Origin of the sequence: Actinomycetospora straminea, assembly GCF_028737255.1 — a bacterium.
Lineage (GTDB): Bacteria > Actinomycetota > Actinomycetes > Mycobacteriales > Pseudonocardiaceae > Actinomycetospora > Actinomycetospora straminea.
Window position 1 is genome coordinate 57,672 of the sequence record NZ_JAQZAN010000014.1, and the last position, 56,732, is coordinate 114,403.

Genomic DNA, 56,732 nt, shown 5'->3' on the forward strand with positions numbered 1-56,732 from the left:
GCAGACGACGAGGGCCCCTCCCGATCACGGGAGGGGCCCTTCGTCGTCCTGCTGCACAGCGCGGTAGCGGTGGGATTCGAACCCACGGTGGGCAGAACCCACACGCGCTTTCGAGGCGCGCTCCTTTGGCCGCTCGGACACGCTACCGCCGACAAGGCTACGGGACCGCTCCTCCGCGCTGACGACCGGGCCAGAAGCCGACCATCAGTGCCGCGCACTCGGCCTCCCGCACGCCGGCGACGACCTCGGGCCGGTGGTTGAGCCGCCGGTCGCGCACGACGTCCCACAGCGACCCGACGGCCCCGGTCCGCGGCTCCCAGGCCCCGAACACGATCCGGTCGACCCGCGCGAGGACGGCCGCGCCGGCGCACATCGTGCAGGGCTCCAGGGTCACCACGAGTGTGCAGCCGCTCAGCCGCCACCCGTCGCCGTGGTGCGTGGCCGCCTCCCGCAGGGCGAGGATCTCGGCGTGCGCGGTCGGGTCGCCGAGGGCCTCGCGGGCGTTGGCGGCGGCGGCGAGCTCGCGGCCGTCGGCGTCGACGACCACGGCCCCGACGGGCACGTCGTCACCCGAGGACCGGGCCACCTCGAGGGCCCGGTCCATCCACGCCTCAGGTCCCAGCGGTCTCCACGACCTTGGCCAGCTCGTCGGCGAAGCCGCACCGGCGGGCGATCGCCGTCAGCTGCTCGTCCGGGTAGAGGTCGATCTCCTCGACCAGCACCGCGAGCTCGTCCGCGGGCACGCCGAGGTCGGCGAGCATGCCGAGGTCGCCCTCGGGCCACGGGTCGTCGTCGGCCTCGTCCTCGTCGGGCACCTCGAGGCGCAGGAGGTCGAGCACGTCGGCGGCGACGTCGTAGTCGAGCGCCGCGACGGCGTCGGAGAGCAGCAGCGCCACCCCGCCCGGCGTCGGGCGCACGAGGACGAAGAACTCGTCGTCGACGTCGAGCAGGCCGAGCACCGCGCCGGTCGACCGCAGGCCGCGCAGGGCGCTGATGGCCGCGTCGAGGTCGGCCAGGCTGTCGCGGTCCATCGCGACGGCGCGCCAGCGGCCCTCCTCGCGCGTCACCGCCACGGCCCACCCGTCGAGGGGCGCGACGGTGCCGGCGCCCCCGCGTGTCGCGGCGGAGCCTCCGGGGCCCTGACCTGCCATGCCACTACGGTAGGTGCGGGTGTGCCTGCGTGGAAGTCCAGCGAGGTCACGGGCGCCGGGCGGTCGTCGGCGCACTGCCTCCGGGCATCCGGGGGGTCGCCGGCGGGTGAACGGGCGGTGCGCGCACGCCGCGAGCACACGACGGGGGTGCCAGGATCGGACGGGTGACGGCTCCGGAGCGGCGAGCGGGCGGTCGCCGGGCGGCACACCGCGCCCCCGAGCGGGCGCTCCTCGCCGAGGCCCGCGCGCTGCAGCCCCGCACCCTCGCCCTGCGCCGGGTCCTGCACCGCCACCCCGAGGTCGGGCTGACGCTGCCCGTCACCCAGGCGGCGGTGCTCTCCGCGCTGCGCGAGCTGCCCCTGGAGATCGACACCGGCCGCGACTGCACCTCCGTCACGGCCGTCCTGCGGGGCGCCCGCCCCGGTCCGACGGTGCTCGTGCGCGCCGACATGGACGCGCTGCCGATGACCGAGGACTCCGGCGTGCCGTTCGCCTCGGAGACCGACGGCGCCATGCACGCCTGCGGGCACGACCTGCACACCGCGATGCTCGCCTCCGCCGCCCGGCTGCTCTGCGGGCGGCGCGAGCGGCTGGCCGGCACCGCGGTGTTCATGTTCCAGCCGGGCGAGGAGAGCGCCCACGGCGCGCGCACGATGATCGACGAGGGCCTGCTCTCGGCGGACGGGCCGGGCGGCGTCCCGGAGTCGGCGATGGCCCTGCACGTCACCTCGCGCCTCGCGGCCGGCACGCTGCAGACCCGCCCCGACTCGATCATGGCGTCGTCCGACGACCTGCACGTGCGCGTCACCGGCCGCGGCGGCCACGCCTCGGCGCCACAGGACGCGCTCGACCCGGTGCCCGCCGCCGCCGCGATGGTCGGCGCGCTGCACACCATGATCACGCGGCGGGTCAGCGCCTTCGACCCCGCGGTGCTCACCGTCGCCCACATCAGCGCCGGCACCACGACCAACGTCATCCCGGAGACCGCCGTGCTCGAGGGCACGGTGCGCACCCTCTCCGAGGAGACCCGCGCCCGGGTGCTCGACGAGATCCGGCAGGTCTGCACGGGCGTCGCCGCGGCCTACGGGTGCGAGTGCGACGTGCACATCGAGGTCGGCTACCCCGTCACCGTCAACGACCCGGACGTCGCCGAGCGCGTCGCCGACGTCGGGCGCTCGGTGCTCGGGTCGCGCTTCGTCGAGCCGATGCCCGACCCGATCATGGGCTCGGAGGACTTCTCCTACGTGCTCGGCCGCGTGCCCGGCGCGCTCGCGTTCCTCGGCGCCTGCCCGACCGACGTCGACCCGGCCGAGGCGCCGCCCAACCACTCCAACCGTGTCGTGTTCGACGAGGACGCCATGGTCGCCGGGGTCGCCCTGTACTCGGGGTACGTCCTGGACGCCCTGCGAGCCCGCTGACCTGCGTCCAGCGACCCGTTCGGGCGCACCGCCCTCACTCTCCCGGGTCGCCCTACCCTCGCTCGCGTGGATGCCGACACGGAGACCGTGGAGTCCGCCGGGGTGGACGGGCTGGCCTCGGCCGGGGCCACCCTGGCCGCCGCCCAGCAGCGTCCGGTGTGCGTCATCGGGCTCGGCCTGATCGGGGGGTCGCTGCTGCGCGCCGCCACCGACGCCGGGCGGCGCACCTGGGGCGCCTCCGCCTCGACGACCACCGCGGAGAAGGCCGCCGCCGACGGCTACGACATCGCCGCCTCGGTCGACGAGGCGCTGGCCCGCGCCGCCGTCGAGGACGCCCTGGTCGTGCTCGCGGTGCCGCTCACGGCGCTCGACGACGTGCTCGCGACCGTCGCCCGCGAGGCGCCGGAGTGCCGGCTGACCGACGTCACCAGCGTCAAGGTGCCCGTCGCCGAGGCCGTCGCCCGCCGCGCGCCCGCGACCCGCTTCGTCGGGGGCCACCCGATGACCGGCACCGAGTTCTCCGGCTGGGACGCCGGCTCGCTGCAGCTGTTCCACGAGAAGGTCTGGGTCGTCGCGACCGAGGACGACGCCGACCTCGAGGTGTGGGTCGACGTCGCCGCGCTCGCGCTGGCGTGCGGAGCCGTCGTCGTGCCCGCGGCCGCCGACGAGCACGACCTCGCCGTCGCCCGCATCTCCCACCTCCCGCACCTGTTCGCCGCCGTGCTCGCCGCGGTCGGCGCCGACGGCGGCGAGCTCGCCCTGGCCCTGGCCGCCGGCTCGTTCACCGACGGCACCCGGGTCGCGGCCACCCGCCCCGAGCTCACCGCGGCGATGACCGAGGGCAACCGCTCGGCCCTGCTCTCGTCGCTGGACGACGCGCTGGGACGGCTCGGGGCGGCGCGGGGCTCGCTGGCCTCCACCGGGGGGCTGCTGGCGACCCTCACGGCGGGCCACGACGGGCGGACCGCGCTCGACGGCGCGCGCAGCGCCCGCCGCGAGGTCCGCATCGACCTCGAGGGCACGCCGGCGGAGTTCCTCGAGGACATGCGCGAGCTCGGCCGCACCGGCGGGCGCGTCATCGGCTGGACCTCCGAGGCCCTCGACGCCGCCGACGAGGCGATGGGGATCGAGGCGTAGCTCCCCCTCCTGATGGGACCTGTCGGTCCTGGTTCTGCCAGGCTCGGCTGCGGTAGCGGCCGGCGGGTCAGCACTCACCTCTCCAGGGCGATAGTCAGCTCTAGCCTCAGATCGTGCGCCCGCCGGTCGTGAGCAGACGTGGATCGCTGATGGGATGACGTGCCCCGCCGCTGGCTTCGGTGTGCGGTGAGCACTTGACCATCAGGTCGCGGCTGGTCTGCTCCGCGCTGCCGAACGAGAAGGTCGTGAGCGCGATCAGGAGGCCGACGCGTGGTGCTGTTCGTGGGCGATGACTGGGCCGAAGACCACCACGACGTGGAGGTCCTCGACGACACCGGTCGCCGGTTGGCGAAGGCCCGGCTGCCCGAGGGCATGACGGGCATGTCGCGGCTGCACGAGCTGCTCGCCGAGCACCTCGGCGAGGACGCGATCGATGCTGAGACCGGAACCCTGGCCGAGGGGGAGGTGATCGTCGGGATCGAGACCGACCGCGGCCCGTGGGTGGCCGCGCTGATCGCGGCCGGCTACCAGGCGTTCGCGATCAACCCGCTCTCGGCGGCACGCTATCAGGAGCGGCACTCGACCTCCGGGGCGAAGTCCGACCCTGGCGATGCCCACGTGCTGGCCGAGATCGTGCGCCTGGACCGGGCCCACCACCGCCCGATCGCCGGCGACAGCGACGCCGTGGACGCTCTGAAGCTGGTCGCGCGCAGCCACCAGTCGCTGATCTGGGAACGCACCCGGCACCTGCAGCGGTTGCGCCAAGCGCTGCGGGAACACTTCCCCGCCGCGCTCGTCGCGCTGGCCGCGGGAGGCCTCGAGCTCGCCGACCCCGACGCGTTGGAGCTGCTCGAACGCGCCGGCGACCCGGACCGCGCCGCGCGGCTGTCCCGAGCGAAGATCGCCGCCATTCTCAAGCGGGCCCGCCGCCGCGAGGTCGAGGTCAAGACCGAGGCCATCCAGGCCACACTGCGGGCCCCAGCGCTGCGCCAGCCCGCGGCGATCGAGGCGGCCTACGCCACCATCGCCGCCTCCCAGATTCGGCTCATCGTCGGGCTCAACGCCCAGATCCCGGCGCTGCAGGAGGTGGTGGCGCAGGGTTTTGGCCAGCACCCGGACGCTGAGATCTACCTCAGTCAGCCGGGTCTCGGGACCGTGCTGGGCGCCCGGGTGCTAGCCGAGTTCGGCGACGACCCGCACCGCTACCAAGATCACAAAGCCCGCCGGAACTACGCCGGCACCTCCCCGATCACCCGCGCCTCGGGCCGCAGAACCGTCGTCCTGGCCCGTTACGCCCGCAACCGCCGCCTCGGCGACGCGGTCCACCAGTGGGCGTTCTGCGCCCTGGGCGCTTCACCCGGCGCCCGGGCCTACTACGACCAGCTCCGCGCCCGCGGCGCGAACCACCACGCCGCCCTGCGCCAACTCGGCAACCGCCTCGTGGGCATCCTGCACGGCTGCCTCAAGACCCACACCCGCTACGACGAGACCAACGCCTGGGCCCACCGGCAGGCCGCCGCCGCTTGACCTCCCAACCCATGGGATGTCTGAGGTCGTCTCAGCGAAATGGGCCCGCGCTGTCGGGGTCGGCGGCTAGACTCGAACACGTGTTCGAAGGATTCGTCGACGAGACGGTCGGCCCCCGTGTGGTGGGTCTGGACGACGTCGCCCCGGGGGCCGAGCTGGCCGATCAGCTCCTGGCCGCCGAGCTCCTGGCGCCGTGCGCCGAGGCGGGCGACCACTCGCCGGCCGGCGAGCTGGCCTGGCAGGTCGCGTCCGCGGAGGGTCTGGCACGGCTCGAGGGCTGGGCGCGGATGACCGCGTGGGTCCAGGCGCAGGAGATGATCTCGATCGAGGCGCTGGTCTCCCGCGCGGTCGACCGGGCGGAGCAGCGCCCACCGGGCACACTGCTCGATGACGTGGTGGGCGGCGTGAGCGCCGAGGTCGACTCGGTGGTCGCCGAGCTGGCGCTGGTCTGGCAGGTCGCCCAACGCACCGCCGCTCGGCGGGTCGACGAGGCGGTCAGCCTTGTCAGCGGCCTGCCGCTGTTCGTCGAGGCGATGCTCGACGGGCGCCTGGGGCTCGCCCACGTCCGCGCGGTCGGCGGGGTCCTGCTCGACCTCGACCCCGGGCTGCGCGAGCGCCTCTGCCGCGACCTGCTCGAGGGCACGTCGGCCGGCCGGCCGCTCGCCCGCACCCCCGCCCAGCTCGCGGGGTCCGCCCGGCGGGCCGCGGTGCGCCTCGACCCCTCGAGCGCCCGCCGGCGCGAGCGCGCGGCGGTGCGGGAGCGCGGGGTCCACCTCGGCGCGGAGGACCACGGCATGGCGACGGTCACCGCCTACCTCCCGGCCGCCGAGGCGCTGCTGCTCTACCGCACCCTCGACGCCCACGCGCGCCGCGCCGACCCGGTGGACCCCGAGCCCGCGAGCGTCGAGGACGGCGACCGCACCCCCGACGCCCGGCGCGCCGACGCCCTCTGCGACCTCGTGGCCCTGGGCGCCCTCGCGGCCGCCGGCGCCGTGCCGGCGGGTCCCGACGGCCCGGAGGGCGAGCGTCGTGACGGTCTCGACGACGAGGTCCGGGCCCGCGACGCCGCCGACGCCTCCGGGGACCCCGCCGCTCACGGCTCCGGTGCCGGCTCGCCAGAGCCGACAGAGCCGACAGACGCCGGCGGTCGACCACGAGCCGCGGCCGATGCGCCGACCGCTCGCTCGTCGGCGACACCGACCCGCGCGCCGACCCGTCGGCCGCGCGACGTCCAGATTCGGGTCGTCGTCCCGGCCGACACGCTCCTCGGTCTCGACGACCGTCCCGGCGAGCTGGTCGGCTACGGCCCGATCACCGCGGACACGGCGCGAGCCCTCGCGGCCGAGGGCGACGCGACGTGGCGGCGGGTCCTCACCGACCCGGCGACCGGCGCGGTCCTCGACGTCGGCCACCAGCGCTATCGACCACCGGCGGCGATGGCCGAGCACGTGCGCAACCGCGACCTGACCTGCACCTTCCCCGGCTGCCGCGTGCCGGCGCAGGCGTGCGACCTCGACCACCTCGTCCCCTACGGACCCGACGAGGGCGACGGGCGCACCGCTGCCGACAACCTCGGTCCCGAGTGCCGGCACCACCACCGCATCAAGCACCTGCCCGGGTGGGCCGTGGCGCGGGGTCCGGACGGCTCGGTCCTCTGGACCACGCCGACGGGCCGCCGCTACCGCACCGTGCGCCCGGTGCTCCTGCCGGCGACGGCGGACGTGCACGCGTCGGTCACCCCGGGCCCGCCGGACGATCCCCTCGGACACGCGCGCCGCGAGCCGATCGGAGGCCACCACGATGATCCGCCGACGTGAGGCCACGCCCGCGGCGCACTCGTCAGAACAGCGTGTCGTGCTGCGGCGTGCGCTCCCGGCGCGCGTGCCGTGGCCGGCGGGACGCGGGTGGAGCAGCGGGCTGGGTCGCGGGCGGAGCGGCGGGCTGGGTCGCGGGCGAACCGGCCGGGACCGGGGGCGCGGCGGGCATCGGGGTGGGACTGGTCGCGAGGGTCGGGTCCACGCGGATCCAGTCGCCACCCGACTCGCCGGAGCGGTAGGGCGTGCCGCGGCGCTTGGCGATCACGCCGGACAGGTGCTGCGCGACCACGCCGGACAGCAGGGCGGGGCCGTCGTCGTACGCCGGGCTGATCTGGATGCGGGTGGTGCGCGAGAGGTCCAGGCGCGTCAGCACGGCCCGGCGCTCCTCGAGCGGGCGCGGGTCGAGCGGCACCCCGTAGAGGCGCATGACGTCGTAGACCATGAACACGGCCGGCCGCTCGCGCGCCAGCGCCCGGGCGCGGCCGGCGTCGGCGACCCGCAGGCGCTCGCCCAGCGCGTCGGCGGACGGGCTGCCGCCGTCGAGCATCACGGCCTCGCCGTCGAGCAGGCCGTCGGCGACGGCGTCGACGAGGCCGCCGAACTCGGGGAAGCGGTCGGTGACGTCCTCGCCGTCGGCGGTGCGGAGCGTCAGCTCGCCCTGGTCGACGTCGGCGAGCAGGCGGACACCCGCCCAGTCGACCTCGTAGCTCCACGCACCGTCGACCGGCAGGTCGCCGGGGACGGGGAGCATCGGACGCACCGGACCATCGTGCCCCCGCCCTCCGACAACGCCGCGGACCGGGGTCGGCGCGTCGTCGGCAGCGTTGACTGGGACAGATGGTGCTCCTGCGGCATGCTGGGGCCGACGCACGGTGACGGTCGACGACCCGCGACGACCCGCCTGTCCGCCGAGAGGGGCCGATGATGCGCGCGATCTGGAACGGCGCGGTGTCGTTCGGGCTCGTGAACGTGCCGGTGCGGCTGTACGCCGCGACCACGAACCACGACATCCGTTTCCACCAGGTGCACGAGCGCGACGGCGGCCGCATCCGCCAGAAGCGCACGTGCTCGGTCTGCGGCGAGGAGGTGCAGTACTCCGAGATCGCCAAGGGCTACGAGACCGACGACGGCCAGCTGATCATGCTCGACGACGACGACCTCGCGACGCTGCCCGTCGCCAGCGGCCACGAGATCGACGTCGTGCAGTTCGTGCCGTCCGACCAGATCGACGCGCTGCTGCTCGACAAGAGCTACTACCTCGAGCCGGAGAACAAGGCCGTCAAGCCCTACGCGCTGCTGCGCGAGGCGCTGCGCGAGACCGATCGCATGGCCGTGGTCAAGGTGGCGCTGCGCCAGCGGGAGACGCTGGCGCTCCTGCGCGTGCGCGACGAGGCGATCGTGCTGCAGACGATGCTATGGTCCGACGAGGTCCGCGAGCCGGAGTTCGAGACGCTGCGCACCGAGGTCGACCTGCGCCCGCAGGAGATGCAGATGGCGTCCTCGCTGGTCGAGAGCCTCTCCGGCGACTTCGACTCCGACCAGTTCGAGGACGACTACCGCCAGGCGATGGTCGACCTCATCGAGTACAAGCGCGAGCACGGCGGCGGGCGTCCGGCGCCCGAGCCGGCGGTGGCCGACGAGGGCGACGACATGACCGACCTGCTCACCGCCCTGCGGCGCAGCGTCGAGGCGGCCGGCGGCAAGGCCCCGGCCGAGGAGCCCGCGGCGGCGAGCGCCGACTCCGGGTCCGAGGAGGCCGCGGCCGAGGAGAAGCCGAAGCGCTCCCGCTCGCGGACCAAGAAGACCGAGGAGAAGACGGAGGAGAAGGCCGAGGAGGCCACCGCGGAGGCGCCGAAGAAGTCGACCCGGCGCTCGCCCTCGAAGAAGAAGTCCGAGGACGGCGACGAGGAGACCGCGCCGGCGAAGGGCCGTCGCACCAAGAGCGCCTGACGACAGCGCCAGCACCGGCCGCACCGACGGTCGATCGCCACGCCGGCGTTCGTCGGCCTGGTGCGTCAGTTCGTGAGCGCGTCCTGGTCGGGCACGTCGTAGCCCTGGTCCTCGATGGCGTCGACGAGCGCGCGGACGGTGACGGCCTCGTCGTGATCGACGCGCACGCTGCGGGCGTCGACGTCGACCTCGACGGCCTGCACGCCCTCGAGCGGGCCGACCGCGCCCTCGATCGCCTGCTTGCAGTGCCCGCAGTGGATCTCGGGCACGGACAGGGTGGTGCTGGTCATCGGCGGGCCTCCGTTTCGTCGCGGCGGGGCCGGGGGAGCCCCTCGCGTCCAGCGCACCGTCCCGTACGGGGAGCGGGTGCATACCCCCCGAGGGTACCGACGACGCGAGGAGGCGCCGCGCGCGATGGCCGATGAGTCGAAGCCGCTGCAGGGGAAGACCGTCATGTTCCTCTGCGCCAAGGAGGGCACCGAGCAGGTCGAGCTGACCGAGCCGTGGAAGGCGGTCGAGGAGGCCGGCGGCACGCCCCTGCTGGTGTCGGAGACGCCGGGGTCCATCCAGGCCTTCAACCACCTCGACAAGGGAGACCGCTTCGACGTCGACGCGGTGATCACCCAGGTCAAGATCGAGAACTACGACGCCCTGGTGCTGCCGGGCGGGGTCGCGAACCCCGACCTGCTGCGCACCATCCCGGACGTCGTCCAGGTCGTCGGGCAGTTCTTCGCGAACCGCAAGCCCGTGGCCGCGATCTGCCACGCGCCCTGGACGCTCATCGAGGCCGACGTCGTCAGCGGGCGGCGCATGACCTCGTTCCCGAGCATCGCCACCGACCTGCGCAACGCCGGCGCGGAGTGGGTCGACGAGGAGGTCGTCGTCGACGACGGCCTCGTCACGAGCCGCAATCCCGACGATCTGCCGGCGTTCTGCCGCACGCTGGTCGAGGAGTTCGCCAACGCCCCGACCCCGGCCCACGCGCTCTCGGCCGACCAGGCCTGAGCGAGGACGACACCGCACGTCAGAGCACGTCAGACCACGACCCCGACGCCGACCGGCCCCCGAAGCCGGTCGGCGTCGTCGCTTTCGGGCTCGTGCACTCAGCCCCCGCTGATGAGGTCCTGCGGGATGTCCTCGTCCTCCCGGATGGCGTCGAAGAACTGCGCGGACTTCTGCCGGTTCCACACGACGCCGCCGGAGACGCTGCTGGACAGGTCCACGGGCACGGTCGTCGTCACCCCGCTGCCGCCGGAGAGCGAGCGCATCGCGAAGCCGAGGCTCGCGAGGTTCCAGACGTGCGTGCTGTCGTCGACCGTCAGCGTCCCGATCGCCGAGTTCGCGAACGGGATGATCCGGAACGGGTTGAGCAGCACCGTCGGGCTCGACGCCTCCGAGATCAGCGCGGAGAGGAACTTGCGCTGGTTCTGGATGCGCTGCAGGTCGGCGTTGGGGAACGCGCGGGTGCGCACGAAGCCGAGGGCGTTCGGGCCGTCCAGCTCCTGGCAGCCGGCGGGGAGGTCGATGCCCGCCTTGGGGTCGTCGATGGCGTCGTCGAGGCACATCTCGACGCCCCCGATCGCGTCGACCATGCCGGCGAAGCCCTCGAACCCGATCTCCGCGTAGTGGTCGATCTCGATGTCGGCGTTCGCCTCGACGGTCTGCACGAGCAGCTCCGGCCCGCCGATCCCGTACGCGGAGTTCAGCCGGCCGCGGCCGTGGCCCGGGATGGAGAGGATCGAGTCCCGCGGCAGGCTCGTCAGCGACGTCTGGCCGCCGAAGCCGCCGACGTGCACGAGCATCATCGTGTCGGTCCGGCTGCCGTCGACCTCGCCAGTGGAGAGCTGCTGCGCGGCGGTGTCGTCGAGGCCGGCGCGGCTGTCCGAGCCGATGATGAGCCAGTTGGTGCCCGAGCTCGGCGAGCCCTCGTACTCCGGCAGGGCCTCGATCCGGGTCATGCGCGCGTCGAGGTAGATCGCGAACCCGACGACGAGCAGCAGCAGCACGGCGAGGACCGCGCCGATGCGCTTCGGCCAGCTCAGCCGCGAGAACCGCCCGCCACCCCGACCGCCGCCGCCCCCGCCCGAGCGGGACCACGCCGGCCGCTCCGGCATGCGCTCGCGCCAGGACGGCCGCGGCTCGCGCTCGCGGGCGGCGCGGGCGACGTCCGGATCGAAGCCGACCTGCGGGTCACGGCTCCAGTCCGGGGTGCCGACACGGGTGGCCTGCTGGCGCGGGCCGCCGGGCGGGGCCGCGGGTGTGGCGCCGCCGCGGCGTCCTCCGCGGTTGCGCCCGGGCATCGAGAAGCCGCCGGGCCGCGGGGGCGGACCCTGGGGCGGCTGGCCCGGGGGCGGTCCGGCGGGACGGCCGGCCGGGCGTCCGCGGGGTCCGGGCGGCGGGCCGCCGGGGCCGCCAGCAGGGCCGCCAGGGCCTCCGCCCACGCCACCTCCCGCGCCGCCGCCGGGTCCTGAGGGGGGTCGTCCCCGGCCGGGGGGTCCGCCGGGTCGGTTCATCGCCGTCTCACCTCGCGCCTCGCGTCGGCCCGGCGCCGGTGGGGCGCCCGGCCGGCTCTCGGGTCCCGGCCACGGGGGCCGCCGTCGCCGTGATCGCCCGAGGATACGCAGGCCACGGCACCGCGGACCGACCCCCGCTCGACGGGCGCGCGTCCCGCGACGGTCGGGCGGTCGGCGCGGCACGGCGGGAGGAGCGGTGGGAGGAGCCCCGGGAGAGCGGTGGGAGATCGCCGCCGGCCGTCACCCGGACGGCCCAGAGATCCGCTCAGCCCTCGCGGCGGGCAGCGCGGTCGATGACGGCGAGGACGAGGTCGGTGACGGTCGGGGCGAGCTCGCCGAGGCGGTCGCCGCGGCCGTCCTCGACGGCGTCGAGCACGAGCTCGTTGATGCCGCCGACGAGCGCCACGGCGGTGGGGCGCGGCAGGCCGTCGACGCCGGCGAGCTCCGGGACGTCCGGCCCCGGTCGCCCCGGTCCCGTCGACGCCCAGCGCGCGGCGCCGAGGGCGACGAGGGCGGAGAGCTGGTCGGCGAAGCGGTTGAGCACCTCGCGCCGCACCCGCCAGCCGCGCGGGCCCAGGCCGCTGATCTCCGTGAGCAGCGTGCGGGTCAGCGCCGGCTGCTCGGCGAGCGCGGTGAGGTAGGCGCGCGTGCCCGCCGTCACCTCGTCGGCGAGCGAGGGCGGCGGCGTGCCCGGGTCGGCCTCCACCGCGGGTGCGACGGCCTCGGCGATGCGGGTCAGCGGGCCCTCGGCGGCGGCGACGTAGGCGGCGAGGAAGCAGTCCTCGCGGTCGGCGAAGTGCTGGTAGAAGGTCCGCTTCGACACGCGGGCGGCCGCGACGACGTCGGCGACGGTGACCGCGGCGTACCCCCGGTCGGCGACCAGCGCGATCATCGCCTGCACGAGACGATCACGGTGGGCGGACCCCGGCGGGCTCGCGGTGTGATCAGCGGCAGGAACGGACACTGGACAACGGTACCACCGCGTACCACACTGGCCGCCGTCCTGGTACGGTCGCGTACCAACTGTCGCGCGGGCGACCGGCCCACGCCACGAGGAGGACCCATGAGCACGGTGACGCAGACCGAGCGTCCGGCCGACCCGGGGCACGGCGGCGAGCCCGTCGCGCACCTCGCGGTGGCCATCGTCGGGAACGGCTTCTCGGGCCTGGGCACGGCGATCCGGCTGCGCCAGGCGGGCGAGGACAACTTCCTGATCTTCGAGCGCCACGACGACGTCGGCGGCACCTGGCGCGACAACTCCTACCCCGGCTGCGCCTGCGACGTCCCGAGCCACCTCTACTCGTTCTCGTTCGCGCCGAACCCCGACTGGAGTCGCTCGTTCTCCGCCCAACCGGAGATCCATGCCTACCTGCAGCGCGTGTCGGCGGAGTACGGGATCGACCGCTTCACCCGCAACCGGCACGAGGTGCTCGACGCGTCGTGGGACGAGGGCGCGCAGCACTGGGTCGTCACCACCAGCCAGGGCGTCTGGACCGCCGACGTGCTCGTGCTCGGCTCGGGCGCGCTGTCCGACCCCTCGTTCCCCGACGTCCCGGGGCTCGACAGCTTCGAGGGGCCGGTCTTCCACTCGGCCACCTGGCGCCACGACCTCGACCTGACCGGACGCCGCGTCGCCGTCATCGGCACCGGCGCCTCGGCGATCCAGTTCGTGCCGGAGATCGCGCCGACGGTCGGCAACCTCACGGTCTTCCAGCGCACGCCGCCGTGGATCATGCCGCGCGGCGACCGGGCGATCACGAGGCTCGAGAAGCTGCTCTTCCGTTACGTGCCGGCCACCCAGCGGGTGGTCCGCGAGGCCATCTACTGGGCGCGCGAGACGTTCGTGTTCGGGTTCAAGGACCCGAAGCGCATGGCGAAGGCCGCGAAGATCGCCGAGGCGCACATGCGCCGCCAGGTCCGCGACCCGGAGCTGCGCGAGAAGATCACGCCGAGCTACTCGATGGGCTGCAAGCGCATCCTGATGTCCAACGACTACCTGCCCGCGCTGGACCGGGACAACGTCGAGGTCGTCACCGAGAAGATCGTGGAGATCCAGCCCCACGCCGTCGTCACCGCGGACGGCACCGAGCACGAGGTCGACACGATCATCGCCGGCACCGGCTTCGCCATCGGCGACCTGCCGATCAGCCACCGCGTCCACGGCCGGGACGGCCGCACGATGGCCGACCACTGGAACGGCTCGCCGTTCGCCCACAACGGCACGATGATCGCGGGCTTCCCGAACGCGTTCACCCTGCTCGGCCCGAACACCGGGCTGGGGCACAACTCGGTCGTGTTCATGATCGAGTCCCAGATCGCGCTGGTCATGGACACGCTGCGCCACATGCGCACCCACGGCGTCGGCGCCGTCGAGCCGACGCCCGCCGCGCAGGAGGCGTTCGTCGCCGAGATGCAGCGCAAGACCGAGGGCACCGTCTGGGTCGATGGCGGCTGCTCGAGCTGGTACCTCGACAAGAACGGCAAGAACTCCGCCCTCTGGCCGACCTTCACGATGCCCTTCCGGCGGCGGGTGCGGCGCTTCCGGCCCGAGGAGCACACGATCACCCCGCTCGCCGCCACCCGTCACTGAGCCCCGACCACCCGAGGAGACACCCGTGGCCCCCCACAACCCGACCGGCGCCGCCCTGCGGGACAAGGTCCTGTTCATCACGGGCGCCGCCCGCGGCATCGGCGAGGAGACCGCGCGGCGCGCCGCCGCGCTCGGCGCGCACGTCGCCGCGGTGGGCATGGAGCCCGAGCGCCTGGAGAAGCTGGTCACCGAGCTCGGTCCCGGTCACACGTGGGCCGAGTGCGACGTCACCGACCAGGAGTCGCTCGACGCGGCGGTCGCGCAGACCGTCGCCGAGCTCGGCGGCATCGACGTCGTCGTGGCCAACGCCGGCATCGCCAACCACGGCACCGTCGCGACGAGCCCCGCCGACGTCATCGCGCGCGTCATGGAGGTCAACCTCATCGGCGTCTCGCGGACCGTGTCGGCCACCGTCGCCGAGGTCGAGAAGCGCCGCGGCTACGTCCTGCTCGTGTCGTCGCTCGCCGCCTTCACCGCGCTGCCCGGCATGGCCGCCTACTGCGGCGCGAAGGCCGGCGTCGAGAACTACGGCAACGCGCTGCGCTTCGAGCTCGCCCACCGCGGCATCGGCGTCGGCACCGCGCACATGGGCTGGATCGACACCGACCTCGTCCGCGACGTCAAGGCCGACTCGTCGACGTTCGAGGACACCCTGAAGAAGCTGCCCTACCCGCTGGGCGCCCTGACGTCGGTCGAGGACTGCGCGGACGCGTTCCTCGAGGGCATCGCCAAGCGCAAGCGCCGCATCTTCGTGCCGAAGGCCGTCGCGCTCGTCGCCGCGATGCGTCCGCTGACGTTCTCGTCTCTCGGCGACCTGCCCGTCCTCGCGCAGGCCAAGACGATGGTGCCCCGTCTGGAGGAGCAGTTCCGGAAGACCGGATGCACCTTCGGTGCGACGAGCGCCGGGATGGGCAAGCCGCGACGGTGACCGGCACGGCGGGACCCCCGCGGCGCGCGTAGCGTCGCCGCTGAACCACCACTCAGCGAAAGAGGGTCCCGCTCGTGACCGACCTCGCCACCGGCCCGGTCTTCACCGACGACTACTGGCGCGAGCCGTTCGCCGTCCTCGCCGAGGTCCGCGAGCACGCGCCGGTCCGGGAGGTCGAGCTGCCCGAGGGCGGGAGCACGTGGCTGGTCACGCGCTACGCGGACGCCCGCTCGGTGATGGCCGACCCGCGCTTCGTCAAGGACTTCCGCAACTCGTTGCCGGAGGAGCAGCGGGCGAACGTGCCCGGGATCCCGGCCCCGGGCGGGCTGATGATGCTGCTCAACGACCCGCCGGTGCACACCCGGCTGCGCAAGCTCGTCGTCAAGGCGTTCACGGTGCGCCGGGTGGCCGCGCTGCGCCCGCGGATCGAGACGACCGCGGCGGCGCTGCTCGAGGGCATGCCCGGCGACGCGCCGGTCGACCTCGTCGCCGACTACGCGGTGCCGCTGCCCATGGCGGTCATCTGCGAGCTGCTCGGCGTGCCGGTGGACGACCGCGACGCGTTCGGGGCCTGGTCGAACACGATGATCGACGAGGGTCCCGACGAGGGGAAGCAACAGGCGAGCGCGAGCCTCGCCGCCTACCTGGGCGAGCTCATCGAGCGCAAGCGCGCCGAGCCCGACGACGCGCTGATCTCCGCGCTGATCGAGGTCTCGGAGGAGGGCGACGCCCTGACCACCGACGAGATCGTCGCCATGGGCATGATCCTGCTGATCGCCGGCCACGAGACGACGGCGACGCTGATCACCACCGCGGTCGAGGCGATGCTGCGCGACCCCGCGCTGCGCGACCGCCTCGCGGCCGCCGAGCCCGAGGCGCTGCGCGCGGCGATCGAGGAGTTCCTGCGCTGGGGCTCGCCGATCGCCCACGCGCCCCTGCGCTTCGCCGCCGAGGACGTCGACCTCGACGGCGTCGTCATCCCGCGCGGCGCGCTGGTGACGGTGTCGCTGGCCGCGGCCAACCACGACCCGGCGCGGTTCGAGCACCCCGACGACTACGACGAGCTGCGCGACACCACCGGGCACCTCGCCTTCGGCCACGGCCTGCACTTCTGCCTCGGCGCCTCGCTCGCGCGGCTCGAGGCCGAGGTGGCGCTGCGGTCGCTGCTCGACCGGTTCCCCGGGTTCGTCGCGGGCACGGAGCTGCCGGTGGAGCGCCGGCGCAGCGTGCTCGTCAACGCCTGGGCCCGGCTGCCCGTGCTGCTGGCGCCGGGGGACGACGGCTGACCCGGGGCCGGTCTGTGACACCCTGCGGAGCGTGACGACGCCGGACGCCCGATGGACCCTCGCGGTCGATCACGGGACGTCCTCGACGGTGGGCGCCTGGGCCGACGTCGACCCGCGCGACGGCTGGGTGCGCGTCGGCCCGGTGAGCGTCGACGGCTTCCCGAGCATGCCCTCGGCGGTCCTCTCGCGCCCCGACGGCGCCGTGCTCGCCGGGCGCCCCGCCCTCGAGGCGGGCGCGGTCGACCCGTCGGCGGCGCTGCTGCGCACCCGCCCGCACCTGGCCGCGAGCACCGGGGGCCCGCCGGAGCTGCTGACCCGCTGGCCGCGGCCCACCACGGCGGTGGACGTCGCGACCGCGCTGATCGCGAAGGTGGTGCGGGCCGAGGCCGCGCGCCGCGGGACGCTGCCCTCGGCGGTCGTGCTGCTGCACCCGGCGTCGTGGACGGCGGCTGCGCGCGAGGCCCTGCGCGCCGCGGGCCTCGCCGCGCTCGGGGCGATCCCGTACACGTCCCCCGACCAGCTCGAGCTGCTCGACTCCCCGCGCGCCGCCGCCCACCGGCTCGGCGGGCAGGGCCGGCTGCTCGTCGTCGACGTCGGCGGCGCGGCGACCGAGCTCGCCGTCGTCGACCGCGCGGGCGACGGGACCGCCTCGGTGGCCGCGGTCCGCACGGTCAACGTCGGCGCCGAGGTGCTCGACGACGCCCTGGCCCAGCTCGTGCTCGACCGCGCCTCGCCGGCGCTCGCCGCGCGCGTCCGGTTCGGCGGCGACCTCGAGGCCCACCGCGCCTGGTACCGGCTGCGCGCCGGCGTCCGCGAGGGCAAGGAGACGCTCGCCGCGCAGGGGTCGGTGAGCGTGGCGCTGCCGGTGCTGCCACCCGAGAGCCCGGTGCCGGGCGCCGTCGGGCTCACCCACGCCGACCTCGGCGCCATGCTCGCGCCCGGCCTGGAGGAGATCGCCCAGGGCATCACCGGGCTCGTCGGCACGCTGACCGGGCCGCGACCGGCCATGCTGGTGCGGGGCGGGCTCACCGAGATGCCGCGGGTGCGGGAGTGGCTCGCCGAGCGCACCGGGTTCGGGCTGGCCCACGGCGGGGACCCGGGCGCGGTGTCGGCGTTCGGCCCGGCGTCGGGGGCGGCCGCCTGGGCCGCGGAGCGCCTCGGGCTGGGACGCCCCTAGAGGGGAGCGCCGGAGGGAGGGACCGTGGAGGGTGACGCCGTCCACCGGTGCGCCGCCCGCCTCGACGCCCTGTCCGGCGCCACGGTCGTCCGCAGCGACTTCCGGACGCCGTCGCTCGCCACCGTCGACCTCGCCGGGCGCGTGCTCGCCGCGACCCGCGCCCACGGCAAGCACCTGCTCACCCGCTTCGCGGGCGACCTGACCCTGCACAGCCACCTGCGGATGAGCGGCTCGTGGACGGTGGTGCGCAAGCACGGCACGCACGGCCGCCCGCTGCTGCCCCGGCGCCTCGCCGTGCGCGCGGTCCTGACCCTCGACACCGGCGTCTCGCTCGTCGGGGTCGACGTGCCGGTGCTCGAGCTGCTGCGCACCCGCGACGAGCACCGCGTCGTCGGGCACCTCGGCCCGGACGTCCTCGCCGGCGCCCCGACCGCGACGCAGGCCGCCTTCGACGAGGAGACCGCGCTCGCGCGCCTGGCCCGCGACCCCGACCGGCCGATCGTCGAGGCCCTGCTCGACCAGCGCGGGGTGTCCGGGCTGGGCAACCTCTGGGCCGTCGAGGTGTGCTTCCTGCGCGGGCTGTGGCCGTGGACGCCGGTGCGCGACGTCGACCTGGAGCCCCTGCTCGCGCTGGCCCGGCGGATGATCCGGCGCAGCCTCGACCACGGCACCGGCATGACGACCACCGGCGTGACGCGGCGCGGCGAGAACCACTGGGTCACCGGCCGGTCCAACCGGCCCTGCCGGCGCTGCGGCACGCTCGTGCGTTTCCGCCCCGCCGCCGGGTCGGGGGCGCCGTACACCCGCGAGGTGTGGTGGTGCCCGTCGTGTCAGCCGGCGCCGGCCGGGGCACACACCTGAGCGATCACCCCGAGCACTCCCGACCACCGAGAAGCCCCAGGGAGCACCATGGCCGTCGCCGCCGACATCGAGCGCGCCACCGACTCGCGCACCGACTGGGTCCGCGAGCACGTGCAGCGGTACGTCGGCTCGGGCGGGGCCGAGGGCCACGAGTGGCGCGGGCTGCCGACGCTCGTGCTCGCCACGACCGGCCGCAGCACCGGCGAGCCACGGCGCACCGCGCTGATCTACGGCACGAGCGGTGAGGACCTGGTCGTCGTCGCCTCGCAGGGCGGCGCACCGGAGGACCCGCAGTGGTACCGCAACCTGCAGGCCGACCCGCAGGCCGGCGTGCTCGTCGGCACCCGCCGGCTGACCGCGCGCGCCCGCACCGCGTCCGCCGACGAGCGCGGGCCGCTGTGGGAGCGGATGGTCGCCATCTACCCGACGTACGAGGACTACGCGGCGAGGACCGACCGCGAGATCCCGATCGTGCTGCTCACCCCGGAGGACTGACGGGCCCGTGACCCGGCTGGCCACCTTCAACCTCCTGCACGGGCGCTCGCCGGCCGACGGCGTCGTCAGCCCCGAGCGGCTCCACGACGCCGTCAAGGGCCTCGACGCCGACGTGCTCGCCCTGCAGGAGGTCGACCACGCGCAGCCCCGCTCCGGGCTGGTCGACCAGACCGCACTCGCCGCCGAGGCCCTCGGGGCCCGCGACGCGCGCTTCGTCCCGGCGGTGGTCGGGACGCCGGGCGAGTCGTGGCGGGCCGCGGCCGCGGACGAGGTCCTCGGCGTCGCGCCCACGTACGGCGTCGGGCTGGTCAGCCGTTACCCCGTCGCGCACTGGCGCCGCATCCCGCTCGGGACCACGCCCGCGACGCTGCCGCTGCTCGTCGACGCGCGGCGCCTGGCGTTCATCCCCGACGAGCCGCGCCTCGCGCTGGCCGCGGTGCTCGCCCCGCCCGCCCCGGTGGGCACGGTCGTCGCCACCCACCTGTCCTTCGCGCCGGGCTTCAACATCGCCCAGCTCACGCGGCTGGCGCGGGCGGTGCGGGACCTGCCCGGCCCGGTCGTGCTCCTCGGCGACCTCAACATGCCCGGTCCCGTGCCCGGCGCGGTGCTGCGGGGCTGGCACTCCCTGGCCCGGACGCCGACGTTCCCGTCCGAGCGGCCGGTCATCCAGTTCGACCACGTCCTGGCCCGCGCGGGCACCCCGCCGGCGGTGGTGGACGCGCAGGCGGTCGAGACGCCGGTGTCCGACCACCGCGCGCTGGTGGTCGAGCTCGCTATCCCAGGTCCGCGACCGGCCCGATGACGATGACGGCCGGCGGGCGCAGGCCGGCGTCGGCGATGGCGTCGGGGAGCTTGCCCAGCGTCGCCCGCGTGGTGACCTCGCCCGGCAGCCCGCCCTCCTGCACGGCGAGGGCCGGGGTCTCGGGGTCGCGGCCCGCGGTCACCAGCGCCTCGGTGATCGCGCCGATGTTCTCCACGGCCATGAGCAGCACGATCGTGCCGCGCAGGCGCCCGAGCGCGTCCCAGTCGACGAGCGACTGGGCGTGGCCGGGCGGCAGGTGCCCGGAGACGACGGTGAACTCGTGGGTCACGCCGCGGTGGGTGACGGGCACCCCGGCCAGCGCCGGCACGGCGATCGCGCTGGTGATGCCGGGGACGACCTCGACCTCGACGCCCGCCGCGGTGCACGCCTGGATCTCCTCCAGGCCGCGACCGAAGACGAACGGGTCGCCGCCCTTGAGCCGCACGACCCGCCGGCCCGCGAGGGCCTCTTCGACGAGCACCTGGTTGATCGTGTCCTGGCTCATGTACCGCCCGCGGGGCAGCTTCGAGGCGTCGATGACGGTGACGTCCGGGGGCAGCTCGTCGAGCAGCGGCTGCGGGGCGAGCCGGTCGGTGACGACGACGTCGGCCTGGGCCAGCGCCTGCCGGCCGCGCACCGTGATGAGCCCCGGGTCGCCCGGCCCGCCGCCGACGAGCGTGACGCCGGGGCGCACGGCGCGGTGGCGGCGGTCGAGCAGGGTGCCGCTGCGCAGGGCCTCGACGGCGCCGTCGCGGACGCCGGTGGCCCGGCGGGGGTCGCCGCCGCCGTGGACGGCGACGGTGATGTCGTCGTAGCGCCCGACCGCCGGGGTCACCGCCGTGCCGGCCTCGGCGATGTCGGCCCGCACGCAGAACACCCGCAGGCGCTCGGCCTCCGCGGCGACCGCGGCGTTGACCTCGGTGTCGTCGGTGGCCGCCACGGCGTACCAGGCCTCGGCGAGGTCGCCCTCGGCGTAGGGGCGGGCGTGCCAGGTGATCTCGCGGGAGTCGGCGAGGGCCGAGAGCGCGGTGGTCAGCGTCGGGCTCACGACGACCGTGTCCGCGCCGACCTCGTGCAGCCCGGCCACCCGGCGCTGCGCCACCGACCCGCCGCCGACGACGACGACCCGCCGGCCCTGCAGGTGCAGGCCCACCGGGTACACGCGGGCGGTCGCCTCGCTCACGGTGTCTCTCCCTCCATGTCCTTCCCGGTGTCCTTCTCGGTCACCCCCGCCGCGTCGAACGTCGCCACGTCGGCGAGCGCCCGCGCGGCCGCCGTGACCACCGGCACCGCCAGCAGGGCCCCGGTGCCCTCGCCGACCCGGAGGCCGAGGTCCAGCGCGGGCGCGAGGCCCAGGTGCTCGAGGGCCAGGGTATGGGCCGGTTCCACCGAGCGGTGCCCCGCGATCCAGGCGTGTGACGCGGTCGCGGCCAGCGCGGCCGCCACGAGCGCCGCCGCGCCCGACACCACGCCGTCGAGCACCACGGGCGTGCGCAGGGCCGCCGCGCCCAGCAGGAACCCGACCAGCCCCGCGTGCTCCAGCCCGCCCACGGCGGCGAGGGCGGTCAGGGGGTCGGCCGGGTCGGGATCGTGGCGCGCCAGGGCCTCGGCGACGACGGCGGTCTTGCGGGCGTGGGTGGCGTCGTCGATGCCGGTGCCGCGGCCGGTCACCTGCTCCGCCGTGGCCCCGGTGAACGCGGCCACGAGCGCCGCCGAGGCGGTGGTGTTGGCGATGCCCATGTCGCCGGTCACGAGCAGGCGGTTGCCGGCGGTGACGAGGTCCCGCGCGGCCTCGATCCCCGCGCGCACCGCGGCGCGGACCTCGTCGGGCGTCATCGCCGGCTCGGCGGTCATGTCCCGGGTGCCGTGGCGGACCTTGCGCGGCAGCAGGCCCGGCGCGGGCTCGAGGTCCGCGGCGACGCCGACGTCGACGACCTGGACCTCGGCGCCCACCGTCGCCGCGAACGCGTTCACCGCGGCCCCGCCGGCGAGGAAGTTCGCGACCATCTGCGCGGTGACCTCCTGCGGCCACGGCGTCACCCCGCGGGCGTGCACGCCGTGGTCGCCGGCGAACACCGCGACCACGGCCGGCTCCGGCAACGGTGGCGGGCAGGACCCGGCGAGCCCGGCGAGGCGAACCCCGATCTCCGCGACCCCGCCGAGCGCGCCGGGCGGCACGGTCATGCGGGTCAGGTGCTCGCGCGCGGCGGTCTCGCCGGGCGCGACGTCCAGGTCGGCGAGGGCGGCGAGCGTCTCGTCCAGCGGGTCGGTCACGTGGTGCCCCCAGTGGTCGTGGTGCACGGCCCACGCCAGCGGCCGGCGGTGGGCCCAGCCGGCGGTGGCGAGCTCGGGTTGGTCGGCGAAGGCCTCGACGTGCCCGACGCACAGGTAGGCGACGACCTCGAGGTGCTGCGGCATCCCGGCCCGGCGCCCCAGCAGCGCCGCCATCTCGCGCTCGTCGAAGAAGCTCACCCAGCCGACACCGAGCTCCTCGGCGCGGGCGGCGAGCCACAGGTTCTGCACCGCGCCGGCCACCGAGTGCGCGGCCATCCGCGGCTGCGTGTGCCGGCCCAGCACGTGCCGCCCGCCGCGGGTCGGGTCACAGGTGACGACGACGCCCAGCGGCGCCTCGCGGATCGCCTCCACCCGCAGGCCGGCGAACCTCCGCGCCCGCGCGGCGGGGAGGCTCGCCGCGAACGCCTCGCGCTGGTGGCGGGCGAGGTCGGCGAGCTCGGCGCGCAGCTCCGGCGAGCGCAGCACGAGGAAGTCCCAGGGCTGGGAGAACCCGACGCTCGGCGCGGCGTGGGCGGCGGTGAGCACGCGGTGCAGGCGCTCCTCGTCGACGGGCGTGTCGACGAAGCCGGTGCGGACGTCGCGGCGGGCCCGCAGGACGCGGTGCAGGGCGTCGCGGTCGCCGGGCTGCAGGGCGCTCACAGGACGTCCCCGAGCTCGGCCACGAGGCGGTCGGTGGTCGCGCGGTCCCGCACCGCGATGCGGACGTGCTCGGCGTCGAGGCCCGGGAACGTGTCGCCGCGCCGGACCGCCAGCCCGCGCCCGCGCAGGAGCGCGCGGACGTCGGTGCGCCCCGGGGTGCGGACGAGCACGAAGCTGGCCGCCGGCGTCGCGCGGACCTGCAGGCCGGGCAGGCGGCCCAGCGCCGTCACCAGGTGCTCCCGGTCCGCGGCCAGGTCGCGCGCGGCGTCGTCGGCCTCGGCCCGGGCGGCGGGCGTGCTGCAGGCCGCGAGGGCGACGAGCGCGGGCGTCGACACCGACCACGGCGGGGCCACCGCGCGCAGCCCGGCGGCGAGCCCGGCGGGCGCGAGCGCGTAGCCGACGCGCAGACCGGCGAGGCCCCAGGTCTTGGTCAGGCTGCGCAGCACGACCAGGCCGGGCAGATCGCGGCGCGCGGCCAGCGAGTCGGGCTCGCCGGGCGCGGTGTCGATGAACGCCTCGTCGACCACGAGCGTGCGCCCCGGCCGGGCGAGCGTGGCGAGGACGTCGGCGGGGTGGCGCACCGACGTGGGGTTGGTGGGGTTGCCGACGACCACGAGGTCGGCGTCGTCGGGGACCGCGACCGGGTCGAGGACGAAGTCGTCGCGCAGCACCACCCGGTCCACGGCGTGCCCGGCGGCGCGCAGGGCCGCCTCGGGCTCGGTGAACTGGGGGTGCACGACGACGGCGTGACGCGGGCGCAGGGCCCGGGCGAGCAGCACGAACGCCTCGGCGCCGCCCGCGGTCGGCACCACCTCGGCGGCGGGCCGGTCGTGGCGGGCGGCCACGGCCGCGGCCGCCGCGCGGGGGTCCGGGTAGGCGGCGAGGTCCGCGAGGCTCGCGACGAGCTGCTCGTGCAGCCACGCCGGCGGGGTGCCCGCGCGGACGTTGACGGCGAGGTCGACGAGACCGGGGCCGACCTCCGCGTCGCCGTGGTGGTGGAGGTCGTGGGCGTCGGTCCGACCGCCCTGCTCGGTCGCCGTCACCGTCGGGCGCGTGCGGCCCGGAGGAGCACCGTCTCGGCCTCGGGGACGGACGCGGCGAGCACCGAGGTCACCGCCGACGGCGCGGCGCCCTCGTCCCAGCCCGCGCCGCGCATGCGCTCGACGAGCTCGCGGGCCAGGGCGTCGACGCGCGCGGCCGCCTCGACGCGGTCACGGACCGGACCGTCGCCCAGCAGGTCGAGCGGGACGCCGGCGGCGCCGGCGAGGACCCGGCGCAGCTCGCCGAGGACCCGGTCCTCGCGGCGTCGGGTGCGGGTCACCGGGGGGTGCGTCCGCGCGTGCGGGGTCACGGGAGCGTGCATCGAGAGTCGCCGGCCTTCCTCGGGTTCCTCGCCCGATGTCTTCCTGGAGTGCCCTGCGACGGCCGGAGTCTCCTGGCTCCCGGATCGACGCTCGCCCCGGCCTTCCCGCCGGTGTGCCCGGCCGTGGCCTCGCGTGGGGTCTGCTCCCCGGTGACAGTGGCGGGACCGCGCCGGATTCACACCGGCTTCCTCCGCGTCCGTCGATCGGCAACGGGACCACGCGCGGGTTCGGCGCGTCAACGCTCCTGGGCGCCGCGGGAGAGTGGCGTGCCGGACACCCCGCGCCGTGGACCCGCCCGGGCTCAGCCGTTCAGCGCAGCAGGCCCTGGCGGAAGCCGCGCGCGACGGCGTCCGCGCGGTCGCCCGCCCCGAGCTTGCGGAACAACCGCCGGGCGTGGGTCTTCACCGTGTCCTCGGCGAGGACGAGCTCCGCGGCGATCTCGGCGTTGGACAGGCCCTCGGTCATCCCGAGCAGGACGTCCATCTCGCGCTCGGAGAGCTCGGTGGTCCGCGGCCGCGCGCCGGGCAGGACCGAGGGGTCGGCGAGCTCGCCGGCGCGCAGGAAGCCGCGGGCGCCGAGGCGCAGGGCCCAGGCCGCCCGCTCGTCCTCGGCGACGCCGGCCGGGTCGGGCGCGGGGCGGTCGCCGAGCGGGTCCATGGCGCCCACGGGCGGCTCGCCCACGACCAGCACCGGCGTCTCGGGCGTGTGCCGGCGGACCTGGCGCACGGCCTCCATCCAGGCGCTGCCGTCGTCGGCGCCGACGAGCACGACGTCGGGTGCGCGGTCGTCAGCGGCGGCGACCGGGGTCCGTGTGAGGCGGACGACCAGGTCGGGGACGTTGTCGACGCACGGGAGGTCGTCGAAGACGGAGGAGAGATGGCCCACCAGGCGTTCCCGGGCGGGCGTCGCTCCGGCGAAGACCAGACACGATCCCATTGACGCGCTCCTCACCCCGATGAGTGCGCTCACAATCGCACACGGTGAGCACCGATCGGGTGACCCCCTCCTCGCACGTGTGGCGCGGCCAGCGTCCGCAGCTCCTCCGGGTGGTCGAGTCCGCGGCGTCCGAGCACCTCCAGCAGCACCGGACCGACCGCCCGCGCCCCGCCGTCGAGGACCTTGAGGGCGAGCGCCGCGCCGTCGGGCAGCACCGCGAGCAGCACGCCCTCGGCGCCGACCTTCGACAGCGACCCGGGCAGCAGGGTCATGAGGACGGTGTCGAGACGGTCGGTGCCGGCGACGAGGTCGGGGTGGCGGCGCATCGCCGCGGCGACCCGGTGCTCGGCGGTCCCGGGCGCGGCCCGGTGCAGCGCGCGGCCCAGGCGCGCCACGGCGACGAGGTCGGTGGCGAAGGCCGGCGCGCCGCAGCCGTCGACGGTGACGGCCCGGACCGGGCCCGCCAGCCGCTCGAGGGCGTCGCGGACGTGGCGCTGGACGGGGTGGTCGGGAGCGAGGTAGCCGGCGCGGTCCCAGCCGCGCGCGACGCAGGCCGCGAGCATCGCCGCGTGCTTGCCCGAGCAGTTCATGGCGAGGCGCTCGGGGTCGCGGGTGCCCCAGGCGTGGTCGGCGGCGAGGCCCAGGGGACGCGCGGGCGGGCAGCCCAGGTCGTCGGCGGCGAGCCCGAAGCGCGCGAGCAGGCCGGCGGCGACCGCGAGGTGCTCGGGCTCGCCGGAGTGCGAGCCGGCGGCCAGCGCGAGCTCGGTGTCGTCGAGCAGGTCGTCGCGCTCCGCGCCGGCCTCCAGGCAGGCCACCGCCTGCGCTGGCTTGTGCGCCGAGCGCGCGAGCACCGGGGCATGAACGTCCCCGGCGGACGTCCCGACCGTGCCGTCGGGCTCGAGCACGACCAGCGCGACCCGGTGCTCGGACTCGACCACCGGGCCGCGGGTGACCTCGACGGTCCAGGGCGGGGTCTCGGGCGGGATCTCAGACCAACCGCTCGGCCAACGTGCGGGCGTGCCCGGCGCGCTCCTCGACGTGCTCGACGCGCGGGTCGCCGAGCTCGCCCGCATCGGCGATGTTCGCGCCGACCAGGGCCGCGGCGGACTCGGCGGCCGCGGCGGCGAGGAAGGCGGCGGTGACCGCGTCGCCGGTCAGCGCGTCGGGTCCGGTCTCGGCGAGCAGGGCCGCCAGCTCCGCGACCCGCACGGCGAGCCCGACGACGTCGGCGGGCACCTGCACGATGGCCTCCGCCGCGGCCGGCCCGCCGCCGGGCTTGCGGCGTTCCTCGAGGAAGCCGGCGAAGGCCTCGACGTCGTCGTCGGCGAGGCGCAGGGCCCGCGCGCGCAGGGCGTCCAGTTCCTCGACGGCCTCGCGGTCGGCGGCGCCCTTGGCGACCTTGGTGGCGAGGCCAGCAGCCAGCGCGGCCGTGATCGCGGCCGTCGACCCGGCCGCCGGCCCCGGCCCGGCGCCCGCGAGCACCTCCCCCAGCCGCGCGACCGGCAGCTCCCCCAGCGGCCGGCTCACGGGTGCGCCTCCGGCGCTCGTGAGCAGAAAGAAGGGCTACCGCCCTTCTTTCTGCTCACCTGGGCGGAGCCCACCTAGAACAGCCCCACGATGGTGCCGTCGGGCTTGACGTCGATGTGGTGGGCGGCCGGGTTCTTGCCCAGGCCCGGCATCGTCCGCATGTCGCCGCAGATCGGGTAGATGAACCCGGCCCCGACCGACGCGCGGACCTCGCGCACCGGCATCCGCCAGCCCGTCGGGGCGCCGAGGAGCTTGGGGTCCGACGAGATCGACAGGTGGGTCTTGGCGACGCAGATCGGCAGCCCGCCGAACCCGTTGCGCTCGTAGAGGTCGATCGAGGTGTTGGCGGCCGGGGCGTAGTCGACGCCGTCGGCGCCGTAGACCTTGGTCGCGATCGTCTCGATCTTCTCCCGCAGCGTGGCGTCGTCGGGGTAGAGCAGCTGGAAGTGGCTCTCCTCCTGGGCGGCCTCGGCGACGGCCTCGGCGAGCTCGGCGGCGCCCCGCCCGCCGTCGGCGAAGTGGGTCGAGACCGCGGCCCGCGCGCCCATCGACTCGGCGATCTCGCGGATCGCGGCGTGCTCGGAGGGGTGGTCGGTCGGGAAGGCGTTGATGCAGACCACCGGCGAGACGCCGTGCAGGCGCATGTTCTCGATCTGCTTGCGCAGGTTCGCCGCGCCGGCGTGCACCTCCTCGGGGTTCTCCTCGAGCAGCGCCGGCGGCAGGTCCTTGCCCGCCACGATCCTGTGGTTGCCGCTGTGCACCTTGAGGGCCCGCACGGTGGCGACGACGACCGCGGCGTCGGGCGACATGCCCGAGGTCCGGCACTTGATGTTGAAGAAGCGCTCGGCGCCCATGTCGGCGCCGAAGCCGGCCTCGGTGACGAGGAAGTCGCCGCAGTGGATGCCGATGCGGTCGGCGACGATCGAGGAGTTGCCGGTGGCGATGTTGCCGAACGGGCCCGCGTGCACCAGGACCGGCGTGTTCTCCAGCGTCTGCATGAGGTTGGGCTTGAGCGCGTCGCGCATGAGCGCGGCCATCGCCCCGGCGCCGTTGATGTCCTCGGCGGTCACCGCGTCGCCGTCGGGGGTGTAGCCGACGACGATGCGCCCGAGGCGCTCGCGCAGCTCGGCGAGGTCGTTCGACAGCGCGAGGACGGCCATCACCTCGGACGCCGAGGTGATGTCGAAGCCCGACTCCCGCGGCACGCCGTCCATGCGCCCACCGAGCCCGGTGACGATGTTGCGCAGCGCCCGGTCGTTGACGTCGAGCACGCGGCGCCAGGTGACGCGGTACGGGTCCAGGCCGGCGGCGTTGCCCTGGTAGAGGTGGTTGTCCAGCACCGCGGAGAGCATGTTGTGCGCACTGGTGACGGCGTGGAAGTCGCCGGTGAGGTGAAGGTTGAACTTCTCCATCGGCACCACCTGCGAGTAGCCGCCGCCCGCGGCCCCGCCCTTGATGCCGAACGTCGGCCCCATGCTCGGCTGGCGGATCGCGACGACGCCGCGCTTGCCGATGTGCGAGAACGCCTGGCCGAGCCCGACCGTGGTGGTCGTCTTGCCCTCGCCCAGCGGGGTCGGGGTGATCGCGGTCACGACGACGTACTTCGCGCGCGGCCGGTCGGCCATCGCCTCGATCGCGTCGAGCTCGATCTTCGCGACGTCGGTGCCGTGGCGCTCCAGGAACTCGGGCGGCAGGTCCATCTGCCGGGCCACGTCGTCCATGGGCTGCAGCGTCGCGGCCTGCGCGATCTCGAGGTCCGACGGGATGCTCACGCGAGTCCTCCAGGTGTCGCCGACTACTCCAGCCACCCCGGCTCCGGCACCGCCGCCGGGGGCTCCGCAGGGAGGCACGCTGGCAGAACGGCGGCGATCTGTCAGCCCGAGCTGTCACGGTCGGGGTGCCAGACCGGCGTTCCACGTGCTGACGATCCGACACAGCACGCCGATAGGGTCAGGAAAGCCACCCGCTCGCCGCGACGGGATCTCCCCGCGCGGGGGCGAGATCGGCGAGGATGGACCCGTGGTGGGGCGGGCGGGGCGGGTGGGGAGACGCGTGCTGCTCGCCGTCGCGCTCCTCCTCGGCACCCTGCTGGCCGCGGCCCCCGGCGCCGATGCCGCCGACGCCGCCGCGGCCGCCCCGACCGACTGCCCGCCGGTCGTGCTCTACGCCGTGCCCGGCACCAACGAGACGTCCGAGGCCGCCGACCCCGCCCGGTCGGTCGGCCTGCTCGCCCGCCTCACCGACCCGCTCGCCGCGCGCTGGGGCGACGGGCTCTCGGTGCGCTACGTGCCCTACCCCGCCTCGCTCGATCGGCCGTTCTACCTGGTCAGCGCGGCCCGCGGCGCCGAGCGCCTCGCCCGGGACGCCGGAGACGTCGCCGCCCGCTGCCCGGAGACCACGATCATGCTCGTCGGGTTCAGCCAGGGCGGCGACGTGGTGTCCGACGTCGTCCACCGCGCCGCCAACGGCACCGTCGGGTTGGCCGCCGATCGCATCGCCGGCGCGATCATGCTCGGCAGTCCGCGGCGCGACCCCGCCGCGCCGAACCTCCTCGACACCCCCGGCCGCGGCGTGCTCGGGCCCCGCCCGACCCGCGAGCTCGCCGTCTACGACGGCCGGGTCTACGAGGTGTGCGCGCCCGGCGACCCGATCTGCGCCACCGAGGACCTCGACATCCGCACCTTCCGCGAGGGCTGGGCGTCCGGCGCGCACCGCTCCTACCCGACGGTCCCGGTCGGCCCGGCCGGCGTCGCGCTGTTCCCCGTGCTCGAGCGGGCCGTCGACACCGTGGTGGCACGCGCCACGCGCTCCCCGGTCGCCGTCGCGGTCGCCCAGGGCTGAGCATCGGTGCGTGGGCCTCGGGACCGTGGGTGAGCTGCTGAGCCGGATCCTGCCGGTCTTCGGGGTGATCGCGGTCGGTGCCGTGGCGGGGCGCTCCGAGCGCTTCGGCGAGCGCACCGCGGCCGTGCTCAACGACCTCGTCTACTGGATCGCGCTGCCGGCCCTCATCTTCACCTCGGTGGCCGAGGCCGACCTGTCCGCCGGCGTCCCCGGGACCGCGCTGATCGCGTCGGTGGCCGTCGTGGTCCTGGCCTTCGTCCTCGGCTGGGCCGTCGCCCGCCTGGTCCGCCGGCCGACGCGCGAGGCGCACGCCGCCGGGCTGGTCGCGAGCTGGGGCAACGTCGGCTACCTCGGGATCCCGTTGACCGTCGCCGTCCTCGGTCCCGCGACGGCCTTCGCCGCCTCGCTGACCTCGACCGTCCACACCGCGCTGGCGATCTCCGCGTTCCTCGTCGCGGTGACGCTGGACGGGCGGGGCCGCGGCGAGGAGGGCGCGGTCGCGCTCCCGGCGCTGCTCGCGTGCCGGGTGCTCGGCAACCCCGTCGTGCTCGCGATCGGGGTCGGCACCGCCGTCGCGCTGGTCGGGCTGCGACTGCCCGCACCCGTGGCGTCGACGCTCGGCCTGCTCGGCGACCTCGCGGCACCGGGTGGCCTGTTCGCGCTCGGCATCCTGCTGCGCGGCGCGGTCGGGGCCCTGCGGGACCCGGGCGCGCCGTGGGTGCCGATCGGCGCGGCGGTGGTGGTCAAGCTCGTCGTCATGCCGGCCCTCGCCCTCGGGGCCGTGGCGGTGCTGGACATCCCCGCGCCGTGGGCGGCGGTGCTGGTGCTCCTGTGCGCGCTGCCGGACGCGGCGACGGTGTTCGTGCTCACCGCGCAGTACGGCACGTGGTACCGCGAGAGCACCGCGGTGGTCGTGCTCACCACGGTGCTCTCGCTGCTCACGCTGCCGCTGGTCGTGCTGGTGCTGCCGTGACGGGCTCAGTCGCCCTGGCGGAACGCGGCCCGGCGCTGCTCGTGGGTGCGCGCCAGCGCCATGCGCTGCACCCGCGAGCGCTGGTCGCCGCTGGCCGTGCCCTCGGCCACCGCCCGCTCGGCGGCGGCCATCGCACGGTCGGTCGCCGCCTCGTCGGCGTCGCGCGGGGTCGGCGCGACCCAGCCGCGGTGGGCGTCCTCGGGCTCGGCGCGCCCACGCTGCTCATCACTGCGGATCATGGTGCTGCCCTCCGATCGCACGTCGTCGTGACGGTCCTGGCGTTCCCGGGCCCCGAAGCACTGAACCGGTCACGTAGCTCACTCGGAGCAACGCGGTGACGGCCGGCGTCGTGCTCGCGGGCGGCCGCTCGCGGCGGATGGGCACCGACAAGGCCGCGCTGACCAGCGGCGGGAGGACCCTGCTCGCCCACGTCCTCGCGGTGCTCGCCGAGGCCGTCGACGGGCCGCTCGTCGTGGTCGGGGCCGCGGACACGCCGCGGACGGTGCCCGAGGAGGCCGCGCGCGCCATCGTCGTGTACGACCCGGTGCCCGACCGCGGCCCCCTGCAGGGCCTCGCGACCGGCCTGCGCGCCGTCCGCGCCGACCCCACCGCGTTCGTCGCCGCCGTCGACCTCCCGCACCTGCACGCCGACCTCGTGCGCGCCGTGGTGACACACCGGGTGCCGACGGTCGAGGTGGCGCTCCCCGTCCTCGACGGGCACCCGCAGCACCTGCTCGCCGCCTACGCCACCGACCTCGCCGACCGCGCCGACGACCTCCTCGCCCGCGGCGAGCGCAGCGTCGGCGCGCTCGTCGCCGCGAGCCGGGTCCGCGAGCTCGACGCCGCGACGCTGCTCACCGACCCGCGCCTCGCCGCCCGCGACCCCGACCTGCGCGGTGCCCGCGGCGTCAACACCCCCGAGGAGTGGGCGCGCTCGCGCCACGAGGAGCCCTGACCGCCCTACGCTCGCGCGGGTGGCCGACCTCCGTGACCCCGCCGTCCGCGCCTTCCTCACCGAGGGCACCCGCACCGGCAAGGTCGGGTACGTCGCGCGGGACGGCCGCCCGCTCGTGGCGCCGGTCTGGTTCCTCGTCGAGGACGACACGATCGTCTTCACCACCGGCGCCGACACGGCCAAGGGCCGGGCGTTCGCCCGCGACCCGCGCATCGTGCTCTGCGTCGACCTCGAGGAGCCGCCGTTCGGGTTCGTGCAGGTCCAGGGTTCGGTGACGCTCTCGGAGGATCCCGACGAGCTGCGCCGCACCGCCACGGCGCTCGGCGGGCGCTACATGGGCGCCGACCGCGCCGAGGAGTTCGGCGCCCGCAACGGCGTGCCCGGCGAGCTCGTCGTGCGCCTGCATCCGTCGAAGGTCGTGGCCACGATGGACATGACGGCGTGAGCGGGGAGGCAGGGGGGACCGGGGAGACACCGCCGCCCCTCGCCCGGGCCCTCGACCTCGCGCCCCACCCCGAGGGCGGCTGGTTCCGCCGCACCTGGACCGCCGCGCCCACCCTGCGGCCCGACGGCTACCCCGGGCCCCGCGCGAGCGCCACGGCCATCCACTACGTCCTCGCGCCCGGCGAGGAGTCGCGCTGGCACCGCGTGCGCTCCGACGAGCTGTGGTGCTGGCACCGCGGGCCCGCGCTCTCGCTGTGGCTCGGGGGCGACGGCGAGCACCCCGTCGAGGCCACGCCGATCCTCCTCGGCGACCGCGTCGAGGACGGTCAGACGCCGCAGGCGCTCGTGCCCGGCGGGGTGTGGCAGCGCGCCGCCCCGGCCGCCGGCGCCGCCTTCGAGGTGCTCGTGACCTGCGTCGTCAGCCCGGGTTTCGACGACGCCGACTTCACCCTGCTGCGCTAGCCGCCCCCGGGATCGGCGCCCTCGGCCGGCGCCGCGCCGTCGCCGCCCGCGGGGGCCTCGGCGGCCGCCGGGTCCTCGCCGGGCTGCTGGCCCTCGGCGGGCGGGACCTCGGCCGGCTGCTCCTCGGCGGGCTCCGCGGGCGGCGCCGTCGTCGAGGTGGGCGCGGCGGACGAGCTCGGCGCCGACGAGCTCGACGGCGACGGCGACGCCGTGTCCCCCTGGCCCGCGGTGTCGCCGGGGTCGGTGCCCGCGACCGGGGTGAACGCGCCGAACGACTGCTTCGGCGTGTCCTCGAGGGCGTCGTCCATGAACGTCTTCCAGATCTCGCTGGGCAGCCCGTGGCCGTAGACCGGGCGGCCGTCGCTGGTCTTGATCGGGGTGTTGTCGTCGGTGCCGACCCAGACGACGGTCGACGCCGACGGCGTGTAGCCGGCGAACCAGGCGTCGTTGTTCTGGCTCTCGACGTGCGACTGGACCGTGCCGGTCTTGCCCGCCGACTGCCGCCCGCCCTGCAGGGACACCCCGTCGTACTCCGGGACGTCGCGCATGGCCTCGGTGACGTTGCGCGCCACGCGCGGGTCGATGCGCTGCTCGCCCTGGGTGGTGGCGTCGTCGTAGAGGACCTCGCCGCTGGCCGTCGTCACGCGCTGGACGAGGTGCGGACGGTGGTAGATGCCCTCGTTGGAGAACGTCGCGTAGGCCGAGGCCAGGTCGACCGCGGTGGTCTCCTGGTTGCCGAGCGCGATCCCGCTGTTCGGGTCGTCCATCGGCTGCGTGATACCGGCCTGCCGGGCGGCCGCCGCCACGGCCTGCGGCCCGACCCGGTTGCCCAGGGCGGTGAAGATGACGTTGTTCGACAGCGTCATGGCGCGCTTGAGGCTGCAGTTCGCGCAGTCGGCGCCGTCGACGTTGCGCACGGTCCGGCCGGGGATCGCCCGCCCGTCGAACTCGGTGGAGATGCCGATCGGCGGGTCCTGCTGCAGCGCCGCGAGCAGCACGAACGGCTTGAACGTCGAGCCCGCCTGCTTCTCGACCTTCGCGTAGTCCAGGCCCGATCCGTTCGGCCCGCCGTAGTAGGCGAGGATGCCGCCGGTCCGCGGGTCGATCGACACGGTCGCGGTCCGCAGGTTCTCCGGCTGGCCCTGCATCTGGCGACGGTTGGCCTCGACGGCCTCGCGCTGGGCCTCCGGCTGGATCGTCGTCCGGATGTGCAGGCCCTGGGTGACCAGCGCGTCCTGGTCGATCCCCAGCGTCCGCAGCTCGTCGCGCACGGCGCTGTAGATGTGGCCGCGGTCGTCGTCGGGGACGCCGCCGGTGACGCGGCGCGGCGGGATGGTCGGCGGGAACTGCGCGGTGGCGCGGTCCGGAGGGGCCAGCCAGCCCTGGGCGACCATGCCGTCCATGACGTAGTTCCAGCGGCGCAGGGCGTCGTCGGGGTTCTGGGCGGGGTCCCACTTCGACGGGGCCTGGATGACGCCCGCGAGCAGCGCTCCCTCGGCGGGCGAGAGCGTCTCGACCGGCCGGCCGAAGTACGCCTGCGACGCGGCCTGGATGCCGTAGGAGCCGCGGCCGAAGTAGATGCTGTTGAGGTAGTCGGCGAGGATCTCGTCCTTGGAGCGCTCCTGCGAGATCTTCAAGGAGATGATGAGCTCCTTGTACTTGCGCACCAGCGAGTACTCGTCGCCCACCATCGCGTTCTTGACGTACTGCTGCGTGATCGTCGAGCCGCCGCCCGACCCGCCGGTGAGGTTCTTCCACACGGCGCGGCCGAAGCCGGTGACGTCGAAGCCGCTGTTCGAGTAGAACGAGCGGTCCTCGGCCGACAGCACCGCCGAGCGCACGGGCGGGGGCACCTGCTCGAGACCGACCTTCTGCCGGTTGCCCTGCTCCCCCGGCGCGATGCGCGCGAGCACCGTGCCATCGGCGAACGAGACCGTGTTGAGCTGGCTCTCGACCGCGTCGTCGGCGTTCGGGACCGGGATGAACAGCCAGCCGACCACCAGCGAGAGCACCGGCGCCGCGACCATCGCCGCGATGCCCGCGTAGGCGGTGCGGCGCATCCGTCGCCAGCGCAGCGCGGCCGGGGCGAGGGTGTCGGGGTGCGGACCGTCCAGGTAGAGCACCACCCGGGCGCGGACCTGCCGCCCGAACGCCACCAGCCGCTCCCCGCCGGGCAGGCCGACGATCCGCGCGGCCAGGACGCCGAGCACGGCGGCGACGGCCACGGCGACCCGCCCGCGCGGCACCCGCGGGGTCTCGGACGCGGCGGTCGTGCGGCCGGGCGAGCGGTGGGCGGTGGTGCTGCGGGTGCCGGGCCGGCCGGTCCCGCCGCGCGAGCGGGTGGCGGTGCGCGCGGCGGCGCCGCGACGGGCGGCGGCGCGGGCGGTGCCGGTGGCGGTGCCGGTGGCGGTGGCGGTCCGCGGGGGGCGGGCGGCGCGGGTGGTGCCGGCGTCGTCGGCGTCGTCGCCGTCCTCGCCGTCGGTGTCCTCGACGTCGTCGAGCTCGTCGGGCTCCCGCGGCTCGCCGCGGCGCCGGTCCGGCGGCAGCGGGCCGGAGCCCGGACCGCGGGGCGCGGGCGCGTCGACGGCGGGCATCGTCGCGGTGGCCTTCGGCGAGCGGCGCGCCGGGGCGGCCGCGGCGTCGCGCTCGGCGGCGGGCGCGGGGGTGAGGGTCGCCGGCTCGGGCTCGGCGGGGTGCCGTGGGGGCGGGGTGCCGGTGGGGGCCGCTGTGTGGGTGGCGGTGCGGGTGGCGGTGCCCGTGGCGCTCGCCGCGGGGCCGGCGGCGGGGCCGGGCGGACGGCCGGGGCCCGGGGTGGCGGCACCGGTGGGCGCGGGAGCGCCGTGCGAGGGCCCGCCGGGGTGCGAGCCGGGCGCCGCGGGACCCGGACGGCCGGGGGCCGGCGCCGTGCCCGACGACGGACCGCCGGGCGCCGCGGGCGCACCGGCGGGTGCCGCGGGGCCGGGCGCACCGCCGGGGCGCGCGGCGGGGCCGGGCTGTCCCGGCGCGCCCTGCGCTCCGGGCCGGCCGGGAGCGCCGGGGCGTGCCGCAGGCCCGGGCGGCGGCGTCGGGCGCGCCGCGGGCGGCGGGGTCGGGCGTGCCGCGGGCGGCGGCGTCGGGTGCCCGGCCGGTGGGCGCGGGGCGCCCGTGCGTATGGGCCCGCCGGGAGCACCCGACGTCCCGGGTCCGGGACCACCCGGCACACCGGTCGTCGCCGGCGCCCCGGTCGCCGGCATCCCGGTCACCGACGCGGTGCGCCCGGCGGGCGCGGGCGGCGGCGGTGCGGTGGGCGACGCGAGCGGGCCGCCCGGGCCCTGGGCCGGGCGGGCGGGCGGCGGGGTCGCGCTCCCCCCGCGCTCCCGCACCCCGGCGCCGGCCGACGGCGCCGCGGAGCCGGGCCGACCCGCGGGCGGCGCGGCGGGGGCGGGACCCGCGGACCCGGACGCCGCCGGCGCACCGGGACCACCACGACGGCCGGCGCCGGCGAGGGCCGGGCCGGCGGGCGACCGGCCCTCGCCACGGGCGGCGTCGGGCCGCGCCGACTCGGCCCGCCCGGCGTCGGGACGAGTGGGCGCCGGACGGTCGGCCGCGGAGGCGTCGGGGCGCGGCGGGGCGGCGGTGGCGGTGGCGGTCGCCGTGCCGGCACTGCCGGCGGCTCGCAGGCTCGTCGAGCCCGTCGCGGAGTGCGAGCGGAAGGACCCGGTGGAGAACGCGGAGGGGAAGCCGACCGGCGGCGACACGGGCGCGGGCGAGGCCGCGATGCGCGCGCTGACGTAGTCGCCGTAGTCGCTGTCGAGGTGCCGCCGGTCGAGCCGGCCGCTGTGGGCGCCGGCATGCGCGCCCCGGCTCTCGGCCGGGGCCGGGGTGCCCCGGTCATCCTCGTCGGGGGTGTCGACGTCGGCTGCGCGGCGCCGTCCCGACGAGCGAGCGTGAGTGCCCGCCACCGAGCAACCACCTCCCGTGTCGCCCGTAGTCACAGCCCGTGGTCACGGTCGCGCCGGAGCGTCGACGCGGCCGTCGGATCCGGCGCATCACGTCCGGACCCGCACGCAGGCAACGCGCCTTCGGCGCCGACGTCGCGGCTCTACCGGGGCAGCGTCCATGACCGGCCAGCTCGATGCGGTGAGTGGTGGCCCGGTGTCACTCCGTCGTGGAGACGGTCCGCTGGCCTCGGATCACCGCGCTCAGTGGCGAGTCTCGTCACCCAGCGCATCCGAGAGGCCCCTCACCGACGCTAACGACTCGGCTCTCACGACCGATGACGGGACCGAACACCGCACCGGCGAGAGGACACCCGACGCATGGACCCCGCTCAGGACCCGTGGGTCCCCGCGCCGCGCGACGGCGACCGCGAGGAGGACTGGTGGTCGGTGCCCACGGTCCCGTTCCCGCGCCTGGCCCCGCCGGTCGAGCAGCTGTCCGACCCGTTCGCGGCCTCCGTCGAGCGTCCGGCCGCCGTGGCCGAGCCCGTGCCCGCGCCCTCGACCGCCCTCGTCGTGCGCGACGAGGTCGCGCCGGGCGCCCTGCGCTCGATCGCCCGGGCCGCCGCCCGCGCCTGGCACGTGGCCGTCGACGGCGTCCGCGCCGCGATCGCGGCGATCGCCGCCGCGCCGGCCCACCGCTGACGCCCGGGCGCCCTACAGCTGCACCCCGCGCGTCAGCGCCCCGTCGACGACGAGGTTGGTCCCGCTGATGAACGTCGCCGCCGGGCTCGCGAGGAACACCACCGCCCGCGCGACCTCCTCCGGACGCGCCATCCGCCCGGTGGGGTTGAGGCCGAGCGCCTGCGCGAACAGGTCCGGGTCGTTCTCCTCGATCGACTCCCAGACCCCGCCGGCGAAGTAGACGTTGCCGGGCGAGACGGTGTTGGCGCGCACGCGGCCGGCGAGCTGGTGGGCGAGCCCCTGCGTGTAGTGCACGAGCGCACCCTTGAACGTCCCGTACGGCCCCGCCGCGAAGTCGATCTCGCGACCGGAGACGCTCGAGATGGTCACGATCGCGCCGGCGTCGCTCTCCTCGAGGGCGGGCAACGCCGCGTCGACGAGCCGGACGGTGCCGAGCATGTCGGTGGCGAAGGTCGCCGCCCAGTTCTCCTCGGTGGACGGGATGGCGAGCGCCGAGACGTTCGCGACCACGACGTCGATGCCGCCGTGCTCGGTGGCCGCGGAGCGCACCCAGGTGGCGAGGGCGTCGCCGTCGGTGATGTCGACCGGCGTGCCGTGCACGTCGTGCCCGGCGCCGCGCATCTCCTCCTCGGCCTTGCGGACGCCGTCGGCGTCGCGGGCGCAGAAGGCCACCGTGGCGCCCTCGGCGGCCAGACCCTCGACGATCGCCCGCCCGATGCCGCGGCTGCCGCCGGTGACGAGCGCGGTGCGGCCGGTCAGCTGCAGGTCCATGGCGAACTCCCTGTCGGATCAAGGACTGTCGGTGGAGGAGTGTCGGTCGAGGACTGTCGGGGTCGTGGACTGTCAGGTCGCGGAGGTGGCGCGCGAGCGCAGCTCGGCGTGCAGCCCGTCGTACGGGCGCAGTCCGGGCACGAGCGCCTTGGACACCTTCGTCACCGCGCTGTAGTTCGTGTCGACGACGTTGGCCAGCGGCGCCAGCGACGTCTGGGTGAGCAGCTGGTAGGCGTCGAGCCGGTCGAGGCCGAGCAGCTCGCTCAGCCACGAGATCATCTCGACCTGGCTGATCCGCCACGCGTCCTCGAGCGGCCGCGACGACCCGACGACGAGGATCTCGTCGTCGTTCTCCAGCCGCGGCCACGCCGGCGCCGGTCCGGCCGTCGCCTTGATCAGGTCGACGATCAGCGTGACGTCCATGGCGCCCTCGACGGCGGTGCCGCAGGACTCGCCCTCGCCCTGGCGGTAGTGCCCGTCGCCGACCGAGAAGATCGCGCCGGGCTCGTTCACCGGGAGGTAGCAGGTTGCGCCCGCGCGCATCTCCGGGGTGTCCATGTTCCCGCCGAAGGCGTCGGGCGTCAGCGACGACCGGACCTCGCGGTTGGCCGGCGCCACGCCGACCGTGCCGAGCATCGGCGCGAGCGGGAGGTCGATCGCGAGGTCGCTGCGGCGCGCCGAGAACGTGACGGTGCGCCGCGCCCGGTCGAGCTCGTAGATCCAGGTGCGCTCCTCGAGCGGCTCGTGGAGCAGCGCCGTGCGGTCGGTGGCGGTGAGGCCGCCGAAGAACGGCACGAGCGTCGAGGCACCCCAGTCGCGGGCCGGGGTGAGGTCGACGAGGTGCAGCACGAGCGTGTCGCCCGGCTCGGCGCCGCGGACCGCGAAGGGGCCGGTCTGCGGGTTGAGGAAGCGGGGGTCGAGCGAGGCGCTGGCGAGGTCGTCGACCGACCGGATGCGCCCGCCGAAGGCGTCGTCGCACCACAGCCGCATCACCGAGCCGGGCTCGACCTCGCGGACCGGTGCGGCCCCGCCGAAGGTCCAGGCGTACTGCGACGGCTCCGGCCGGAACTCGATCACGTCCACGGCCGGGAGCCTAGTAGCGGTCGGTGCCGGTGAGGGCGTGCTCGAGCTGGTCGGCGATCCGGGTCACCAGCCGGAACGGCGCGTCGAACTCGGCGAACGACAGGTCCTCGAGCGGCGTGGCGTGGCGGAACACCGCGACCCCGCCCACCGCGGCCGCGCCGCCGACCACGGCGTCCTCGGCGAGCTCCAGCAGGCGCCGGGCGTCGATCTCGTCGAGGCGCCCGATCGGCGACTCGATCTGCAGCCAGTCGTGCCCGTCGACCACGCCCTTGTGGTGCACGTAGACGAGCTGCGTGCGGTCCTCGGACGTGGGGAGCCGGAACGTCAGGCTGTGCTTGTCCTGCGCCATCACCTCGTAGCGCACCCGGACCCACAGCACCAGGTCGTCCCAGGAGGCCACCGACCACTCACCGTCCTCACGCGGGCCCGACGGCCCGTTGTCGGGTCGGCCCGGGCGGCGCACCGGGCGGAGCGACCGCACCGTAGCAGCGCGTCGGGAGCGCTCCGGCTCGCCGCGCTCGCTCATCGGACCCCTCCGCCGACCAGCCGGTCCCAGCCCGCCGCGCCGACCGCCGCGGTGGCCCCGCTGCGGTCGAGCAGGCGCAGCAGGGCGGCGCCGTCGCGGGGACGGTCGCCGACCTCCTGGGCCGTGGCGCGGCGCAGCACCGGCACCAGACGGGGCGAGAGACGGTGCACCGCGGCGAACGCCTCGGGGCCCGGCCCGTCGAGGATCCGGCGCGCGATGTCGAGGATGTTGTCGCCGTCGAAGAGGTGGTCGCCGCGGGCGGCGAAGACCACGCAGCACGCCCATGCCCAGACGTCGGTGGCGGGCACCGCGCCGTTGCCCGTGACCTGCTCGGGCGCCATGTATCCGGGCGTGCCGACCATGTTCCCGGCCGGCGTGTGGTGGGTCTGCCCGACGACGCGGGCGATGCCGAAGTCGACCACCTTGGGGCCGGCCGAGGTCAGCAGGACGTTGCCCGGCTTGAGGTCGCGGTGGGTGATGCCGTCGGCGTGCAGGGCGGCGAGCGCGCGGGCGAGCGCGATCGCGGTGCGCGTGAGCATCTCGCCGTCGGTGACCGCGCCCGAGGCCGCCACGAACGCGTGCAGCGACGGGCCGTCGAGGCGCTCCATGACGATGTAGGGCATCGAGCCGTCGAAGCCGACGCTGTAGACGCGCGCCGTGTAGTCGCCGGTGACCTTCTGCAGCGTCTGGCCCTCGCGCAGGAAGCGGGTGCGGGCGTCGACGTCGTCGAGCAGGTGGGGCGCCAGCACCTTGATCGCGACGCTGCCGTGCGTGCCGGCGCGGTGCCCGAGGTAGACCGTGCCCATGCCGCCGGAGCCGAGGCGGCCGGTCAGCGCGTACTCGCCGACCGAGCGCGGGTCGTGCGGCGTCAGCGGCTGTTCGGGCGCCGCGAGGTCGACCAGGCGCGTCGACGGCCCGACCACCGGCGGGGGCGGCACCGGCACGCGCGGCGGCATCGAGCGCGGCGGGCCCGACGGGGCGGGCGCGGGCGACGGCGAGGGCAGCGCCGGGGCGTCCTCGCCGCGCGGGCGGCGAGCGCGCAGCAGGCGGCGCTCCTTGACCGCGGGCAGGCGCGCGGCCCGCAGCGCCTCCGGGACGACCGGCGCCTCGCGGCAGGCCGACGGACGCCCGATCCGCGTCACGATCTGGTGGCTGAGCAGGAAGAGCGCCGCGCCGAGCGCGACCCCCGGGACCGCGAGGGACCCGCCGGTGAGCACGAGCGCGAGGCCCAGGAGCAGGCCGAGCAGCAGCGTGGCCGTGCCCCGGCTGGTCGGCCACGGGCGCGTCACCGGCATCGCTCGGCGGCGCTCGACGTCCAGCCCGCCCACGTACAGCCCGGCCGTGGCGAGGCTCAGCAGCGCGAGCACGACGATCCCGGTGACCGTGATCGTCGGGCCGGCGCTCGTCGGGGCCGGCAGCCCGGCGTCCTCGAGGCGCGCGATGAGACCGCGGACCACGGTGCGGCGGCCGGCGGCGAGCTGGTCGGCGACGAGGGAGACCACGAGCGCGCCCACCACCGCCGTCGCGGCGGCGGTCAGGACCGTCAGCCCGAGCGCGCGGGGCAGGGGCAGGTCGGCGGCGCGGTGCAGGTGGCGGCGGGCGCGGCGTCGCTCGGCGCCGGACAGGCGCGCGACGCGGTCGGTGACGACGCGGTCGACGAGCATCGCGGTGCGCCGCTGGCGGGCGGCCCGCCGGTGCAGCGGCGCCATCGCCAGGGCCGTCAGCACGCCGGCGACGACCACGACGAGGACGGGCAGCCCCGGGCCCAGCTCCGCCAGCCCCACCTGTCGCCCTCCTCGTCCCGTCGGCGCCGTCGCGTTCCGGCGCCCCTCCTGGTGACCGTACCGGGGTGCCCCGTCAGTCCCGGGTGCGTCGTCCCGGCGCGCCTTCACCCTCACGCGTCACGGTGGTTCTCCTTCGTCCCGGGCGCCACCGTGGCTTCCGCGGGTGCCGCAGCACGACGTCGCCGAGGCTGTGCCGCCCGCGCACGACGACGTGCGGGACGCCCTGCTCGCGCTTGTGGTGGATGTCGTCGCGGACCTTCCCGGCCGAGATCCGCAGGTCGTCGACGTCCGCGGTCGCGTGGTCGGGCAGCACGAGCAGCGGCGAGCACATGCCCGTCGCGAGCTCGACCGCGACCACGGGCGTGGTGAACTCGGCGCCCGTGAAGTCCAGCGTCACGCCCCCGACCCAGCTGTGGACCCGCACGAGCGGCGGCACCCGCCAGTAGCCGCGACGGGAGATCGCGCCGCCGACGCCGGCGCGCAGGTCCAGGACGTCGACCGAGCGGGAGGCGCGCAGCTCCGCGCCGGGCAGGTCGTCGAGCAGGCCCTCGAGGTCGCCCCGCACGCGCGCGGCGAGGGCGGCGGCGGCCCGGTCGCTGTACTCGCCCGGCGTGATCTGCCCGGCCACCATCGCCCGCGCGAGGAACTGCTGCACCTGCTCGCGCTCCACGTCCGAGACGCGCAGCGCGGCCGGATCCCCCGGCTCCGGGTTCGCGGACGTCACAGCGTGATGATAGGGCGCCGCCGGGCCGGATCCCCGGGGTCGCGAGCGGGTAGGGGGTGGGCGGGTGCCGCGGGGCCGGCGGGTGGTGGTCCGGGTCGTGCTCGTCGTGGTCGTGCTCGCCGGGCTGGTCGCGGGGTGCGCGGGCGCCGGGGGACGGCCGTCCCCGCTGACCGGCGTGTCCGCGCCCGCGGGCGCGCCGGTGCTGGCGGTGAAGGTCGACAACTCGCCGGCCGGGCGGCCCTGGACCGGCGTCGAGGACGCGGACGTCGTCTACGTCGAGCCGGTCGAGGGCGGCACCACGCGCCTGCTCGCGGTCTTCTCGTCGCGGATGCCGGCGTCGGTGGGACCGGTGCGCAGCGCGCGGGAGTCCGACGTGACCGTGCTCGCCGCCTACGGACGCCCGGCGCTCGCCTTCTCCGGGTCGGCGCCCGAGCTCGCCGGCACGCTCGCCGGCGCCTCGCTCCTGCCGCTGACCCCCGCCACGGCGGGCGACGCCTTCCGCCGCGACGCCGGGCGGCGTGCGCCGGTCAACCTCTACGCCGACCCGGCCGCCCTGCTCTCCGCCGCCGGCGACGCCTCGCCCCCGCGCGACATCGGCTTCCGCTTCGGCGCGCTGCCCTCCGGCGGCGAGGTGGTGCGGCAGCGCGAGGTCACCTTCGGCTCCGCCGTGCTCGGCCTGACGTGGGACGCGGTCCGCGGGCGCTGGCTCGTCGAGCCCGGTGGCGGTGACCCCGCCGTCCCCGCGACCGGCGGCGAGCCGATCGGCGCGGCCACCGTCCTCGTCCAGCGGGTGACGACGCGCCCGTCGGCGATCCGCGACGCGGCGGGCGCCGTCTCCCCCTACGCGGTGACCACCGGCGAGGGCGACGCCGAGGTGCTGCGCGACGGCCGCGTGTTCCCCGCCCGCTGGTCCCGGCCCGCGCCCACCGACCCCACCGTCGTCGTCGGCCCCGACCGCCAGCCGGTCGCGTTCGCCCCGGGACCGGTCTGGGTCCTGCTCGTGCCGAGCGGTTGACGGCGGGGGCGGATCGGGTACACCCGCGGCATGGCTGCCGACGACAAGATCGACAACAAGTCCGACAAGCTCAAGGGCAAGGTCAAGGAGGCTGCCGGCACCGCCCAGGGCGACGAGGAGCTGCGCCACGAGGGCAAGGCCGACCAGACCAAGGGCGACATCAAGCAGGCCGGCGAGAAGATCAAGGACGCCTTCAAGAAGTAGCGTCCGCGTCGCGCTGACGGCCCCGGGGACCGCGGTCCCCGGGGCCGTCGTGCGTCAGGAGCCGCGTTCAGTAGCCGCGCGACTCGCGGCGGCCGGCGAAGGCGTAGACCGGCGTCCCGTCGTCGTCCCGCTGCGCGAGGCGGTGCACCGCGAAGACGTTGATGCCGGGGATCGAGCCCCCGAAGATGTCGCTGACCTTCTGGCGCGGGCCCTCCTCGACGAGCACCAGGAACTCCTCGGGCAGCGAGGCGCCCTCGGCGATCGTCAGGTCGTGGTCGCCCCGGCAGGGACCGTCGGCGAGTCGGATGCGCACCGACCCTCCCCTCGTCGTGATCGGCTGACCCGCGACATGGTGGCACGCCGCTCCCGACGGGACCGGATCGTCCGGGCCCGCCCTTTGCAGCTGTACTTGCACATGCAAGGATGATCGCCGCCGGTCATGCCCCCCGTGATCGGCACGGACCCGGTCGGTGTCCCCCCGCCGGCCGGGTCCCCCCTCCACCCCGTCGGGCGAGCCCGGTGTCACGCCCGCCGCGGGCCGTCCGGGGATTGGGGCGGCGCCGCAGCGGACACCCTCTTCGGGATCCCGAGCGACGATGAGAGCGACGCGTGCACAAGGACGAGGCGGCGGCCAGGCTCGCGCGACAGGCGTCGGATGCGCTCGCCGAGATGCTGGAGCACACGCGCGCCCACCCCGCCGACGCCGACCGCTTCGACTGGTCCAGCGACGCCCTCGACGAGCTCGCCCGCGCCGTCCTGACCATCGGCGAGATCGCCGACCGCGTCACCGCCCGCTCGCTCGTCGACCGCGACGATCCCGACGGTGTCGTCGACGCCGCCCGCGAGCTCGCCACGGTCATCGTCCGGCGCCGCAACTCCCTGCTCGCCGAGAACGCCGCCGCCCGCCTGCGCCGCTCGCGCATGGTGCCGGTGCGCCGGGCGGGCTGACCTCACCCTGCGGCGCCGCCCCCGAACCCGATCTCGTTGCCGTCGGGGTCGCGGAACACGACCTTGCGCACGCCGCCCGGGTAGTCCTCCTGCCGGTCCGGCGCCAGGCCCCGCTCGGCGGCGCCGGCGACGGTGGCGTCGAGGTCCTCGGGGAAGATCGTCACCTCGCCGTGCCCGGCGTGGTCCCCGTGCTGCTTGAGGTAGAGCCAGCGGTGCTCGCCGAGCTCCCACACCGCCTCGGTGTCCGACGGGAGGAACGACGGCTCGCGGCCGAGCAGGCGCTCGTACCAGGACCGCGAGGACCCGTAGTCGCGGGCGAAGAGGCCCGCGAAGAGGTCGGGGCCGGTCACGGCGCGCTCCCGGGGCCGGCGTCGCGGTCGAGGACGAGGTCCGCCATCGGTTGCTCCGTCCTACTCATCGGTCCTGTTCCAGGATCGCAAGGCGGCGGCGCCGTGTCCAGGGAGCGAGGCCGGGTCGGCGGCGGATCAGGTGACGCGGAAGACCGGCCAGCCGATCTCGGTGCGCCACGCCGCGGGGTCGCTGGCCTCGCGCGGGCCGACGAGGTAGCGCTCCCGCACCGGCCCGGCCACCGCCATCGCGTTCTCCACCACCCACGTCCCGAGCTCGCCGTAGGTGACCTCGGCGCCGTCGTGCTCGCCGACGTGCGTGGCGACGGCCAGTTCGGCGGCCGGCAGGGTCACCGGGTGCACCCGGCCGGTGCGCGGTGGCGCGGCGGTCGGCAGGTAGACGAGCGCGTGACCACGCTCCTGCTCGAACAGGGCGTTGTCGTAGCTGCCGCCCGCGGGCCCGGTCACGGCGTCGCCGACGGCCGCCTCCAGCTCGGCCATCGCGCCGGTGAACCAGGTCGGCATGTCACCGTGCCCGATCACGGCCTCGACCGCCGCGACCGTGCGGGCGGGCTCCGCCCGCAGCTCGACGTCGATCGGCGCGGGGTCGGGCCGGAGCAGGCGGCGCAGCGAGACGACCGCGGTCCGGGTGCGGTCGAGCTCGTCCTCGAGGCGTTGCAGGTGATCGGCGACCAGGGTCGCCCGGACCTCGGGGTCGGAGGTGCGCACGATCCGCTGCACGTCGTTCAGGGGGACGTCGAGCTCGCGGAGCCGGTGGATGACCTGCGCGGTCGGGATCTGGTCGACGCGGTAGTAGCGGTACCCGGTGCTCTGGTCCACCACGGCGGGCTCCAGCAGGGCCGCATCGTGGTACCGGCGCAGGGTGCGGACACTGAGCTGGGTCAGCCGCGAGAACTCCCCGATGGTCAACACGTCAGCATCCTCGACCCTCTCCCCGGGGGAGGGTCCACGACTTGACCCTCCCGCGTCGCGAGCCCGCACGGTGGACGCATGACACAGCACACCGACCTCCCGTCCGACACCCTCCCGGCCACCGTGCGCGACTTCCTCGCCGCCCACGTCGTCCGCGACGCCGACACCGCCTCGTCGTTCCTCACCGAGGACGCGGTGGTCGTCGACCAGGGCGAGACCGTCCGCGGCCGGGAGCAGGCCCACGCCTTCCTGCGCGACGCCGGGTCCGAGTTCGAGTACACGACCGAGCAGATCGGCGCCCGCCGCATCGACGACGCCCACGCGGTGGCCACCCTGCGGCTCGAGGGCACCTTCCCGGGCGGCGTCGCCGAGCTCGACTACCGGTTCACGTTGCGGGACGACTTCATCGCCGAGCTCGTCATCGCCAACCACGAGGACTGATCGTCGGGGCGAACGCGTCGCGATCGCCTCGACGATCGGCGGGCGCCGGATGCCGATCCCGCGCGTCCCGGGTGCACGCGGTGCACGCCGGGCGGAGGTGCAGGTCGCTCGGAGACCGGAACGCCGGGCCTCGCTCGTCCCGGCGTTCCGGTCACGCGGCGTAGAGCTCCCCGATGACGACCTTGGCCAGTTCGGTCGCGGGGGCGCGTCCGTCGACGGTCGGCGCATCGGTGGCCCACACGACGACGGTGATGTCGCGGCCGGGGTCGTGGCCCATGAACGAGTTGTAGCCGGGCAGCTCGCCGGTGTGCCCGTAGAGCGGGCCGTAACGAGCCAGGCCCATGCCGTAGCCCGAGGTCGCGGCCGTGTCCGCGGGGTCGACCGGGCGGACGCTCTCCAGGCGCTGGGCCTGGAGCTCCGGGGGCAGCAGGCCGCCGCCGGCCAGGGCGCGGACGAAGCGCACGAGGTCGTCGACGGTGGAGATCGCGGAACCCGCTGTCCACCCCCACGAGGGGTTGGCCGCGGTGACGTCGGTGGGTGCGAGCTGTCCGGAGCGAGCCCTCGCCTGGACGTCGTCCGGCAGGACCGAGGACTCGATGGTCTCGACGTTCGTGCCGTAGGTGTACCCGTGGGCGAACGGCGCGGGGATCGTGGCGTCGGCCGGGAGGGGCAACGAGGTCCCGCTCATGCCGAGCGGCGTGAACAGCCGGTCGCGGAACTCCTCCGACGCGGACCGTCCGCTCAGCTGCTCGATGACCAGCCCGAGCAGCACGATGTTGGTGTTCGAGTAGTTGAAGCCCTGGCCGGGCGGATAGAGCGGCGGCCGCGCGAAGCCCATCGCCAGCAGTTCTTCCGGGCGGTACACCCGGCCCGGGTCCGCGTCCTGGGCCTGGTTGAGCTCGAGCGCCTCCGTGTAGTTGTACAACCCGCTGCGCATCTCCAGCAGCTGCCGGATCGTGATCGCGCCACCGTTGGGCACCTCCGGCCGGTAGCGCGCGATCGGGTCGTCGAGCCCGAGGCGGCCCTCGGCCACGAGCTGGAGGATCACCGTCCCCGTCATCGGCTTGGTGTTGCTGCCGACGCGCACGTGGTCGGTCGGGGAGACGGGGTCGGCGGCGCCGTACGTGCGGCTGCCGTAGGTCATCGTCCAGTCGCCCTGCGGGGTCCGCACCGTGATCACGGAACCGGTCACCAGCATCTCGCGCGCCAGCGCCTCCAGCTGCGGACGCAGTGCCGTGGCGTACGCGGGCTCGGGGCCGGCGGGTGCACCGGACGGAGGGGCGGCCACGGCCGCCGGGGCGGCGCCCGCGGCCGGGGCGGGGCCCGCCGGCGCTGCGGAGGCCCCGCAACCGGCAGCCAGCAGAGCGGTGCACACCCCCAGAGCAGCCGTCGCGCGCAGGGTGGTGAGGGTCATCGTCGAGGCTCCAGGGGCTCGGGGTGCGCGAGCGGCACCGGCCCGTCGAGGCTCCGCTCGGGCGCCGGACCGGGACAAGCGACCCAGGTCGCCTCTCCCCGCGCGAGGCGACAGCCCGCGCCTGTCCCGGGCGGTCCTCGGTCGACGGCTGGACGGGTGCGGCCGGTCCGGGGCGGGTGGGGCGAGGGTGGTCACGGCCCGAAACGGACGACGTCCCGGTCCAGCGGCAGCTCGTTCGTGCGCGCCGACGCCGGGTTCGCCGGCCGGAACGGCAGCGCACCGGTGGGCTGCAGCCCCAGGTTGTCGTCCCACAGCCGCACCGGGACGTGCCCGAGCAGGGTGAAGGAGTCGAACGCGTACGGCCTGCTGTCGGCCGGGAAGTAGGTCGGCGTCGTCAGGATCTGGAAGTGCAGGTGCGGGGTGGTGGAGATCCCGCTGCTGCCGATCAGCCCCAGCTGTTGGCCACGCGTCACCCGGTCACCGACCCGGACCGCCACCGATCCCGGATCCATGTGCGCGTACAGCACATGGACCCCGTCGGAGACCTGCACGATGACGTGGTTGCCGACGGTCTCCCCGACGGTGGCCAGGTTCGTCGGGTTGGGGACCTCCGCGCTGTTGGCGAGCCCGTCCTGGGCGGCGACCACGGTGCCCGCCGTGGCCGAGAGGATGGGCTGGCGGTAGGACAGGTAGCTGTCGAGTCGCGACGGGTCGCCGACCCATGTCCGTTGCTGGTCGTCGAGCTTGTAGAAGTCGATGGCGTACCGGTTCGGGACCTCCAGCACCCCGTTGACCGGTTCCATGCCGCGGCGGTGGTGCGTGTCGTCGGCGCAGCAGCCCTCACTCATGTACCAGGTCCCCGCCGGCACCGGTGCACCCACGACGATCGGCCCCGCGGTGGCCGGATTCGTGCGGCCGAGCCGCATCCGGATCGGGGCGGGTGGTGCGCCGGGGGCCAGGACGGCGCCGCTCACGACGTGCTCGATCGTCGCCGGCACCGCGTTGCGCTGCGGGAAGACGACATCGACCCAGGCGACGTACGTCGTGGTCGGCGCGATGGTCACCGAGGTGTTGCCGGGACCCGGTTGGCTGACCCCTTCGGCCCCTTCGGCCTCGGCGCCGACCTGGAGCGGCGTGAGGTCGACCCTTCCCGTGGTGCCCGGCACCAGCGCCGAGGTGGCGGCGTCGTGCAGTTCGACCCCGTCCACGCGCACGGGGGCGGGGGCCACGTTGGTCAGGACGAGTTCGTAGGTCAGGTGCACCTTGCCGTCGGTCATCGCGACGGGCTCCGGCGTCGTGACGAACGAGGCCGACAGTTGGGTGACCTTCGCTCCCCTGTCGATGCCGCTCGCGAACGCGCCCGTCGGCGTGGCCTGCGCGGGAGCGGGTGTCGACGGGGCGGCCGCGCAGCCGGCGGCGAGCAGGGCGGTGCACAGTCCCAGGGCGGCCGTCGCCCGCAGCGTCGTGAGGGTCATCGGACGGGGCTCCAGACGCTCCGCGGCTCGGGCCCGAGCGGCGCCGGCCCCGTCGAGGCTCCGCCCGGCCCCGGGACCGGACAAGCGACCCAGGTCGTGTCCTGACCTGGTCGACGGCCCGCTGGGCCGGGTCGGCGCTGACGGAACGTCTGGACGGGTGCGGCCGTCGGGAGGCGACCGAGGTCTCTTGGACCAGCGCGCCGGTGCTGCGAGGCTGCCGTCGTGGACGGTCCGGCACGGGGGCGAGCTCCGCTGCGCGCCGCCCTCGCCCTGGTCGGCGTGCTGGTGGTGGTGCTGGGCTTCCTCGAGGTGGCCCTGGCGCTCGACGCGCCGGACACGGCGTGGTCGGCGGCGGCCTTCGTCGTGGTCGGCGTCCTCTACGCGGGGTGCGGGCTGGTGGCCTGGTCCCGCCGCCCGAGCAACCGGATGGGCCTGCTCATCGTGCTCGGCGGGGTGGCGATCATGGCTGCGGCCCTCGCCTCGACGGCGGACCCGGTGCTGGTCGCGCTGGGCACGGTCGTGGCCACCCTGCCCTTCGCCTCCGTGGTGCACCTGGTGCACGCGTTCCCCTCGGGCCGGCTCCGGAGCGTCCCGTCCCGGGTGCTCGTCGTGGCCTGTTATCTGGTGTCCCTCGTGCTGCAGGTGCCGCTGTGGGCGTTCTCCGCAGCACCTCCGCCCGGGGACCTGCTCCTCGTCGCCGATCGCCCGGATCTCGCCGCGCTCGGTGCCGCGGTCCAGTCGGCCGCGGGCGCGTCGGTACTGCTCGCCACGGCGGTCCTCCTCGCGGGCCGGCTGCGGCGGGCGACACCGGCTCAGCGGCGCGTGCTCGTCCCGCTCTACGCCTACGGGGTCCTCGCGGTGCCGCTGCTGCCCGTGCTCGCGGTGGTGGTGGGACCCCTGACCGGGATGTCCCTGGAGGTGGTGGGCCTGCTGCAGCTGATCGTGGTCGCCGGGGTCCCGGTCGCGTTCACCCTGGCCGTGCTGCGTGGTGGGTTCGCCCGGACCGCCGAGCTGGAGGAGCTGGGCGCCTGGCTCGCCGCCGACGAGGTCGGCCGCCCGGAGCTCACGGCCGCTCTGGCCCGCACCCTCGGCGACGACACCGTGCAGCTGGTGTTCCGCGTGCACGGGTCCGGCGACCACGCGGACCACGTCGACGCCGAGGGACGACCGGTCGTGGTGCCGCCCGTCGGCCACGGGCGGGCCGCGGCGGAGGTCGAGCTCGCGGGCCGGCCGGTCGGCGCGGTGCTCTACAACGCGCTCGTCGCCGACCCCGACGACGTCCGCAGCGCCGCGCAGGTGGTGGCCATCGCCGTCGACCACGAGCGCCTGACCGCCGAGCTGCGGGCCAGCCGCACGGCGCTCGACGAGTCCCGCGCACGCATCGTCGCCGCCGGGGACCGCGAGCGGCGCCGGATCGCGCAGGATCTCCACGACGGCCTGCAGGTGCGGCTGGTGGTGCTCGCGATGGAGGCCCAGATGGTGGCCGGCGAGGCCGGGGCGTGTCCCGCCGTCGCCGAGGCCGCCTCGGGCCTGCGCCGCGGGATCGATGAAGCCGCCGCGGAGCTCCGCGCCCTCGTGCACGCGGTCATGCCGGCCGCGCTCGTGCAGCGCGGGCTCGCCGCGGCCACCGAGGACCTCGTGGACCGGGTGGCGTTGCCGGTGCACCTGGAGTCGTCGGTCGTCGACGGCGTGCTGCCCGCCGTGGTCGAGAGCACCGCGTACTTCGTCGTGGCCGAGGCGCTCGCCAACGCCCTCAAGCACGCCGATGCGACCCGTCTCTGCGTGCGGCTGGTCGCCGACGTCGACGAGCTGACCGTGGAGGTCCGCGACGACGGGGTGGGTGGGGTCGTGCTGGGGGCGGGGACGGGGCTGCGGGGGCTCGCCGACCGGGTCGACGCCGCGGGGGGCGCCCTGCACGTCGAGAGCCCGCCCGGCGGGGGCACGCGGATCCGGGCGGTGCTGCCGTGCGCATCGTGATCGGCGAGGACGAGGCGCTCCTCCGGCGCGGCCTGGCCCACGTGCTCGAGCACGCGGGGCACGACGTGGTGGGCACCGCCGCGGACGGCACCGAACTGCTGCGCCACACCGAGGAACGCGGGCCCGACCTCGTCATCACCGACATCCGTATGCCTCCCACGCACACCGACGAGGGCCTGGTCGCCGCCCTGTCCATCCACCGCGACCACCCGGAGGTCGCGATCGTGGTGCTCTCCCAGCACGTGCAGCGACGTGCCGCCGTCGAGCTCCTGGACGTGCGGCCGACCCGGATCGGCTACCTGCTCAAGCAGCGCATCGCCGACATCGAGACGTTCTGCGACGACCTCGAGCGCGTGCGCGCCGGCGGCACCGTGCTCGACCCCGAGATCGTCGAGCTGATGCTCAACCGGGCCCGGCGCGACGACCGGGCTCTCGGCCGGCTCACCGCGCGCCAGCTCGAGGTGCTGACCCTGATGGCCGAGGGCCGGACGAACGCCGCGATCGCCCGCGCACTGACCATCACGGAGAAGGCCGTCGTCGGGCACGCCTCGCACATCTACGACCAGCTCGGCCTCGCGCCCGACGGCGACGACCACCGCCGCGTCCTCGCCGTGCTCCGCTACCTCCGCCGCTGAGCCGTCCCTCTCGAGCAGCTGGCGGACCGTGGGTCGCGGCGTCGTGCGGGCGTCGAGAGGGGACCTGGGTCCCTTGGGCCACCGGCCCGTGATCGTCACGCTGCTGCCGTGGACGAAGCGGCGGCCGGGACGATCGCGGCTGCGCTCCGGTGTCGAGGGGGAATCGTGGGTCGTGCGCTGTTGCTGCCCGTCGCGCTCGTGCTCGCCGTGGCGCTGATCGCCTGCTCGGGGGGCTCGGCATCCGCACCGTCGCCGGCGGCCGCTGCCACCTCCCCGGTGCCCTCGATCGGCACGTCCACCCTGCCCGCCGACGTGGTGGCGCAGATCGACCGCGCCGCCGGGGCCTCGCTGCGCGACGGCGTCACCGGCGCCATCGTCAGCGTCGTCGACCCGGCGCGCGGGACGCTGATCAAGGCGTACGGCACCGCCGACACGGCGGGCACGCCGATGACCCCCGACCTGCACTACCGCATCGCCAGCGTCAGCAAGACCTTCACCGCCGACGCCGTCCTGGAACTCGCTGGGCAGGGGCGGCTCGACCTGGACGCGCCGCTGTCGGACTTCGTGCCCGACGTGCCCAACGCGAGCACCATCCGCATCCGCGACCTGCTGGCCATGCGCGGCGGCGTCTTCGACTTCACCGCCGACCCCGGGTTCCTCGCCCGCTACACCGCCGACCCGACGCTGCCGGGCTGGACACCCCAGGACGTCGTGGGCATCGTCCGCGCGAACGCCGCCCAGGCCAAGCCGCCGAACACGGCCACGGTGTACTCGAACTCGGAGTTCGTCCTGCTCGGGCTGGTGCTCGAACGGGTCACCGGTCAGAGCGCCCAGCAGTACCTGACCGGGCTCATCGGGCGCTTCGGGCTGTCGCAGACCAGCTATCCGACGACGGACGCGTTGCCCTCCCCGTCCAGCCGCGGGTACATCGCGACCGGGGACCCGCAGACCCCGCCGCCCTACCGGGACGGCACGACGTCCAACCCGCAGGTGCCGTTCACCGCGGGCGCCCTGATCTCCACCGTGCCCGACCTCACCCGCTACGCCCCGATGCTGGCCGGCGGTCAGGGGCTGTCCCCGTCGGTCGCGGCCCAGCGCCAGACGTGGGGCCCGCTGACCACCTCCGGGCCGCGCGCGCAGTACGGGCTGGGCATCCTGCAGCTCGGGGACTGGGTCGGCCACAACGGCTCGATCTTCGGCTACAGCGATGCGATGTTCCACCTGCCGTCGCAGCGCGCCACCGTCGTCTTCATGGTCAACGCCGGCGACGGCGAGGCGGTGCCGGCGCAGGCGCTGTGGGGCGAGGTGGCCAGGTTGCTCTACCCCCAGAGCATCCCGACCTGGTGACCAGCGGTAGGAGTTCGCCTTCCGCAACGATCGTCGACCTTCGCGAGGACCGCGTGCCGTCGTCCGTCGGAGGCCGATGATCATGGCCTCTGGCCCGAGGGCGTCTCTGCGACTGTGGCGGCTTCGAAGGACCCCGAGGAGCGGGCGGTGGGGCTCGACCCCCCGATCACCCGCGGTCTACCGCTGAATAGAAGACGATCATGAACAGAGGGGCCGCAGCGTTGCTGCGACCCCTCTGAGCTGCCTCGACCGGCGCGCGCCCGAAGGGATTCGAACCCCTAACCTTCTGATCCGTAGTCAGATGCTCTATCCGTTGAGCTACGGGCGCATGTCTGTGGTTGTGACGCCTCGATCCTGTCCGGACCGCAGCCGCGGAGGCTCCGGGATTTGAACCCGGGAGGGAGCCGAACTCCCAACCGCATTAGCAGTGCGGCGCCATAGACCAGACTAGGCGAAGCCTCCCGAGGTCCCCCTGGGGCCTCCGTGCGGAAACAGTACACACCGCCCTCCACCGGGTTGCCCGCCACCCCCCGCTCGCTCGACACGTCGACGTGACGTGGTCGTGTCCGCGCGTGCGGCTACGGGCCGCGGGTAGCCCAGCGGACCCGCTGTGAGGAGGACCCGCCGTGAAGGCGACCCTGATCTACGGAGCCGGCGACATCCGTGTCGAGGAGGTGCCGGACCCGACGCTGCAGAACCCGACCGACGCGATCGTGCGCATCACGCACTCGTGCATCTGCGGCAGCGACCTGTGGCCCTACAAGAGCCGCGAGCAGACCGAGCAGGGCGACCGCATCGGCCACGAGTTCATCGGTGTGGTCGAGGAGACCGGCTCGGACGTGGGCCGCGTCCGGAAGGGCGACCTGGTCGTCGCGCCGTTCTACTACGCCGACGGCACCTGCGAGTACTGCCGGGCCGGTCTGACCAGCGCCTGCCCGAACGGCAACGCCTGGGGCGCCGAGACCGACGGCGGCCAGGGCGAGGCGGCCCGCGTGCCGTACGCCGACGCGTCGCTGATGACGGTGGACGTCCCGCACGACTCGGCGCTGATGCCGAGCCTGCTGACGCTCTCCGACGTCTTCGGCACGGGCCACCACGCCGCGGTGTCGGCGAGGGTCGAGCCCGGGAAGGACGTCGCGGTGATCGGCGACGGTGCCGTCGGGCTGCTCGCCGTGCTGGCCGCGAAGCGCCTCGGCGCCGAGCGGATCGTCCTCATGGGCCGGCACAAGGACCGCACCGACCTCGGACGCGAGTTCGGCGCCACCGACGTCGTCGCCGAGCGCGGCGAGGAGGGCGAGCAGAAGGTCCGGGACGTCCTCGGCACCGACGGCGTGCACTCGGCGATCGAGGCCGTGGGCTACGAGCAGTCGCTGACCTCGGCGATCAACCTCACCAAGCCCGGGGGCCATGTCGGCATCGTCGGCGTGCCGCAGAGCGGCGAGCTGCCGAACCTGGCGCAGAAGTTCATGAAGAACGTGACCGTCGCCGGCGGCATCGCCCCGACCCAGGCGAACATGGCCGAGCTGCTGCCCGACGTCCTCGACGGGCAGATCGAGCCGGGCAAGGTCTTCGACCGCACCATCCCGCTCGACGAGACCCCGGACGGCTACCGGGCGATGAACGACCGCGGGGCGCTCAAGGTGCTCGTCCGGCCCTGACCCCCCCTGGAGCGAGGGACGCCCTCGCTGCCTCCCACGCAGCGACGGCGTCCCTCGCCCGGGCTCAGGCCACGCGGGTGTAGGTGATCCCGCCGTCGACGTCGATCGAGCCGCCGTGCAGGAACGCGCCCTCGTCGGTGACCGCGAAGCGCACCGCGTAGGCGACGTCGACGGGACGAACAGGGCGCCCGGCGACCGTCGCCTTCGTCATGGCCTCGAGCACGTCGGCGGAGTCGGCGTTGCCGGGCGTCGCGGTCGCACCCGGGGCGACGGTGTTGACCCGCACCCCGCGCGGCCCGTACTCGGCGGACCACGTGCGCGTCATCTGCTCGACGGCGGCCTTGCTGGCGGTGTACGCGGCGCCCATCGGGATACCAACGCGGGACATCCACGACCCGATGTTGACGATCGCGCCCTCGCCACGCGCCGCCATGGACGGGGCGATCGCGGCGACGAGCAGGTGGGGCGCGCGGACGTTGGTGGCGAGGACCGCGTCGAGGTCGGTGTCGCCGAGCGCGTCGGTCGGGCCGACCGGGTAGACGCCGGCGTTGTTGACCAGCACGTCGACCCGGCCGCCGAGCAGCGACGTCGCCTCGGCGGCGAACGCGCGGACGCCGTCGGCGGGACCCGCGAGGTCGACGGTGAGCGCGTGCGCCCGGCCGCCGTGGGCGGCGATCGCGTCGACGACCCGCGCCGCGCGGGCGGCGTCGCGCCCGGTGACGAGGACCTCGGCGCCCGAGGCGGCGAGCACGCGGGCGACGGCTTCGCCGATGCCGCTGGTGGCCCCCGTGACGAGGGCGGTGCGGCCGGCGAGCCGGTGGTCGGTGGGGAGGGAACGGAGCACGTCATCGTTGGACTGCACGGTCCATTCGTAGCACGCTTTGGACCGCGTGGTCCATCTCGGCGTAGGATCGACCCCGTGGCCACGACGGAGAAGGGGCGGCGGACCCGCCAGCGGATCATCGAGGCGACCGGCGAGCAGATCCTCGCGGCGGGCATCGGCGGCACGACGCTCGAGACCGTCCGCGCGGCCACGCTGACCAGCAAGAGCCAGCTGTTCCACTACTTCCCCGGCGGCAAGACCGAGCTCGTGCGCGAGGTCGCCGTGTGGGAGGGCGAGCAGCTGCTGGCCGCGCAGGAGCCGGAGATCCACGATCTCGGCTCCTGGGGATCGTGGCGGCGGTGGCGCGACGGGCTCGTCGACTACTACCTGGGGCAGGGGCGCTGGGCCTGTCCCATCGGGTCGCTCGCCACCGAGGCCGCGGCCGCCGACCCCGACACCGCCTCGCTGATCACGACGTCGATGACGGCGTGGAAGGACGCGCTGGCGGCCGGGGTGCGGCGGATGCAGGAGGCCGGGGAGGTCGACCCGGACGCCGACGCGGACCTCCTCGCCACCGGGATGGTCGCCGCGCTCCAGGGCGGCATCGTGCTCAGCCAGCCCGAGCGGTCCGGCCGCCCGCTCGAGGCCGTCCTCGACCAGATCCTCGACCCGCTGTTGGTCCGGGCCACGGCGCGAGCGGGGAGTTCGCGCGCGTAGAGGCCGCGAGCAGCGCGTTCGCTGCTCACGGGACCACCTGCCACGCGGTGTCAGGTACGGCGCAGCAGCCGCAGCAGGGCCGGCGGGCGCCCGCCGTAGCCCTCGGCCTCGAAGGCGGCGACGGCGATGCGGGGCAGGTCGCGCACCGCGTCGAAGACCAGGAACCGCGGCACCCAGGCGGGCCCGAAGCGGGCGTTGAACCGGTAGAGCGTCTCGATCTGCCACCACCGCGACGCGGTGCGCAGGAGCCGCGCCCACAGCCGCGCCACCGGCCCGGCGCCGATCTTCTCCCCGCGTTCGAGCGCCGAGCGGAAGACGGCGAAGTTCAGCGACACCCGGTCGACGCCGAGGCCCCGGCAGGCGCCGAGGAGCTCGGCGATGAGCAGCTCGTTGAGCCCGTTCTCGGGCACCGTCGGGTCGCGGATCATGATGTCGAGCGAGAGCCCCTCGGTCCCCCAGGGCACGAACTGCAGCACGCCGCGCACCTCGCCCTCGGCGGTCGCGACGACGAGCACGGCCTCGGGGTCGGCGTCGCCGTCGGCCACCCGCGAGAGCGCCATCGAGAAGCCGCGCTCGGCCGGCCCGCCCCGCCAGCGGGCGACGAGGTCGCGCAGCGCCGCCAGCTCGTCGGCGGGCACGTCGCGCAGGCGGCGCACGGTGGTCTCGTAGCCCGCGCGCCTGATCCGGGACACGGCCTGGCGGACGGTGCGCATCGACCGTCCCTGCAGCGAGAACGTGGCGACGTCGACGACGGCCTCGTCCCCGAGCTCCAGCGCGTCGAGCCCGCCCTCGCGCAGCCACACCCGCGCGCCGGCCTCCGAGCAGCCGAGCACCGCGGGCACCCAGCCGTAGCGCCGGCACGTCGCGAGGAACTCGGTGATCGCGCCGGGCCAGGCCTCGAGGTCGCCGAGCGGGTCGCCCGACGCCAGCGCCACCCCGGCCACCACCCGGTACGCGACGGCCGCCTTGCCCGTCGGCGAGAACACCACCGACTTGTCCCGGCGCAGCGCGAAGTAGCCCAGCGAGTCGGCGCGGCCGTGGCGGGCGAGCAGCTCGCGGATGCGTGCCCCGTCCTCCTCGCTCAGCGCCGGGCGCGGCTCGACGGAGCGCAGCAGGAAGTAGCCGCCGAGCACCACCGCGGCGACGCCGAACGTCAGCCCGAGCACGGCGGTGAGGTCGTCGAACCACCCCGCCGCGAAC

The 56,732-nt window shown here is 75.6% G+C and carries 56 protein-coding genes, 3 tRNA genes and 1 riboswitch (1 of these 60 only partly in view); of the genes, 28 read left to right on the top strand and 31 right to left on the bottom strand.

The annotated features are described in order from the left end of the window. Positions 1 to 61: 61 nt before the first annotated feature. From PH190_RS19015 to PH190_RS19025, 3 genes are all read right to left on the bottom strand, one after another. Positions 62 to 147, bottom strand: a tRNA-Ser gene (locus PH190_RS19015). Positions 148 to 157: 10 nt separating this feature from the next. Then, on the bottom strand, positions 158 to 604 hold the full coding sequence (locus tag PH190_RS19020) for a nucleoside deaminase (protein ID WP_274233102.1): 447 nt from the start codon (positions 602 to 604) through the stop codon (positions 158 to 160). A 7-nt stretch (positions 605 to 611) separates the two neighbouring features. Next, entirely contained in the window at positions 612 to 1,151 is a 540-nt protein-coding gene (locus tag PH190_RS19025) for a tRNA adenosine deaminase-associated protein (RefSeq protein ID WP_274233103.1), read from the bottom strand. A gap of 164 nt (positions 1,152 to 1,315) precedes the next feature. Between PH190_RS19025 and PH190_RS19030 the strand changes: the two genes are divergently transcribed. The 4 genes from PH190_RS19030 to PH190_RS19045 all read left to right on the top strand — a co-directional run bounded on the left by PH190_RS19030 (position 1,316) and on the right by PH190_RS19045 (position 7,050). Further along, a complete protein-coding gene (locus PH190_RS19030) occupies positions 1,316 to 2,569 on the top strand; it encodes a M20 metallopeptidase family protein (protein ID WP_420791677.1) in 1,254 nt (417 codons plus the stop codon). 156 nt (positions 2,570 to 2,725) lie between these two features. Next, on the top strand, positions 2,726 to 3,706 hold the full coding sequence (locus tag PH190_RS19035) for a prephenate dehydrogenase (protein WP_420791680.1): 981 nt from the start codon (positions 2,726 to 2,728) through the stop codon (positions 3,704 to 3,706). 273 nt (positions 3,707 to 3,979) lie between these two features. Further along, entirely contained in the window at positions 3,980 to 5,233 is a 1,254-nt protein-coding gene (locus tag PH190_RS19040; protein WP_274233215.1) for an IS110 family RNA-guided transposase, read from the top strand. An 80-nt stretch (positions 5,234 to 5,313) separates the two neighbouring features. Next, positions 5,314 to 7,050 carry an HNH endonuclease signature motif containing protein gene (locus PH190_RS19045; RefSeq protein WP_274233104.1) on the top strand — a complete coding sequence of 579 codons (1,737 nt, stop codon included), beginning with the start codon at positions 5,314 to 5,316 and terminating at the stop codon, positions 7,048 to 7,050. A gap of 22 nt (positions 7,051 to 7,072) precedes the next feature. Here PH190_RS19045 and PH190_RS19050 read toward each other — a convergent pair whose 3' ends face one another. Beyond that, on the bottom strand, positions 7,073 to 7,801 hold the full coding sequence (locus tag PH190_RS19050) for an ATP-dependent DNA ligase (protein WP_274233216.1): 729 nt from the start codon (positions 7,799 to 7,801) through the stop codon (positions 7,073 to 7,075). Positions 7,802 to 7,971: 170 nt separating this feature from the next. Between PH190_RS19050 and ku the strand changes: the two genes are divergently transcribed. Continuing rightward, a complete protein-coding gene (gene ku / locus PH190_RS19055; protein ID WP_274233105.1) occupies positions 7,972 to 9,000 on the top strand; it encodes a non-homologous end joining protein Ku in 1,029 nt (342 codons plus the stop codon). 65 nt (positions 9,001 to 9,065) lie between these two features. On the opposite strand, the gene PH190_RS19060 is transcribed toward ku, so the two are convergent. Further along, on the bottom strand, positions 9,066 to 9,290 hold the full coding sequence (locus PH190_RS19060; protein WP_274233106.1) for a copper ion binding protein: 225 nt from the start codon (positions 9,288 to 9,290) through the stop codon (positions 9,066 to 9,068). Positions 9,291 to 9,414: 124 nt separating this feature from the next. Here PH190_RS19060 and PH190_RS19065 point away from each other — a divergent pair, with 124 nt between their 5' ends. Then, entirely contained in the window at positions 9,415 to 10,005 is a 591-nt protein-coding gene (locus tag PH190_RS19065; protein WP_274233107.1) for a type 1 glutamine amidotransferase domain-containing protein, read from the top strand. 98 nt (positions 10,006 to 10,103) lie between these two features. Here PH190_RS19065 and PH190_RS19070 read toward each other — a convergent pair whose 3' ends face one another. Both PH190_RS19070 and PH190_RS19075 read right to left on the bottom strand, forming a co-directional pair. Then, positions 10,104 to 11,441, bottom strand: coding sequence for an LCP family protein (locus PH190_RS19070; RefSeq protein WP_274233108.1), 1,338 nt, complete (start codon positions 11,439 to 11,441; stop codon positions 10,104 to 10,106). Positions 11,442 to 11,778: 337 nt separating this feature from the next. Then, on the bottom strand, positions 11,779 to 12,405 hold the full coding sequence (locus tag PH190_RS19075; protein ID WP_274233217.1) for a TetR/AcrR family transcriptional regulator: 627 nt from the start codon (positions 12,403 to 12,405) through the stop codon (positions 11,779 to 11,781). A 171-nt stretch (positions 12,406 to 12,576) separates the two neighbouring features. Here PH190_RS19075 and PH190_RS19080 point away from each other — a divergent pair, with 171 nt between their 5' ends. From PH190_RS19080 to PH190_RS19110, 7 genes are all read left to right on the top strand, one after another. Continuing rightward, the gene (locus tag PH190_RS19080; protein WP_274233109.1) at positions 12,577 to 14,103 is read left to right on the top strand and encodes a flavin-containing monooxygenase; all 1,527 of its coding nucleotides are present in this window, start codon (positions 12,577 to 12,579) and stop codon (positions 14,101 to 14,103) included. Positions 14,104 to 14,128: 25 nt separating this feature from the next. Continuing rightward, complete coding sequence (locus tag PH190_RS19085; protein WP_274233110.1) at positions 14,129 to 15,031, top strand: SDR family oxidoreductase; 903 nt, start codon at positions 14,129 to 14,131, stop codon at positions 15,029 to 15,031. A 74-nt stretch (positions 15,032 to 15,105) separates the two neighbouring features. After that, on the top strand, positions 15,106 to 16,317 hold the full coding sequence (locus tag PH190_RS19090) for a cytochrome P450 family protein (protein ID WP_274233111.1): 1,212 nt from the start codon (positions 15,106 to 15,108) through the stop codon (positions 16,315 to 16,317). A 31-nt stretch (positions 16,318 to 16,348) separates the two neighbouring features. Then, positions 16,349 to 17,494 (top strand): Hsp70 family protein, encoded by a 1,146-nt coding sequence (locus tag PH190_RS19095; protein WP_274233112.1) that lies wholly within the window; start codon positions 16,349 to 16,351, stop codon positions 17,492 to 17,494. A gap of 24 nt (positions 17,495 to 17,518) precedes the next feature. After that, the gene (locus PH190_RS19100) at positions 17,519 to 18,355 is read left to right on the top strand and encodes a DNA-formamidopyrimidine glycosylase family protein (protein ID WP_274233113.1); all 837 of its coding nucleotides are present in this window, start codon (positions 17,519 to 17,521) and stop codon (positions 18,353 to 18,355) included. Positions 18,356 to 18,403: 48 nt separating this feature from the next. Then, positions 18,404 to 18,850: a nitroreductase family deazaflavin-dependent oxidoreductase gene (locus tag PH190_RS19105; RefSeq protein WP_274233114.1), complete on the top strand. Its 447-nt coding sequence runs from the start codon at positions 18,404 to 18,406 to the stop codon at positions 18,848 to 18,850. A gap of 7 nt (positions 18,851 to 18,857) precedes the next feature. Continuing rightward, on the top strand, positions 18,858 to 19,652 hold the full coding sequence (locus tag PH190_RS19110; protein WP_274233115.1) for an endonuclease/exonuclease/phosphatase family protein: 795 nt from the start codon (positions 18,858 to 18,860) through the stop codon (positions 19,650 to 19,652). On the opposite strand, the gene cobA is transcribed toward PH190_RS19110, so the two are convergent. The 8 genes from cobA to PH190_RS19150 form a co-directional block, all read right to left on the bottom strand. Further along, on the bottom strand, positions 19,624 to 20,835 hold the full coding sequence (gene cobA / locus PH190_RS19115; RefSeq protein ID WP_274233116.1) for a uroporphyrinogen-III C-methyltransferase: 1,212 nt from the start codon (positions 20,833 to 20,835) through the stop codon (positions 19,624 to 19,626). The two genes, PH190_RS19110 and cobA, sit on opposite strands and share 29 nt — an antisense overlap. After that, positions 20,832 to 22,586: a nicotinate-nucleotide--dimethylbenzimidazole phosphoribosyltransferase gene (gene cobT, locus PH190_RS19120; RefSeq protein WP_274233117.1), complete on the bottom strand. Its 1,755-nt coding sequence runs from the start codon at positions 22,584 to 22,586 to the stop codon at positions 20,832 to 20,834. Before cobT ends, cobA begins: the two co-directional genes overlap by 4 nt. Further along, entirely contained in the window at positions 22,583 to 23,629 is a 1,047-nt protein-coding gene (cobC, locus tag PH190_RS19125) for an Rv2231c family histidinol phosphate aminotransferase CobC (RefSeq protein ID WP_274233118.1), read from the bottom strand. Before cobC ends, cobT begins: the two co-directional genes overlap by 4 nt. Then, complete coding sequence (locus PH190_RS19130) at positions 23,626 to 23,907, bottom strand: hypothetical protein (protein ID WP_274233119.1); 282 nt, start codon at positions 23,905 to 23,907, stop codon at positions 23,626 to 23,628. Before PH190_RS19130 ends, cobC begins: the two co-directional genes overlap by 4 nt. 108 nt (positions 23,908 to 24,015) lie before the next feature. Then, positions 24,016 to 24,140, bottom strand: a riboswitch (cobalamin riboswitch). Between the two features lie 119 nt (positions 24,141 to 24,259). Then, complete coding sequence (locus tag PH190_RS30640) at positions 24,260 to 24,886, bottom strand: helix-turn-helix transcriptional regulator (RefSeq protein WP_337993830.1); 627 nt, start codon at positions 24,884 to 24,886, stop codon at positions 24,260 to 24,262. Positions 24,887 to 24,915: 29 nt separating this feature from the next. Further along, positions 24,916 to 25,872 (bottom strand): asparaginase, encoded by a 957-nt coding sequence (locus tag PH190_RS19140; protein WP_274233218.1) that lies wholly within the window; start codon positions 25,870 to 25,872, stop codon positions 24,916 to 24,918. Between the two features lies 1 nt (position 25,873). Further along, complete coding sequence (locus PH190_RS19145) at positions 25,874 to 26,413, bottom strand: cyclodeaminase/cyclohydrolase family protein (RefSeq protein WP_274233120.1); 540 nt, start codon at positions 26,411 to 26,413, stop codon at positions 25,874 to 25,876. Positions 26,414 to 26,487: 74 nt separating this feature from the next. Beyond that, positions 26,488 to 28,185, bottom strand: a complete 1,698-nt coding sequence (locus tag PH190_RS19150; protein WP_274233121.1) for a formate--tetrahydrofolate ligase — start codon at positions 28,183 to 28,185, stop codon at positions 26,488 to 26,490. Positions 28,186 to 28,465: 280 nt separating this feature from the next. Here PH190_RS19150 and PH190_RS19155 point away from each other — a divergent pair, with 280 nt between their 5' ends. Next, a complete protein-coding gene (locus tag PH190_RS19155; RefSeq protein ID WP_274233122.1) occupies positions 28,466 to 29,254 on the top strand; it encodes a cutinase family protein in 789 nt (262 codons plus the stop codon). 10 nt (positions 29,255 to 29,264) lie between these two features. After that, entirely contained in the window at positions 29,265 to 30,227 is a 963-nt protein-coding gene (locus PH190_RS19160) for an AEC family transporter (RefSeq protein ID WP_274233123.1), read from the top strand. Positions 30,228 to 30,232: 5 nt separating this feature from the next. Here PH190_RS19160 and PH190_RS19165 read toward each other — a convergent pair whose 3' ends face one another. Then, on the bottom strand, positions 30,233 to 30,466 hold the full coding sequence (locus tag PH190_RS19165) for a hypothetical protein (RefSeq protein ID WP_274233124.1): 234 nt from the start codon (positions 30,464 to 30,466) through the stop codon (positions 30,233 to 30,235). Positions 30,467 to 30,561: 95 nt separating this feature from the next. On the opposite strand from PH190_RS19165, the gene mobA reads away from it, so the two are divergent. From mobA to PH190_RS19180, 3 genes are read left to right on the top strand one after another with little or no spacing between them, the layout of a single operon-like run. Then, positions 30,562 to 31,182 (top strand): molybdenum cofactor guanylyltransferase, encoded by a 621-nt coding sequence (gene mobA, locus PH190_RS19170; protein ID WP_274233125.1) that lies wholly within the window; start codon positions 30,562 to 30,564, stop codon positions 31,180 to 31,182. A gap of 19 nt (positions 31,183 to 31,201) precedes the next feature. Beyond that, on the top strand, positions 31,202 to 31,627 hold the full coding sequence (locus PH190_RS19175) for a PPOX class F420-dependent oxidoreductase (protein WP_274233126.1): 426 nt from the start codon (positions 31,202 to 31,204) through the stop codon (positions 31,625 to 31,627). Further along, entirely contained in the window at positions 31,624 to 32,088 is a 465-nt protein-coding gene (locus PH190_RS19180; protein ID WP_274233127.1) for a cupin domain-containing protein, read from the top strand. Before PH190_RS19175 ends, PH190_RS19180 begins: the two co-directional genes overlap by 4 nt. Here the strand turns inward: PH190_RS19180 and PH190_RS19185 are convergent. Further along, positions 32,085 to 36,029, bottom strand: a complete 3,945-nt coding sequence (locus PH190_RS19185; RefSeq protein WP_274233128.1) for a transglycosylase domain-containing protein — start codon at positions 36,027 to 36,029, stop codon at positions 32,085 to 32,087. The genes PH190_RS19180 and PH190_RS19185 overlap by 4 nt on opposite strands. A gap of 357 nt (positions 36,030 to 36,386) precedes the next feature. Between PH190_RS19185 and PH190_RS19190 the strand changes: the two genes are divergently transcribed. Then, the gene (locus tag PH190_RS19190; RefSeq protein ID WP_274233129.1) at positions 36,387 to 36,710 is read left to right on the top strand and encodes a hypothetical protein; all 324 of its coding nucleotides are present in this window, start codon (positions 36,387 to 36,389) and stop codon (positions 36,708 to 36,710) included. 12 nt (positions 36,711 to 36,722) lie between these two features. On the opposite strand, the gene PH190_RS19195 is transcribed toward PH190_RS19190, so the two are convergent. The 5 genes from PH190_RS19195 to PH190_RS19215 form a co-directional block, all read right to left on the bottom strand. Further along, the gene (locus PH190_RS19195) at positions 36,723 to 37,481 is read right to left on the bottom strand and encodes an SDR family NAD(P)-dependent oxidoreductase (protein WP_274233130.1); all 759 of its coding nucleotides are present in this window, start codon (positions 37,479 to 37,481) and stop codon (positions 36,723 to 36,725) included. A 72-nt stretch (positions 37,482 to 37,553) separates the two neighbouring features. Further along, the gene (locus tag PH190_RS19200) at positions 37,554 to 38,564 is read right to left on the bottom strand and encodes an acetamidase/formamidase family protein (RefSeq protein WP_274233131.1); all 1,011 of its coding nucleotides are present in this window, start codon (positions 38,562 to 38,564) and stop codon (positions 37,554 to 37,556) included. A gap of 10 nt (positions 38,565 to 38,574) precedes the next feature. Beyond that, a complete protein-coding gene (locus PH190_RS19205) occupies positions 38,575 to 38,964 on the bottom strand; it encodes a hypothetical protein (protein WP_274233132.1) in 390 nt (129 codons plus the stop codon). Positions 38,965 to 39,086: 122 nt separating this feature from the next. Then, positions 39,087 to 40,874, bottom strand: a complete 1,788-nt coding sequence (locus tag PH190_RS19210; RefSeq protein WP_274233133.1) for a serine/threonine-protein kinase — start codon at positions 40,872 to 40,874, stop codon at positions 39,087 to 39,089. Positions 40,875 to 40,947: 73 nt separating this feature from the next. Continuing rightward, positions 40,948 to 41,598 carry a DUF1707 SHOCT-like domain-containing protein gene (locus PH190_RS19215; RefSeq protein ID WP_274233134.1) on the bottom strand — a complete coding sequence of 217 codons (651 nt, stop codon included), beginning with the start codon at positions 41,596 to 41,598 and terminating at the stop codon, positions 40,948 to 40,950. Between the two features lie 64 nt (positions 41,599 to 41,662). Between PH190_RS19215 and PH190_RS19220 the strand changes: the two genes are divergently transcribed. Together PH190_RS19220 and PH190_RS19225 are read left to right on the top strand one after the other, a co-directional pair. After that, positions 41,663 to 42,613: a DUF3048 domain-containing protein gene (locus PH190_RS19220; protein WP_274233135.1), complete on the top strand. Its 951-nt coding sequence runs from the start codon at positions 41,663 to 41,665 to the stop codon at positions 42,611 to 42,613. Between the two features lie 30 nt (positions 42,614 to 42,643). Next, the gene (locus PH190_RS19225) at positions 42,644 to 42,817 is read left to right on the top strand and encodes a CsbD family protein (protein ID WP_274233136.1); all 174 of its coding nucleotides are present in this window, start codon (positions 42,644 to 42,646) and stop codon (positions 42,815 to 42,817) included. Positions 42,818 to 42,884: 67 nt separating this feature from the next. Here PH190_RS19225 and PH190_RS19230 read toward each other — a convergent pair whose 3' ends face one another. Then, positions 42,885 to 43,130: a hypothetical protein gene (locus PH190_RS19230; RefSeq protein ID WP_274233137.1), complete on the bottom strand. Its 246-nt coding sequence runs from the start codon at positions 43,128 to 43,130 to the stop codon at positions 42,885 to 42,887. A gap of 296 nt (positions 43,131 to 43,426) precedes the next feature. Here PH190_RS19230 and PH190_RS19235 point away from each other — a divergent pair, with 296 nt between their 5' ends. Next, positions 43,427 to 43,765, top strand: a complete 339-nt coding sequence (locus PH190_RS19235; RefSeq protein WP_274233138.1) for a hypothetical protein — start codon at positions 43,427 to 43,429, stop codon at positions 43,763 to 43,765. A 2-nt stretch (positions 43,766 to 43,767) separates the two neighbouring features. Here PH190_RS19235 and PH190_RS19240 read toward each other — a convergent pair whose 3' ends face one another. Beyond that, entirely contained in the window at positions 43,768 to 44,115 is a 348-nt protein-coding gene (locus tag PH190_RS19240) for a VOC family protein (RefSeq protein WP_274233139.1), read from the bottom strand. A gap of 135 nt (positions 44,116 to 44,250) precedes the next feature. After that, positions 44,251 to 45,045, bottom strand: a complete 795-nt coding sequence (locus PH190_RS19245) for a MerR family transcriptional regulator (protein ID WP_274233140.1) — start codon at positions 45,043 to 45,045, stop codon at positions 44,251 to 44,253. A gap of 78 nt (positions 45,046 to 45,123) precedes the next feature. On the opposite strand from PH190_RS19245, the gene PH190_RS19250 reads away from it, so the two are divergent. Next, positions 45,124 to 45,486, top strand: coding sequence for a nuclear transport factor 2 family protein (locus PH190_RS19250; RefSeq protein ID WP_274233141.1), 363 nt, complete (start codon positions 45,124 to 45,126; stop codon positions 45,484 to 45,486). Positions 45,487 to 45,637: 151 nt separating this feature from the next. Here the strand turns inward: PH190_RS19250 and PH190_RS19255 are convergent, their stop codons facing one another. Together PH190_RS19255 and PH190_RS19260 are read right to left on the bottom strand one after the other, a co-directional pair. Next, positions 45,638 to 46,900, bottom strand: a complete 1,263-nt coding sequence (locus PH190_RS19255) for a serine hydrolase domain-containing protein (RefSeq protein ID WP_274233142.1) — start codon at positions 46,898 to 46,900, stop codon at positions 45,638 to 45,640. Positions 46,901 to 47,091: 191 nt separating this feature from the next. Beyond that, positions 47,092 to 48,375, bottom strand: coding sequence for a M23 family metallopeptidase (locus tag PH190_RS19260; protein ID WP_274233143.1), 1,284 nt, complete (start codon positions 48,373 to 48,375; stop codon positions 47,092 to 47,094). 222 nt (positions 48,376 to 48,597) lie between these two features. Here PH190_RS19260 and PH190_RS19265 point away from each other — a divergent pair, with 222 nt between their 5' ends. The 3 genes from PH190_RS19265 to PH190_RS19275 all read left to right on the top strand — a co-directional run bounded on the left by PH190_RS19265 (position 48,598) and on the right by PH190_RS19275 (position 52,334). Beyond that, positions 48,598 to 50,352, top strand: a complete 1,755-nt coding sequence (locus PH190_RS19265) for a histidine kinase (protein ID WP_274233144.1) — start codon at positions 48,598 to 48,600, stop codon at positions 50,350 to 50,352. After that, positions 50,340 to 50,987, top strand: coding sequence for a response regulator (locus PH190_RS19270; RefSeq protein WP_274233145.1), 648 nt, complete (start codon positions 50,340 to 50,342; stop codon positions 50,985 to 50,987). The genes PH190_RS19265 and PH190_RS19270 overlap by 13 nt, the downstream gene beginning before the upstream one ends. A 165-nt stretch (positions 50,988 to 51,152) precedes the next feature. Next, complete coding sequence (locus PH190_RS19275; RefSeq protein ID WP_274233146.1) at positions 51,153 to 52,334, top strand: serine hydrolase domain-containing protein; 1,182 nt, start codon at positions 51,153 to 51,155, stop codon at positions 52,332 to 52,334. 255 nt (positions 52,335 to 52,589) lie between these two features. On the opposite strand, the gene PH190_RS19280 is transcribed toward PH190_RS19275, so the two are convergent. Next, positions 52,590 to 52,662: transfer RNA gene (locus tag PH190_RS19280), tRNA-Arg, on the bottom strand. Between the two features lie 44 nt (positions 52,663 to 52,706). After that, positions 52,707 to 52,796 (bottom strand) — tRNA-Ser (locus tag PH190_RS19285). A gap of 164 nt (positions 52,797 to 52,960) precedes the next feature. On the opposite strand from PH190_RS19285, the gene PH190_RS19290 reads away from it, so the two are divergent. Further along, positions 52,961 to 53,992, top strand: a complete 1,032-nt coding sequence (locus tag PH190_RS19290; protein WP_274233147.1) for a zinc-dependent alcohol dehydrogenase family protein — start codon at positions 52,961 to 52,963, stop codon at positions 53,990 to 53,992. Positions 53,993 to 54,056: 64 nt separating this feature from the next. Here the strand turns inward: PH190_RS19290 and PH190_RS19295 are convergent, their stop codons facing one another. After that, positions 54,057 to 54,854: an SDR family NAD(P)-dependent oxidoreductase gene (locus tag PH190_RS19295; protein ID WP_274233148.1), complete on the bottom strand. Its 798-nt coding sequence runs from the start codon at positions 54,852 to 54,854 to the stop codon at positions 54,057 to 54,059. 57 nt (positions 54,855 to 54,911) lie between these two features. On the opposite strand from PH190_RS19295, the gene PH190_RS19300 reads away from it, so the two are divergent. Then, the gene (locus PH190_RS19300; RefSeq protein ID WP_274233149.1) at positions 54,912 to 55,532 is read left to right on the top strand and encodes a TetR/AcrR family transcriptional regulator; all 621 of its coding nucleotides are present in this window, start codon (positions 54,912 to 54,914) and stop codon (positions 55,530 to 55,532) included. Between the two features lie 50 nt (positions 55,533 to 55,582). Here PH190_RS19300 and PH190_RS19305 read toward each other — a convergent pair whose 3' ends face one another. Further along, positions 55,583 to 56,732: the 3' portion of a phosphatidylglycerol lysyltransferase domain-containing protein gene (locus PH190_RS19305; RefSeq protein ID WP_274233150.1), read on the bottom strand. It continues 602 nt past the right edge of the window; only the last 1,150 of its 1,752 coding nucleotides appear in the window; its start codon lies beyond the right edge, outside the window; its stop codon occupies positions 55,583 to 55,585.

Excerpts from the sequence above, each read along its gene's own strand:
- PH190_RS19020 (WP_274233102.1), bottom strand. The coding sequence starts at position 604 with ATGGACCGGGCCCTCGAGGTGGCCCGGTCCTCGGGTGACGACGTGCCC.
- PH190_RS19025 (WP_274233103.1), bottom strand. The coding sequence starts at position 1,151 with ATGGCAGGTCAGGGCCCCGGAGGCTCCGCCGCGACACGCGGGGGCGCC.
- PH190_RS19050 (WP_274233216.1), bottom strand. The coding sequence starts at position 7,801 with ATGCTCCCCGTCCCCGGCGACCTGCCGGTCGACGGTGCGTGGAGCTAC.
- ku (WP_274233105.1), top strand. The coding sequence starts at position 7,972 with ATGATGCGCGCGATCTGGAACGGCGCGGTGTCGTTCGGGCTCGTGAAC.
- PH190_RS19060 (WP_274233106.1), bottom strand. The coding sequence starts at position 9,290 with ATGACCAGCACCACCCTGTCCGTGCCCGAGATCCACTGCGGGCACTGC.
- PH190_RS19065 (WP_274233107.1), top strand. The coding sequence starts at position 9,415 with ATGGCCGATGAGTCGAAGCCGCTGCAGGGGAAGACCGTCATGTTCCTC.
- PH190_RS19075 (WP_274233217.1), bottom strand. The coding sequence starts at position 12,405 with ATGATCGCGCTGGTCGCCGACCGGGGGTACGCCGCGGTCACCGTCGCC.
- PH190_RS19080 (WP_274233109.1), top strand. The coding sequence starts at position 12,577 with ATGAGCACGGTGACGCAGACCGAGCGTCCGGCCGACCCGGGGCACGGC.
- PH190_RS19105 (WP_274233114.1), top strand. The coding sequence starts at position 18,404 with ATGGCCGTCGCCGCCGACATCGAGCGCGCCACCGACTCGCGCACCGAC.
- PH190_RS30640 (WP_337993830.1), bottom strand. The coding sequence starts at position 24,886 with ATGGGATCGTGTCTGGTCTTCGCCGGAGCGACGCCCGCCCGGGAACGC.
- PH190_RS19165 (WP_274233124.1), bottom strand. The coding sequence starts at position 30,466 with ATGATCCGCAGTGATGAGCAGCGTGGGCGCGCCGAGCCCGAGGACGCC.
- PH190_RS19190 (WP_274233129.1), top strand. The coding sequence starts at position 36,387 with ATGGACCCCGCTCAGGACCCGTGGGTCCCCGCGCCGCGCGACGGCGAC.
- PH190_RS19195 (WP_274233130.1), bottom strand. The coding sequence starts at position 37,481 with ATGGACCTGCAGCTGACCGGCCGCACCGCGCTCGTCACCGGCGGCAGC.
- PH190_RS19225 (WP_274233136.1), top strand. The coding sequence starts at position 42,644 with ATGGCTGCCGACGACAAGATCGACAACAAGTCCGACAAGCTCAAGGGC.
- PH190_RS19250 (WP_274233141.1), top strand. The coding sequence starts at position 45,124 with ATGACACAGCACACCGACCTCCCGTCCGACACCCTCCCGGCCACCGTG.
- PH190_RS19255 (WP_274233142.1), bottom strand. The coding sequence starts at position 46,900 with ATGACCCTCACCACCCTGCGCGCGACGGCTGCTCTGGGGGTGTGCACC.
- PH190_RS19260 (WP_274233143.1), bottom strand. The coding sequence starts at position 48,375 with ATGACCCTCACGACGCTGCGGGCGACGGCCGCCCTGGGACTGTGCACC.